The sequence below is a fragment of the Acinetobacter sp. Leaf130 genome, from assembly GCF_001423205.1.
GTDB lineage: Bacteria > Pseudomonadota > Gammaproteobacteria > Pseudomonadales > Moraxellaceae > Acinetobacter > Acinetobacter calcoaceticus.
Window position 1 is genome coordinate 288357 of sequence record NZ_LMOE01000001.1, and the last position, 57671, is coordinate 346027.

Here is a 57671-nt window from a genome sequence, read left to right on the forward strand (position 1 = left end):
AACAATGTGAAGCTGGAGCAATTGGTGCTGGTGTTGGTGAGATTGTTGCAGGAATGATAGAGCAACCAAATAAAGATGCAACAGCAGAGGAAATAAATAAATATCAAGAAAAAGTCATTAACACTTCTAAATTAATATCAGGCAGTTTAGCTAGTTTAGCTGGTTATGACGCAGGTTATGCTGCATCATCAGCTTCTTTAGCAGTCAGTAATAATTACTTAACTTCAAAAAATTATAGAGATTTAAAAACAAATTATGATGGCTGTATTAAAGGTGGGGGAAGTGTAGGTAAATGTAGTGGTGCAATGATAGCTGCTGCAGAAACTATTAGTAAAACAAATGACACACGTCTAAGAGCTGACTGTGCAAATGCTACAAGCAATGCCTGTATTAATGGCATAAAAGATCTTTTTGAAGGTGAACGAACTCGAAATGAACTAAATAAAGTAAATAAAATTTTTTATAATTCTGAGTATAGTAAATTTAATAGTTGGCCTAAATTTAATAGCCTTTCAAAAGCAGATGCCAATATCCGTGATCTTGGTAGTTTATATTCAACTTTCGAAAAAATAGATTTTTGGCAAAAAACAAATTGTAATAGTATTTCAACCGCAGCCTGCCAAACTAAATATAAACAATATTTAGATGCAAATGAGGCTACTCGTGTTCAAATAGCGGGAGGCTTGGATAGAGTCAAATCAATGCCAGTGATTGGAAATACAGTGACTGTTGGTGACGCTGTCATTACTTTAATCACAGGCACAAGCTTGAGTACGAATGATCCAAGCCGTTTAGTTGCTCTGGCTGAAATAGCTTCTGTTGGTATTACACGTTATATTCCGCAAGTTGGACCAGTTGTTCATGTTGCACAACCTAAATATGCTGGGCAGCGTTATACTACAGCCAGTTTAACGAGCAACAAAGATGCCACAATCAATCCAGATACTGTTCGAGCAGCTTTGGTAAATAACAGAAGTTGGCTAAAAGCGAGTTATGTTCCTGAAAAGGTATCAATTGCTGTAGCAAAAGTTGAAACAAAGTCTGGTACAGACAATATTCTTGCTGTGAGTGGACCTGCCTGGAATGGAAATGCTCCAACTGATGTGGTTATTAATGGCGTCAAGTATAAGGTGGTTACCACGGACTCTCATAGTGTTCAGCCAATTACATATACGGTAGATAAAAATGGTAAACCTATAACTAATAATAACCATGCTGAAGCAAAGCTATTTAGTTATATCAAAGATTCTTACTCATCTACTCCATCAAAAGTTACAATGTCAATTCAAAATACGGCAAGTGAGCCTGCTGGCATGTGTAATGGATGTTTATTTAGCAGTGGAAAATATTTTACTAATGAAGTTCCTTTTATGAGGTTATCAATATTTCATGGCACTACAGGTAAAAATTAATATAGGGAGAATGTGATGATCGATTTTGTGAAAGAATTATCTGCTTGTCGTGTTGAGGGAACACAACTTCCTTTTTATCCTGAAAAAGTACAAGGTTATACAGAGCAAGAAGTAGAGCTAATTGCTAGAAATCTTAATCTTGATATACATGGACAATTTAGAGATTTTTTACTTCAAATAGGAAAATGTTCAGGGGGCTTATTATGGAGTGATGAGTTCTACATGTATGATTATAGATGTGAAAAAGATTTTTTTATCAACTATCAAAAAAATATTCAAGAAGATGATTATATGTTTGATAATCAGGGAAAATTAGATCCTGTAGGGAAAAAAATATTTTTTCTATCCTGTGAATATGAAACCTATCTGTATTATTTATTTACTTCTGAGCAGGATAATTATGTATGGTTCCTTGATAGTGCTGAATCTGCAATTTGGGAAAAAACTAATATGACCTTATTAGATTATCTAAAAAATTATGTTTTTGAAAAAACTAAAAGAAATCGATTTATAGATTTTGATTTAACAGAAGAACAAATTAATAGGTCTATTACAGGTCGTTTACTTTAGATAGTTTTAAGTATGAATAAAAATTAAGCAAATTTAATGATTATTAGCAGTCACTATTCTTAAATAGTGACTGCTACTTTAATTATGACCCATTTTATTGATTACTGTAATAGGAACAGTATAGCTATTACTCATACTAGATTTTGGTGCTAAAAAATTCTGAATTTTTCTATAAGTAATTGGGTTTGCTCGCCATAACTCTACTCCATCAAAAGTGATAATGAGTGAGCCTGCTGGCATGTGTAATGGATGTTTATTTAGCAGTGGAAAATATTTTAATAATGAAGTTCCTTTTATGAGGTTATCAATATTTCATGGCACTACAGGTAAAAACTAATTTATGGAGAATATGATGATCGATTTTGTTAAAGAATTATCTGCTTGCCGTGTTGAGGGAACACAGCTTCCTTTTTATCCTGAAAAGGTACAAGGTTATACAGAGCAAGAAATAGAGTTGATTGCTGAACATTGTAACTTAAATATTCATGGACAATTTAGAGAATTTCTTCTTCAAATGGGGAGGTGTTCTGGGGGCTAATATGGAATGATGAGTTCTATATGTATAAAAGTTTATGGAACCCAAACAAGTTTAGACATGCTCAACAATCTGAAAAAGAAGATTTGGGTTATATATTAACAAGTAAAGGTAAACTAGATCCTGTTGATATGAAAATGTTTTACTTATCAAGAGAGTATGAGACATATTTTTACTATCTATTAACTGCTGAAAATGATGACTTTATATGGTCATTACATGATGCTGACGACGATGTATTAGAAAAAACAAATATAACTTTATTAGAGTATTTAAAAGATTATGTTTTTGAAAAAACTAAAAGAAATAGATTTATAGATTTTGATTTAACAGAAGAACAAATTAATAGATGTATTACAGGTCGTTTACTTTAGATAGTTTAAAGTATGAATAAAAGTTAAGAAAATTTAATGATTAGTAGTAGTCACTATTTTTTAATAGTGAATACTACTTTAATTATGACTACTACTTTAATTATGACTACTACTTTAATTATGCCCCATTTTATTGATTACAGTAATAGGAACAGTATAGCTATTACTCACATTAGGTCTCGGTTCTAAAACATTCTGAATTGGCCTATAAGTAATTGGGTTTGCTCGCCATAACTCTACTCCATCAACCAACTCCGTAATTGCCTTTTTTGTTTCTAAATCAATAATCCAAAATGCACATCCTTTTCTATTGTTTGGATTTAATTCATAACCGACCTGATAGGTCTTATTAGCTTCAATATTTACTTTTATCAAGTTTGTATAGTTAAAAGCTCCACGGCCACACCAAATTTGTAAATCATGCTCGCCAGTTTGAAGCATTAAAGGTTCCTTTAATTTATGGTAGCCATCCGTTACTTTCTTTTTTTCTACAGCAAATACAAAGGCTATCGTATCTGCTACATATTTACGATCGTATAAATTGCCAATGATTGTAGCTGTATGAGTTGAATTCTTTGGTGGAACATAATATTCGATTGGATTGAGATTTTTTGGGGTACTTATACAACTTGTTAATAGTAATGAATACATACTAATAGAAATAATTTTATTTGAATTAAACAAGTGCTTCACCTTTATTTATTAAGTATGACAGGAGTGTAGATTGGCTGGGTCTGATTTGAATAAGTAGTAAAAGATTCTTTAGGAGTAACAACTTCACCTGTATTTATATTTTCTATCCAAAAAACAAGATCTTCACTATTTTTCCTCTCTGCTTGATTATTTTTAATTTGATAGATCTGCTGAGGTTTTGCTTTAAAGGTTAGAATTCCATAAGAAAATACTTTTTGAGCATCTGAAATAATTTTAACTTTATGAAAACCAGAACTAATAAGATAATTTTTATCCCAATCGTTTGAGTCATTTAAAGTTGCTTTATCGTCGATATACGTTATATAGATGCGAGCTGTGATTAACTTTAAAATAGGGCTGTTTTTTTGAAAGCCTTTGATAGTAGCAAGATGAGTGATATCTACTTCTTTGGGGGCTTTGTAGAGTAGTTCTTCCGGTATTTGAGCGTAAGAAAGTCTTTCGAATCCAAAGCAATTAATTAGACTTATAAAAATTACTAAACAAATTCTATAGGAGTTTTTCATTTCTAATTTAAATATAATTTTATGTATAAATATATTCTAATCTAAATATAAAATATTAAAACAAAATTATATAAAATTAGAGAATGTAAAAAGCCTCGTAACGAGGCTTTTTTATAATCCTTATTTAATATTTGGATCGCCTTTTTTCAAGAAAAAGCGAATCGCTAACTTTTGTAGGAATGTTCCATAAGGAGGGTGGAAAAGCTGCGTCGGGAAAAACCGATGGCGTGTAAATACCGTTTTTGCATGTGAAAGTTCACGGAAACCTTCTTCACCATGATATGACCCCATGCCTGAGTTTCCGATACCTCCGAAAGGAGCATCATGGTTAACTACATGCCAGCCCCAATCATTGATGGTTACACCACCCGAATGAGTTTCACGTAAAATACGGTCACGTTCTACCGAACTATGTGTAAAGCAATAAAGTGCTAAAGGTCGTTCATCCGATTTCACATAGGTAATCGCATCATCTAAAGAATCATATGCCACCACGGGTAAAACAGGGCCAAAGAGCTCTTCTTTCATAATGCGCATGTCGAGAGTGCAGTTAAGCACAATCTGTACAGGCATTCTGCGGCCTTGTTGGTCAAAGCTATAAGTGTCGCAAGGAATAATCCGCGCACCTTTTTCTTGTGCATCGGTCAAAATATCTTGAATACGTTTTAAATGACGGTCATTGACAATGGACGTGTAATTCTCATTGTTTTCAATGTTTTGACCAAACATTTTTATAAAGCTTGATTTTGCAGCATCCACAAATTCATCAATACTTTCTTTGGGAACCAACGCGTAGTCAGGTGCTACACAGATTTGACCACTATTTGTTGCTTTACCATGTGTAATGCGTTTTGCAGCATCGGCAAGCGGGTAGTTGCGGCTCACAATTGCTGGTGATTTACCGCCTAATTCAAGTGTAACAGGAGTTAGATTTTCAGCCGCTGCTCTCATTACCACTTTGCCAATAGCTGGAGAGCCAGTAAATACAATATGGTTAAACGGCAAAGAGGTAAATCTTGCTGGGTCTGTAATTTCTTCACCAAAGACTGCGACTTCATCTTCATTAAAGACTTCGGCGAGCATACGTCGTAGCATTGCATTAGTGTTTGGTGTAATTTCAGACAATTTAATCATGACTCGGTTGCCCGCAGCTAATGCGGCAATGAGCGGACCAAGTGCTAAATAAACTGGAAAGTTCCAAGGAACAATTACACCAACTACGCCTTTAGGTTGGTATTGCACACTTAAACGATTTGATAAAAATAAAAGCTCGGTACGGCGTTTACTTGGGCGCATCCAGCGGCGTAAGTGATGAATTGCATGATCAGCCTCTAACACAGAGCCAAGTAAATCTAATAGTTTAGATTCATCCAGTGATCTTGAACTAAAGTCAGCATTAATCGCAGTAGCTAAAGCATCTTGATAACGAATAATTTGTTTTTTAAGTTGATGTAGTTTTGTTCGGCGTGTCTCAAGACTTGGATAGGGATCCGCCTCAAAATTGGCACGTTGTTTGGAAAAAATAAGTTCCATATGTTCAGTGGCAGAGCCGCTATATTCTTTTAAAGTGGAGCTTTCCATTTTTTATTCCTTCCCATACTTTTGCTTATCATACTTTATGCTTGAAGCGTTGTATGGTCGATGTTAAATTGAGACAACAAGAGGTAGTTTAGTGCCATTATGCACGTCACTCTAGGGATGGTGTGAGTTAAATGGCTAATAATATTTATAAAAATACAAATCTTGTTATTGAAGGAAATTATGATAATACATCTTTTGGTTCGAATACATATTTGCTGGGGTTGACCAGTTTATTTGATGAAATAGGCTTGCAAGGCCATTCAATGTCAGATGTTCTATCCGGTACAAATATTTCACCAGATGCGATGAATCAACCCTCTTTATATATTTCTCAACTTCAAAAAATCCAGTTATTTCAAAATATTCAACGTTTATCACATGATCCGTTAATTGGATTACGTGCTGGGCAAAAGCAGCGCTTGTCAGATTTTGGGGTATATGGTTATGCACTCTATTCTTCGCGTAATTTTAGGCAAGCGGTAGAACTTGGTATTCGACACATTAAGCTCGCTGGGCCTATTTTAAAGAAGTCTTTTTATATTCGAGAGGATGCTGCTGTTTTTGAAGGGCAAGACATTATTGCACTTGGTAAGCTTCTGCCTTTGGTGTGCGAGTTTTGGTTTAGCTCCATGCAAACCTTAATTGAACGTGTGCTTGAAGGGCCATTTCAAGCAAAGAAGCTTTTATTACCTTATCCAGCACCTGACTATGCCGAAGAGTACGAAAAAGTTTTTCATTGTCCTGTTCAGTTTGATGCTGGCGTAATGCAATGGCACTTTGAGTTAAAGTGGCTTGATGTACCTTGCCCAAATGCCAACCCGATTACCGCGGATATGTGTAAGTCGTTTTGTGAGCGGATGCTTGGTGCTGCTGAGCTTGAAGAGCCTGAGTTAGTGGAAACGATCCGTTTAATATTATTAGATGGAACGGGGCTTTTCCCATCAGCTCAAGAAATGGCTGAACGGTTACATATGTCAAAGCGTACCTTACATCGACGCTTGGCAAGTTTTGATTTAACCTATCAAGAGTTATTAGATGAAACTCGGCGCCGTCTTGCGGATGAATATTTGCGAGAAACAACTTTAGCCATAGACGAAATTGCTGAGAGAATCGGCTTTTCAGATACTTCTAATTTTAGAAAAGCCTACCGTCACTGGACAGGCATTTCACCAAATGAGTATCGATTACAGTATCAAAATTAGAATAAGATTTGCTTGCTACTTAAAGCAAGAGAATAACTTTTTTTGCAAAAATGGATTACAGAGCAAAATAGCAAATAAAATAATAAATATGCCGATCAGACTAAACAGATCCGGTAATTCATGCCAAAAAACAAATCCCCAAATTCCTGCAAAAATAATGGCAATGTAATTCATTGGGCCAATTTGTCCTGCTGGGGCTAAGCTATAGGCATAAGACATAAAAAGCTGACTAATGTTTGCTAAAAGTCCTGCGGCAATCAGCAATGCGAGTTCATGCCAAGTGAAAATACGCCAATGCCAGAACATTGGAATTGATGAAATTAAGCTACCAAAAATACAGAAGTAAAAAACAATACGCTCAGGCGGTTCTGTACTGGTTAAAGCTCTTACTGTGACAAAAGCCATCGCTGATAAAAAACATGCGCCTAAACCAATAAAGGACAATGCATTGAGTAGGCCTTGATCGGGTTTAGCAACAAATAAAACTCCAATTAACCCAATAACGGCGGCAAAAATCATCGATTTAGTAATTTTTTCTTTTAAGAAAAGCCATGCAATGAGTGGAATAAAGATTGGAGATGAGTAGCTAAAAACCATCGCATTCGATAGTTTTAAGTTCGCAATGGCATAGAAAAAACCATACATTGCAGCGAGCCCTACGACACTTCGCCAAGTGTGCATCCAAAGCTTATCGGTCTTAACAAAGTCCAGCCCTTGCTTAAAGAGCATAGGAATAAAAATAAATAAACCCACTGCATTTCTAAAAAATACGACGGTGGCATTGTCCACTGTTTGTGAAGCAAAACGAATGCATACTCCCATAATGGAAAATAATAATGCCGATGTCATGAGACAAAGCAATGCTTTTCCAAGTTGAGTTGAGGGGAGAGTTGGAGCAGTCTGGTTTTGCATATAGAAATAAGGTTCTTAATTTTCAGTGTTATTTTAGCAGCGATGGTAAGTTTTGGTGAAATGTGTCGTAATTAATAACTAAAATGTGAAAAGATGAGGGGTGTCCTCATCTTTTAAATCTGATTAGGTCACAGGTGCAGGGTTAAATACAGCAAGTGAGTTATGGATTCCCCAACGGTCCGACCACGTTTGTTGCTCACCACTCGCCACTTGTAAAATCAGTTCAAAAAGTTCCCAGCCCACTTCTTCAATGGTTTTCTTACCAATGGCAATATCACCAGCGCTGATATCGATCAGGTCATACCAACGGTTTGCAATATTGTTTCTGCTTGCCATTTTAATGACAGGCACTGCTGCTAAACCATAGGGGGTGCCACGACCTGTGGTAAAGACTTGAACGGTAATTCCCGATGCCATTTGTTGAGTACCACAGATAAAGTCACTTGAAGGTGTTGCTGCAAAAATTAATCCTTTTTTAGTCGGTCTTTGCCCGGGTGAGAGGACTTCTACAATCGGTGAGCGACCAGATTTAGCAATCGATCCCATCGCTTTTTCTACAATGTTATTGAGTCCACCTTTTTTATTGCCCGGCGTGGTATTGGCACTTCGATCTACTTGGCCTGCTGCTAAATAGTCATCGTACCATTTCATTTCCCGAATTAAGTCTTTGGCAACTTGTTCATTTGCTGCGCGTGGGGTGAGTAGGTGAATACCATCGCGAACTTCTGTAACTTCGGAAAACATGACTGTGCCACCACATTGCACAATCAGGTCGGCTGCAAAACCAACGGCAGGGTTTGAGGTTACTCCAGAAAATGCATCACTCCCACCACATTGCATTCCTACGACAAGATGAGATGCTGGAACTTCTTCACGTGTACGCTGGTTTAATTTTTCCAGATGTTGTTCTGCCACGGCTAAAATATGGTTCACCATACTTTCAAATCCGTTATGGCGTTCATCTTGCAACTGAATAATGTCTTCATTTGCTAGGGGAATATATTTGTTTTCTTTTGGAATATTTAGGAGTCGTTCAGGTTGCATTTTTTCGCAGCCCAGACTTACAACCATAATCTCTCCACCAAAATTAGGGTTGAGTGCAAGATTATGGATAGTACGAATAGGCACAATTGCAGCAGGTGCATCAATGGCCACACCACATCCATATAAGTGGTTTAAACCGACGACACCATCTACGTTTGGATATTTAGGTAATAGATCTTTTTCAATAATTTTGACGACATAATCGACAATACCTTCTACGCAGTTAACGCTTGTGGTAATGCCTAAAATATTTTTTGTGCCTACGCTGCCATCTTTATTTTTATAGCCTTTAAATGTATATCCGCTAAGAGTAGGAAGTTGTGGATCAGGACGGGTTGCTAACTCGAGATCATCTAGTTCAGGTGCTTGGGGCATTTCGGTAACATTTTCATTCACCCATGAGCCTGCAGGTAAGTCTTTGTTGGCATAGCCAATCGTTTCGCCATAACGAATAATTGCTTCGCCCTGTTTTAATTCTTCTAATAAAACTTTATGCCCTTGAGGTACATGATCAACCAAGGTTAATTGATATTCTTCAATATTTGTAGATGGTGGCAAACCGCCGTCATTAACCACAATAGCGACATTATCAAGGGGACTAATTCTTATCAGGATAGGCTTGGGCATGATCATTCCTTGTATACATTTGAAGAGGGGGCTATAACGCTTAATTTGCTCAAACGTTATAGCGCTAAAGTTTTAAGACGTTGGTTTTAACTCGAAGCGTTGGATCTTGCCGACAATAGCGGTATAGCAAATGACAGCTGCAATTGCATGCACGCCTACATAAGTCAATGCAAGGTTGAAAGAACCCGTACTTGCCAAGACATATCCGATCACAATTGGGGTGACGATTCCTGCTGTATTACCAAATGCATTCATCATTCCACCAGATAGTCCTACCATTTCTTTTGGTGCAACGTCAGACATAACTGCCCAGCCTAAAGAGCCTACGCCTTTACCAAAGAAAGATAACGACATAAAGAACACGATGGCCGCTTGAGAATCGACGTAATTACACATAATGATTGAGGTTGAAACTAAGAATCCGACCACAATAGGAAGCTTTCTTGAAAAGCTTAAGCCGTAATTCATACGAATTAATTTATCCGAAATTAACCCGCCTAAAATCCCGCCCACAAAGCCGCAGAGTGCAGGTGCAACTGCTGCAAAACCAGCTTCTAAAATGCTGAGATGTCTTTCTTTTACAAGATAAACAGGAAACCAAGTCAAGAAAAAATAAGTGAGCGTATTTACACAATATTGTCCAATAAAAATACCGAGCATCATGCGTGATGAGAGTAGTTGTTTGACCTTGCTCCATGTAATTTTTTCTTTTTTAGTATTTTGGCTATTTTCACCCATGTCGAGTAAAGCACCTTCTGAAGCAATATATTTTACTTCTTCTGGGTTAACTGTAGGGTGGTCGGTCGGGCTATAAATAACTTTTAGCCAGATAAAGGAAAGTAGAATTCCTAAACCACCCATGACCCAAAAAATAGATTGCCAATGTACGGTTGCAACAAGCCAACCCATGAGGGGGGCGAAAAGTACAGTGGAAAAATAAGAAGAAGAGTTGAAAATGGCAGCAGCTGTTCCGCGTTCTTTGGTAGGGAACCATGCAGCAGCAATTTTACTGTTACCCGGGAAAGCTGGTGATTCGGATAATCCAACTAAAAACCTTAAGACAAATAGAGAAGTAATAATGGTCGCTGTGTCACCTAAAATATTGGTAAACCCAATTAAAACAGTGAATAAAGACCATAAAAACAAGCTCCAGAAATACACACGGCGAGCACCGAACTTATCGAGTAACCAACCACCTGGAATTTGACCAATAACATAAGCCCATGCGAAGGCTGAGAAGATATATCCCATGGTAACCGAGTCGATGCCCAGTTCATGAGACATTGGCGTTGCAGCCATTGAAAGGGTTGCACGATCACCGTAATTAAAAGCCGTCACCAAAAAAATCATCGCTAGAATGTAATAGCGAGTTTTCGTATGTTTGGCTCTTTGCTGAGTCACTACAGCGATATTTGTTTGCAAATTATCCATATACAAACTCTTTTAATAATCGACCTATTTGCATATCCGTGAAATAGGTGACGTCATGTCAAATTCATCGATAGAATAGATGAGAAAACGGAATTTTGTATCTACTCTATAGTCCTAGTTCTAAAACCGCGCCTTTAGATGTATGACATCATATGATTAAAAATATTATTTTGGCAAGTAGCCTCGAAAAATAATTTTATGCGAGATTATATTGACAAGTCATATGATGTCTTATAAGTTTCATTTGTGAAAAATACATCAGTATGCCAAGGAGTATTTTAATGGCGACCTCTACACCTATCGTTAAATCAATTCGAGCAATTCCTGTTGCTGGACATGACAGTATGCTGCTCAATTTGAGTGGTGCCCATGGACCTTATTTCACTCGTAACATACTTATTATCGAAGATAACTCTGGCAATATTGGTGTTGGAGAAATTCCGGGTGGAGAAAAAATTCTAGCCACATTAAATGATGCAAAAGCCTTGGTAGAAGGGCAGCCTATTGGGGAATATAAGAATTTACTCAAAAAAATCCAGCAAAATTTTGCTGATCGCGATAGTGGTGGACGAGGGAACCAAACCTTTGATTTACGTACCACAATCCATGTGGTGACTGCCTATGAGTCAGCATTACTTGATCTGCTTGGTAAGCATTTAAATGTGAATGTCGCAAGCTTACTTGGCGAAGGTCAGCAACGTAGTGAAGTTGAGGTTTTAGGATATTTATTCTTTATTGGCGACCAAAAACAGACTTCTTTAGACTATGCGACAACACCTCAGCATAACCATGACTGGTACAAAGTTCGTCACGAAAAAGCATTAACACCCGATGCTGTACAGCGTTTGGCCGAAGCATCTTATGACCGATATGGCTTTAAAGACTTTAAGCTTAAAGGTGGGGTGTTACACGGTGAACAAGAAGCTGAAGCTGTTACAGCAATCGCGCGCCGTTTTCCAGAAGCACGTGTGACGCTTGATCCAAATGGAGCATGGTTTTTAGACGAAGCAATTGCGTTAGGCAAACATCTTAAAGGTGTGTTGGCCTATGCAGAAGACCCATGCGGTGCAGAACAAGGTTATTCAAGCCGCGAAATTATGGCCGAGTTTAAACGTGCAACAGGTTTACCCACTGCGACCAACATGATTGCGACCGACTGGCGAGAAATGTCGCATAGTATTCAATTGCAAGCCGTTGATATTCCTCTGGCTGATCCACATTTTTGGACATTAGAAGGTTCGGTCCGAGTTTCACAGCTCTGCAATATGTATAACTTAACGTGGGGTTCACATTCTAATAATCACTTTGATATTTCACTTGCTATGTTTACCCATGTGGCAGCTGCTGCGGTAGGTAAGGTAACGGCAATTGATACGCACTGGATTTGGCAAGAAGGTACAGATCAGCTGACAAAAGCGCCGCTTGAAATTAAGGATGGTAAAATTCAGGTGCCAACAGCACCGGGTCTTGGTGTTGAGCTGGACTGGGACCGAATTAACCAAGCCCATGAACTGTATAAATTAAAAGGTTTAGGTGCGCGTAATGATGCCGATGCCATGCAATTTTTAATACCAAACTGGTCGTTTAATAATAAAAAACCGTGTCTGGTTCGTTAGTTTTAAATACAACATGTTTTTATTTTATGGCTGCCCTGATGGGCAGCTTTTTTGTGTTTGTACACAAATTTGAGGTGATTTTTAAATTTTAAATATAAAACAAATATTTAAGTTTAATTTAATTAGGTTTTTATAGAGGAGTTTTAGCTCTTTAAAAATTTTAGTTTTTCAAAGGAAAAATGTATTGATAAAAATAAAACTTGTGATATAAGATGTCTGACAACATAAACACGTATGGATATTTGCTAATGGATGCTCTTGAGTTAAAAAACATTGTTTCTGATGGTCTTCTTTCTTTTCCAGTGACTGACTTTGACCAAAATGGGGACTTCAATAAATCTTCTTATGCAAAACGTCTTGAGTGGTTAGCACCTTATGGCGCAAGTGCTTTATTTGCTGCGGGTGGTACGGGTGAGTTTTTCTCGTTAACTGGAGATGAATACTCGGAAGTGATTAAGACCGCTGTAGACACTTGCAAAGGCAGCGTACCTATTATTGCTGGGGCAGGCGGTCCGACACGACAAGCGATTGCACAAGCGAAAGAAGCAGAACGCTTAGGTGCACATGGCATTCTATTAATGCCGCATTACTTAACTGAAGCAAGCCAAGAAGGTTTGATCGAACACGTCAAGCAAGTATGTAACTCAGTAGACTTTGGTGTAATTTTTTATAACCGTAGCGTATCAAGATTAAATCTGGATTCAATTCAAAAATTAACTGAGATGTGCCCAAACTTAATTGGCTTTAAGGATAGTTCTGGTCAAATCGATATGATGACAGCAGTGACCCAAACGATGGGTGACCGTTTGTCATATTTAGGTGGTCTGCCGACAGCAGAGGTTTTTGCAGCGCCATATAAAGCTTTAGGTTGTCCTGTTTATTCATCGGCTGTATTTAACTTTATTCCAAAGACTGCAATGGAGTTTTATAACGCGCTTCGCAGTGATGACTTTGCAACGACGAATCGTTTAATTAAAGATTTCTTCTTGCCGCTTATTAAAATTCGCGACCGTAAATCAGGGTATGCGGTAAGCATGATTAAAGCAGGTGCCAAAATTGTTGGGCATGATGCAGGTCCTGTACGTCCACCATTGAGCGATTTAACTCAAGCAGACTATGACGATTTAGCTGCCTTAATCGCAACCTTAGGTCCGCAATAATTTTATGTATTCAGGCATTGGAGACGAAACATGAGTAAAAATAATGGTCAGCAGTTTATTAATGGGCAACGCGTTGCTGCAAATGCACCAGCTCTAGAAAGTGTGGGTGCAAAAGACTATCAACCAACAGGTTATGTATTTAGTCAGGCAACGCTTGAAGAAGTGGATCAAGCTGCTCAAGCTGCACATAATGCTTTTTTAGTTTATAGCCAAACATCTCAAGAGCAACGTGCCTCTTTTCTTGAAGAAATTGCTCGTCAAATTGAAGCATTAGGCGCGGACTTACAAGAAGTGGCTTCACTTGAAACAGGTTTGCCACTTGCCCGACTTCAAGGCGAAACAGGCCGTGTTACAGGCCAACTTCGACTGTTTGCTGAACTTTTACGTCGTGGTGATTTTTACGGTGCCCGCATAGATGTTGCATTGCCAGAACGTAAGCCTTTACCGCGTGTTGATCTTCGCCAGTACAAAGTTGGGGTAGGTCCGGTTGCTGTTTTTGGCGCAAGTAATTTCCCGCTTGCATTTTCAACCGCGGGTGGTGATACGGTAGCGGCTTTAGCAGCAGGCTGCCCAGTTGTGTTCAAAGCACATTCAGGCCATATGGCAACCGCCGAGCTTGTAGCAGAAGCGATTGAAAAAGCAATTGAAGTTTGTGATATGCCTAAAGGCACATTCAACATGATTTTTGGATCTCGTGTTGGTGCAAACTTAACAGAACATCCACTGATTCAAGCAGCTGGTTTTACAGGTTCTCTTGAAGGTGGAATGGCGCTTTATAACCTTGCGCAGAGCCGTCCTCAGCCGATTCCATTCTTTGCGGAAATGTCGAGTGTGAACCCTGTAGTGGTTTTATCTCAAGCGCTGAGTTCTCGTGGTGAACAAATCGCTCAGGATACGGTTGCCTCATTTAATATGGGATGTGGTCAGTTCTGTACAAAACCGGGGTTAATTTTAGGCGTACAAGGTCCTGAATTTGACAGTTTCGTAGCAGCTTTAGCTGAAAGCACGCAAAAAGCTGTACCTCAAGTCATGCTGAATGAAGGAACTTTAAAAAGCTACCGTCAAGGTATTGATGCTCTAAACCGCGAAGCTGGTTTTGAAGTAGTTGCGACAGGACAAGAGGCCGAGCTAGTTTCTCAAGCAAAAGCACATCTATTTAAAGCGGACCAATCTGTTTTATTATCAGGCAACCCGAAACTTCAGCATGAAGTGTTTGGACCGATGTCGATTGTGATTGGTGTAGAAGATGAGGCAACCTTATTAAAAGGAATTGACGCTTTAGGTGGACAGCTCACGGCAACAATTATTGGTGATGACGCTGAATTATCTCAAGCTGGTGAGCTTCTTCATTTGTTAACTGGTAAAGCGGGTCGTGTATTGTTTAACGGTTTCCCGACAGGAGTTGAAGTGTCTGATGCGATGGTACATGGTGGCCCTTTCCCTGCAACCAGTGATGCGCGTGGAACGTCGGTTGGTACGGGAGCAATTGAGCGCTTCTTGCGTCCGGTATGTTTCCAAAATACGCCACAAGTTTTATTACCCGATGCATTAAAAGATAGTAATCCACTACAGATTACCCGTCTGGTCAACGGGCAGTTAAGTCAGGCTCAAATTTAAAAATTGTGCAGCTCAACCAAGGGTATTGGGCTGCATATTTTTTAACTTATTCAACGAATTATTAAATATTCAAATAAGCACAAGTTGCTTACTTTTTAAATATGTGTGAATGTTTGGTAATTGAGATAAAATATTTTGATTTTAATAACTTAGGGGTATAAAAACCGAATATGACTATCGTCTAAGTTTATAGTAAAATGAATTTTCTAATTTTTTCAACATTTCACGAGTTCTTCAGATTATGTCTAGTGCAATTAAACCTAGATCAACAAAAAAACTAAGCCAGATTATTGTAGAACAACTGATCGAAAAAATTCAGTCTGGAGACTTCCAAGTCGGAGAGAAAATTCCGACCGAACTTGAATTAATTGAAACTTTTGAAGTAAGCCGTTCTGTCATTCGTGAAGCAATCACTGAGTTGCGTTCTTTAGGGTTTGTAGAGACTCGTCACGGGATTGGTACTTTTGTCAAAGAGCAGACTGTTGAACAGAATTTTTTGCTCTCTAATGCCAGTTTAGAAACCATTAACGATATTGTTTCTTTATTGGAGCTTAGGATTAGCCTTGAGTCTGAAGCTGTCTTTTTAGCATCAGAGCGTCGTAAGCAAATCCATATCGATAAAATGAAAGCTGCGCTTGAAGACTTTGAACGACATATTTCTTCAGATGCAAATGATGGCACGGTAAAAGCAGATTATGATTTTCATATTGCGATTGCTGAAGCTTCTGAAAATCAATATTTTGTTGATTTTTTAAAGTACCTTGGTGAAAAAATTATTCCGCGTGCACGCCTAAAATCGATTGAACAAAGTCCAGAAAATCGTGAAGAGTATTTAAAAGCGGTTCACCATGATCATGTCAATATTTATAACGCAATTGTTGATCAAGATGGTTTGTTGGCTCGACAAATGATGCGTGCTCATCTGTCTAAAAGTATTAAAAAGTTTAAGCAGTAAAGCTTGAGCTAAGATTAAGTTGAGTGAGATAAAAAGAGAGCCTATGTAAGTTCTCTTTTTATCTTATAGGGTGTTATTTACAGCTAAAGTTTTCAGCTTTTTCGCTATCACCCTGACCATTGTAACGGGCAATTAGTGGGTAAGGGCAAAGTGGACGGCTACGGTCTGGTGCCCAGTCTTGCGGAAGTTCAGTATTCACTTGACCACTTGGGTTACCAGTGCCGCGTGCAGTCGCAATGATTTTGTCAGGTGCTTGCCCATATTCCACCCAGTTGACCAAAGCAGTCAATGCGTCAAATTGGTCGGTCGCAATGCCATCACGGGTGTGGTTCATGCCCGGAACTCTAAAGAAACGTGCAAATTCAGGCGCTGTACCTTTTGCATCATTTTTATAGTGTTGTAGTAGCTGATCGTACCAATTTTGGGTGTCATCGACAGAGAAAACGCCGTCTGCTGTACCTTGTACCACAATCATTTTTCCACCGTGATTACGCAGTTTATCCAAGTTCAATTCATCGGGTGGCATCATGAATGACATAGAGCTTTCGGTGTATACATTATTGGTCGCCGATAATTTTGGATAATCAGTATCAAAATTATAGTTAAAGGCAAACAGTCTAGAGTTTTGAACTACAGATGGATCTGGCGGAACCTGAAAAAGAATACCGACTGCAACAGGGTCACGTGCTGTTCCCACCGAAGATTCGAATTTCCAGCTTGCCCAGTTACTGCCTACTAAACCGGGGTCGAAAGGCTGGGTTGCATAGAGGGCTTGTCCAGCCGAATTTACAGGACCACGGTAAATGTTGGCTAATACATCAATTTGTTCGGTGCTTAGGCATGTGCCATCTCTTGTGCTTGAGCAAACGGGTACATGTTGGTGAATATCAAAAGCTGTACGACAAGCCTCAACATCTTGAACCAAGCCATCTGCAATACCGTCTAGCGCATCGCATTGATCTAAAATCGCTTTTGCTAAAACTTTGCGCTCTGAAAGGGTAAGAGCGGTACTTAAGTCATTTTCATCGGTTGCGACACGACGAAGCTGCTGTGCTGTGTAAAGTTGAGCTGCGGCTGCACGAGGTAAATGAAAACCGGGTGTACTTGCTAGAATTCCATCATATTGGTCGCCTAAACGGGTTGCGGCAATCATGGCGTGGCGTCCGCCATTTGAAGTGCCGCCTGCATAGGAGCGGTCTGGCAATTTACCATACGCTGTTTTAATTAGATTTTTTGCCATAGGCGTGAGTTTGGTAATCGCACCATAGCCGTAGTTGATTCTGGCTTGAGGGTCTAAACCAAACATTGGATTTTGTGAGGCATTATGTCCTGCATCGGAAGAAATAACAGCGAAACCATCATGTAGGGCATTGGTAAGTGGACCACCGCTGCCGACCTGACCCGTTGCAGGAATTAAATTACCATCGGTTCCACCATTGCCTTGATAGAGAAAACGACCATTCCAATCAACAGGTAAACGCATTTCAAAACCAATTTGATAGGTTTGTCCATCGACAGGACTTACACGTTGGTCCATATAACCTTTGACTAAACAATGAGCTCCAATAGGTTTGTTGGCTACAGTCAATGTGCCTGCCTCTTGAAGCGTGGCTGAGCTAATGACGGTATTGTTATATTGAAATCCGAGTAAGTCTGAACAGCTTCCTGTCATTTTTACGCCCACAGCAGGAGACAACTGAGGTGGTTTCGTTGTTGAGGGCGTAGTTGTGTCATCACTGTCACTTCCACAGCCTGCCAAAGAACCAAGCATGGCAAGTACTAAAGCGGAGTGGGTCAAAATTCGTTTATTGTTGGTGTAATTCATTTATTCATATCCTTATTGAATGAATGTTTGCAATTAATCTAAAACCAGAAAATTAGCTGTGCTTCGTGCAATCATTTTGTTGTTTTGCCAAGCTTCACTTTCGAGATTAAGTACGGTTTTGCCTTGTTTAATGAAACGGCATTTTGTAATGACTTCACCTACAGCACAGGGTCTTAAAAAATCCATCGTTAAGTTGATGGTGGTGGCAGGTTTATGGTTATTGGCGAGATATGCAAAAAGTCCCATCACATCGTCAAGCATCGCGCAGATCATGCCGCCTTCAACGGTGCCGCGTGGATTGGTAAAGCTTTCTAATGCCGTGTAGTGGATGGTGAGTTCAGTATTTTCTTTATTCCAATAAATATTGTGTCCACCCAAATGGTGATGGATTGGCGGTAAGTGTTCTAAAATTTTTTGATCCATAATGAAGGGTCCATCCTTTTTGTAAGTGTTATAAAAATTATTATTTCAGGGTATAGGCATCATAAATAACCGCTTTGCCCAAACGCATTGCACTTCCTATCGCAACGGTCTGGTTAAGCCATGCATATTTTGGTGAGCTGGTTTCAAACTGCATAGTAATTTTGAAATAGTAATTTTTCGGGTCGACATCTTTGCCTTGGGCAAGCTGTTTTAGCGTTTCGGCCGAGCCATGTCGGTAACCTTTGGTTTGAAGATAAATAAGTGCGCCGTCATCGGTTTCTAACAAATATCGCGTATCAATAATTGCTAGTCCTTTGCTGTCGACAATCTGCCAATCTGCGCCACTATTTAAAATGCGGCCCTTAAGTGATTTCCCTTCGAATGTCCCACCTGTAATAGGAATAATTCGGCGTTTACCAGCATCACTGGTTGTGCCTAATTCCCAAACAGGCGCATTTAAATCCACACTAAATTTTGCTAAAGGCTCTAGCTGAATGGGCGGTGGGCTATATTGAGTTTCGGCATGAGTCAGGGTAATCAGACTCATTCCGCAGAGTAGCGTTACAACTTTCTTCATGATGGATTTCCCGAAATAAACAAGAGGTTCTATTCGAGACAGAACCTCTTGTTTTGAATTATTTAAATTTCCATGTGTAATCAATGTTGATACGGGTTTCGTTTACAGGTTTGATGTTTGCAGTGGAGAGCATGTTGTTGTCATAAATGGCATAGCGCGCGCGTAGCCCGAGATTTTTTAACCAGCCACTTTGAACGGTGTAGCCTAAATCAAAGTCGGTTTCGCGTTCTTTTAGATTGGTGCCACCTAAGTTGGGTGCATAAATATTGTGACCTGTGGTGTAACGGGTCATGAAACGTAAACCTGGGACATAATCTTTAAAGTCATATTCATAGCGGAAGCTATAGGCTTTTTCTTTTGGGTTTAAAAACTCGCCCGGCCATGTATCAATGAGTAGGCCTGTTTCACCGCCAGTCAAATACGGAAAGGCGGTGTCGCCGTGATGTTGGAAGGTTCCAAAAATAAACTTATGGTTTTGATGTTTAAGTTCGAAATGCGCATGATAAAGGTCATTATCGACTAAACCTGCTTTTGCTTGTCCGTCATCTCGGCTGCGGTAGTAGCGTAACTGCGAGCTAAGATTAGTAGTGTCATTAATTTTGTGTTGGTGTAAGGCACCGACCATGGTCTGGTTATAAAGATCATCAACATCCATATAGAACGCTGTGAGTTTGATTGCTGGATCAAGCTGATAGTTCCCACCTAAATAATAGAGTCCGTCAGTTTCGGCACTTTTAAAACGTCCATTTACGCCTGAAATTTTAATTTTTTCATAGTTGGTTGAGTCACGATGATTTACTTTATCGAGATAGGCTGCTTGTAAATCAAAATCTTTAATATCTTTACTGGTCAGTGAAATTCCTCGATAAGTTTGAGGAAGCAAACGAGCAGGTGAAGCCACTAAAACAGGATTCATCGGCATTAAAGTACCAATGCGTAGTTCGGTCTGGCTCATTTTGGCTTTTGCTGTTACACCAATTTCTCCGTAAGAGTCGGCAGGTTCATTGGTGCGAGTGTCTCTAGGTAAATTCCCCGTACCTCCATGTTCTGCATCGGCATCTAGTTTAAAGCCTGCCGTTGCAAGTACATCCAGCCCAAAACCGACAGTCCCTTCGGTATAACCTGAATTGGCTTTAAGAATAAACCCTTGTGTCCAGTCCTTGGCAGCAGGGTAAGCAGATTGCTCTTGGTAGTCGCGGTCAAAATAGAAATTTCGTGTGGTGAGTTCTACTGAACTGTTATCAATAAAACTACCGGCCCAGACTGAACCAGAGAGCATAAGGGTAGAGTACATCCATAATTTCGACATAGCATTTCTTCCTGAAATATCATTTTTTGTTTTCAACAAGGCATGGTTGTTCTGTCTGCCTTGTCTGGTTTTTAAATCGAGTTATTTGCCGAGCAGTTCTCGGGCTACGATTTCTTTCATAATTTCATTGGTTCCCCCATAAATTTTTTGTACCCGTGCATCCACGAAAAAGCGTGAAATCGGATATTCCTGCATGTAACCGTAGCCGCCAAAAAGTTGAAGTAACTGATCAATCACTTCGCATTGGACATCGGTGATAAAGCATTTCAGTGCGGCAACTTGAGTGACGCTTAACTGGTGCTGTTGATACAGCGCTGCACATTGGTCTACAAAGGCTTGTGCAGCTTTGGCTTTGATTTGTGCATTCGCGAGCACAAACCGTGTGTTTTGCATTTGACTTAAAAGTTGTCCGAAAGCTTTACGCTCCAGCACGTAGTCTTTGGTCAGTTCGATGGCGCCTAAAATTGACCCCAAAGCCATCATGGAAATACTTAAACGTTCACGTGATAACTCTTGCATTAAATAGGTAAAACCTTGTCCTTCTTCACCCAAACGTTGTGTGATAGGCACGCAAACATCATCAAAAAAAAGTTCGGCAGTATCTTGGGCATGGAGTCCAATTTTTTGTAAGGAGCGGCCTTTTTTAACGCCGTCTAAAGCAGCATCAACTAGAAAAATTGAAATGCCTTTTGCTTTGGCTTGAGGGTCAGTTTTTGCTACCAGAACGATCAGGTCGGCGTGCAAACCATTTGAGATAAACGTTTTTGAACCATTAATACGGTAGTGATTATTTTCTAAAATGGCTTGAGTGCGTATGGCCTGTAAGTCCGAGCCTGCATTCGCCTCTGTCATGGCAATTGCGGTGACTACTTCACCTGTCACCATTTTAGGTAACCAATAGCGTTTTTGCTCTTCGGACCCGATATTTTGTAGGTAAGGAGAAACCAGCTCATTTTGTCCCCCAATTGCAACAGCTAAAGATGCAAAGCCCGCTTGAGCGGTTTCTTGAACCAGCATGAGAGAGTAATGAACAGGAGCGCCATAGCCGCCATATTCTTCGGGCACATCTACGCACAAAAAGCCATTTTCCCCAAGACGAAGCCATAGATCACGTGGGATCAGGCCATCGTGTTCCCACTGCTCGTAATACGGAGCGACCTGTTCTTTTAAGAACCTGCGGTAACTGTCTCGAAATAGTTCAAATTCTGTATCGTGTGGCATGTTGAACCTTTTTTTAGGCAAAAGTGGGGCTATCGCTCAAACCGAAGTTTGAGCTTCCTTTTTTATTTCAATAGCTTATTGCTTTAAGGTGGGTACTCGAATAATCAGTGGGTTTTCGGCCTGCTTTTGATAAAGTTCATCAATTAAGGCAGCACGACGTTTAGTAATATTGCTTTGATTGAGATTGCCTTTATCGGTCACTTCTCCAGCATCGAGCTGAGGCGGTTCGGTCATCAAATAAAGCATTGAGACTGTATTTGAACTGCCAGTCGCATCTTTATTAAATGTCGTTAAAAATTGGCGGAACCATTGCTGGACTTTAGGATGCTGCAATATCTCTGTTGCAGAATGTTCACCAAGCTTAAGGCCGGCATGTTGAGCACACGCTTCTAATTTTGGAAAAATCAGAAAACCAACAGCATTCAAGTTTGAACCAGTAATACAAACATCTTGAATCAGTAAATTACCTTGAATGAGCACTTTGTTGCGTAGTGTGCCCACATTCACAAAAGTACCCGTATTGAGTTTAAAGTCTTCGGCAATTCGTCCGTCGTACATGAGGCCTTTGGTTGGATCATTTATATCGACCAAACGAACAGCATCGCCAGTGTGGAAAAAGCCTTCATCATCAAAAACAGTACTTTGCTGGTCTGCCTTTAAGCGCCAATAGCCTTTCATGACATGTTTGCCACGAACACAAAACTCAAGTTTGTCGCCACAAGGAACCAGCTTGATTTCGCATCCCGGAGCAGGGTAACCAATAAAGCCAGCCATCACGCGTGGGCCAGTTGTAAAAGCACAAGATGGTGCAGTTTCAGTCATGCCCAATCCGCTCATAATGCGAATTTTTTCTCCGCAATGTTGCTGAGCAATTTTATCGAGCCTGTTCCAACCTGCTTCTGAAAGCGCTGCACCTGCAAAGAATAAAATTTTAACTTTGGCAAAAAAGCGGTCTCTTAATTCCTCATCTTTTTCTAGGGCTTCGGTCAGTTCTTCCCAACCTTTTGGCACATTTAAATAAACTGTTGGAGAAATTTCTTTGAGATTACGAATGGTTTCGTCAAATTTGCCCTGAACAGGCTTGCCGTCATCAATGTAAATGGTACCGCCGTTATAGAGCGCGATGCCGACATTGTGACTGCCGCCAAACGTGTGGTGCCAAGACAACCAGTCAAGAAGAACAGGAGGAGTCTCTTCAAATTCAGGGAAAGTCTGCAATAACATTTGCTGATTAACACACAACATTAAATGCGTGGTCGGCACAGCTTTAGGGAGTTTAGTTGAACCTGATGTAAACAAGAATTTGGCAATCTGGTTTTCATCAAGGGTTTGGTAAAACTCTTGAACATTTGAAACTGGTGTATCTAAAAGCGATTGAAAAGACGTGCAGATATGATTGCCCACAAGACCCTTGTTGGTCACTACTTCAATGTCGGATGTAATACATGTCTGAATCGCTTTGGCAAATGCCTGACCGTCGCTGGCATAGACCAAGCCAGGTGTGAGCACTTCAAACACATGTTTAAGTTTGCCAAAGTCTTGAGAAATCAGAGAGTAGGCAGGGGAAATAGCCGAGAAAGGCACACCCGCCAGCATAGCACCCATAGAGAGTGTTAAATGTTCAAGGTCATTACCACTTAAAATGACTAAAGGTCTTTCTTGGCTTAAATTACGTTCGTGTAATGCCTGAGCAATATGCCATGCGCGTTGTAAAACTTCTGCATAACTTAGTTTGATCCACTCACCTTGAGCATTGCGTTTTGCTGCAAAAATATGGTCTGGTTTGGTTTGTGCAAAATGAATTAACCGATCTGTCAGTTTTTGTGGATACGGTTTTAATTGCTCTTTTGGGCTGATATAGAGCGTGTCATCTTTATGGTGATAATGAATATCATGTTGCCCTAATTTTACGAACCGTTCGCGGTCTTGTGATTGAGTGGCATTCATTTGCATTTCTTTCACTCCATGGAAAGCGCATCACTGCGCTTTATTTTTTTGCATCATGCAATTTTTATTTAATATGTCGTTGTTCACATTAACCCGACTAAATCGGGTAATGACGTGATTGGGTCTGAATGGTGATCCAGCGTAGTTCGGTAAATTCGGCAACAGAGACTTTACTACCAAAACGTCCGTAGCCACTCGATTTTGTTCCGCCAAATGGCATTTGAGCTTCGTCATGTACGGTTGCGCCGTTAATATGACAAATACCCGAATCAATCTGTTGAGCGACTTCTAATGCCTGCGAAATATTTTGGCTAAATACTGCTGAAGAAAGACCGAACTCGCTGTCATTTGCCAGTGCTACGCCTTCTTCAACGGTTGCAAAACGTTGAACTGTGCAGACAGGCCCAAACGATTCTTCGCGGTAAAGCAGCATGTCAGGTTTAATGTTGAGCACCAACGTCGGTTGCATGGTGGTGTCTTCAATATGAATACCTAAAGGTAAGTCAGCACCTTTGTTTTGAGCATCTTCCAACAAATGCTGAATACGGTTTGCAGCGCGTCGACTTTCTAAAACGCCGAGTGCATTTTCTTTCGAGGTTGGGTTGCCCGCCTGAATAGAGCGTGTTTTCTCAATGAGCTTTTCAATAAACTGGTCGGCAATTTTGTCTTGAACCAAAACACGTTCGGTCGACATGCAAATTTGCCCCTGATTAAAGAACGCTCCAAAAGCGACGGCATTTACGGCTTCATTAATATCCGCCTCGTTTAAAACCACGACAGGGGCTTTGCCACCAAGTTCGAGTAAAACAGGTTTTAAATATTTAGCAGCAGTCTCGGCAATAATTTTTCCGACTTTGGTTGAACCCGTAAAATTAATGCGCTTCACGGCTGGATGAGACACTAAGCGCTCCACGATTTGTGGTGCATCTTCGGCGGCATGAGTAATCACATTCACCACACCTTCGCCAAGACCCGCTTCATGTAACACTTCACCAATGAGACGATGTGTTGCTGGACAAGCTTCAGATGCTTTTAATACCACTGTGTTTCCACAAGCCAAAGGCATAGCAAGCGCACGTGTTGCCAAAATGACAGGGGCGTTCCAAGGTGCAATCCCTACAATCACACCGCAAGGAACTCGTACACCCATGGCAAGATTGCCCGGCACATCTGACGGAATCAGGCTTCCGTCAATTTGTGTGGTCATTGCCGCTGCTTCACGTAACATGTTTGCAGCAAGATGAACGTTAAACCCATACCATGTCGCAGTTGAACCTGTTTCTTGCATTCCAGTTTCAATGAATTGCTCGGTCTTTTGGTCCATTAAATCGGCTGCTTTTAATAAACGTAAACGGCGTTCGGTAGGCGAGAGCTTCGACCATACTTTAAAAGCTTGTTGTGCCGATTCGATTGCACGATCAACATCTTCCAAAGTTGCAGCAGCGGCTTTGCTTGCCACTGATCCATCAATGGGGCTAATACGCTCAAAAGTTGCCTGATTTGATGCATCAACAGATTGACCGTGAATTAGTAACTGTACATTTTGCATGGGTTGTGTCCTTACATTGCCATTAAAGAATCAAAAGTTAACCAGTACGTTTATAGCTCTGTAAACCCGGTTTAATTGATTTTTCATCTAAAAATTGTTTCAAACCTTCTTGGCGACCATTTTCCGTATCACGATGGATACATTGATCTAACTTGGCATATAAGTAATCTTCGTTTTGATCCCATGTCAGTTCACGGCAACGTTTAAAGCCATTTTTAGCTGTACGAAGAACCACTGGGTTTTTCTCAAGTAGGCAATTTGCAAGCTCGGTTACTTCTGCTTTTAGCTGTTCAAGCGGTACGCTTTTATTCACAAGTCCCATGGTCTCGGCTTCTTTACCACTAAAGGTTTTACCCGTCATGATGTAGTACAAAGATGCACGGTGACCTACGGTATCGGCCATTGCTTTGCTTACAAGGTTACCCGGTGGGATACCCCAGTTAATTTCAGATAAACCAAAGGTTGCTTCATCTGCTGCAATTGCAAGATCACATGCTACTAATGGTGAGAAACCGCCTCCGAAACACCAGCCGTTAACCATTGCAATGGTTGGTTTTGAATACATACGAAGAAGTTGCCACTGCCAACGACATGAGTCACGACGAATACGTTCTTGATAAATTTCAGGCTGAGTGTCGACTTCGCGGAAATATTCTTTCAAGTCCATGCCAGCTGTCCAAGAGTCACCCGCACCAGTTAACACTAAAACACGTGCATTTTGATCAAGTTCTATGGCTTCAAGCACATCAATCATTTCACGATTGAGTGTAGGACTCATGGCATTTTTCTTTTCTGGGCGATTTAGTGTGACCCAAGCAATTCCATCTTCAACTTTAACATCTACGGTTTCCCAGCGATTTTCATAAGTCATCTTCATACTCCTTGAATGATTTTGTGATGTTCTGAGATTTAATTTAATATCAGTTAAACTTACATTCAAGTCTTTTTTCTAAAATTTAATAATTATTTTATAATTGTATGTATTTTAAATAAAAATTAATTTAATAAATAATTTTATATAAAAATATGTTGATTTTTTAGTAAGTTTAACTGATATTTTTGGTGTGTTTAAACAACAATACACAAAGGGCTAAATGGAACGACTAGTCAATAAAGGACAACACAATGGAAAAGATATTAGGACAGTCTGCAAGAGCAAAGATTACGTTACTACTTTGTTTTGCAATCGCAATTTTTGAAGGTTTTGATCTTCAATCAATGGGGGTAGCCGCTCCACGAATGCGGGCTGAGTTTATGTTGGATAATGGCCAGATGGCATGGGCATTTAGTGCTGCAATTTTAGGAACACTACCGGGTGCCATATTAGGCGGTAGATTTGCAGATATTGTCGGGCGTAAGAAAATTCTGATTTTTAGTATTCTGCTTTTTGGAATTATGTCTTTGCTAACAGCATATGCTGCTAACTTCAGTTTGCTGTTACTCATCCGTTTTTGTACCGGTTTAGGAATGGGTGGGGCACTCCCGATGATGATTACACTTGCCTCTGAAGCTGTGCCTGACCAGCACAAGGGCAAAGCGGTAAGTATCATGTATAGCGGCATTCCTTTTGGTGGATTACTGACTTCTGTGGTTGCCATGTCGTTGGCGGGTGATGCAGAGTGGCGTCATATTTTCTATATTGGTGGGATTGCGCCTATTTTGTTAATTCCACTCATCATGCGCTTTTTACCTGAGTCAAATGATTACCTGCAACGTAAAGTTCAAGCGCAGAAAACCACACCATTCTTTGAAGTTTTATTTGCTAAAGAACGCCGCATGTCGACCATTCAGCTTTGGGTGAGTTTCTTCTGTACCTTAGTGGTGCTGTACTTCTTGTTAAACTGGTTGCCGTTACTGATGGGTGCGCAAGGCTTATCGAAGCTACAAGCAAACTATGTACAGATGGGCTACAACGTTGGTGGAATTTTGGGTTCAATCTTAATGGGTGTATTGCTTGATAAGTTACGCATGAGTTTTGTGATTAAGCTGATTTATCTAGGCATTTTATTCTCACTTTGTTGCTTGGCAATTTCTCCAACCGTTGCATTACTGGCACTTTCGGCAGTGGGCTGTGGTTTATTCATTGTGGGCGGACAATCGGCATTGTACGGTCTGGCAGCAATGTATTATCCAACCGAAATGCGTGGAACTGGAGTTGGTGCAGCGGTTGCAATTGGCCGTATTGGTTCTTTTGCCGGACCTTTAATGGCAGGTTTTTTACTTTCACTTGGACAAAGCTCGACCATTGTGATTGGTTCAAGCATCCCAGTGATTTTAATTGCAGCGATCTCTGCATTACTTCTTGTCAAAAAACCTAAACAGCCTGTACATTTAGTACAAAGCTCAGGTGCTCGCTAAGTTTTAAGGAAAGTATGGGGGGACTACCTCATACTTTCACTACAGATTTTCTTATGATGAATGAAAGGTTATGGTACGTTCAAATTTAGTTCAAAAAAAAGTAGAAGATGAGCCTAAGTTAAGTTACATGATTGCTCGTGTTGACCGAATTATTAGTAAACATTTAACAGAACATTTAAAAGAGCTTGAGATTACCTTGCCACAATTTACGGCACTTTCTGTTTTAGCTTCAAAAAGTAATGTATCCAATGCAAAACTTGCTGAACGTTCTTTTATTAAGCCGCAATCTGCCAATAAAATTCTGCAAGATTTGCTGGTCAATGGCTGGATTGAAAAGAAACCTGACCCTACGCATGGTCGCCGTATTTTAATTACACTCACCGAAAGTGGTGTTGAAAAACTCAATAAATGCAATGAAGTTGTATTAAAAGTTGAAGAAAAGATGCTTGAAGGCATTGATATCAATCTGGCTTATTTAATTCGTAATAACCTCGATATCATGGTGAATAATCTTAAAAACCTTTAAATAAATGAGCTTATTTAGGTTGAGCTAAATACCTAAGCACCGATTCACACAGAAAATTTATTTCATTTTGCAAATGAAGTTGTTAGCATCGAAGTGACGTTTTTGACAATGTGTGGCAGCAAATGTCTTCAGGGCAACAAGTTTTACTTAAATTAAGAAAAATGATTATTTCAGGGGAACTTGAAGGTGGTGCCAGAATTGCTGAGATTCCCACTGCCGAGTTACTTGGGGTTTCGAGACAGCCTGTTCGTATTGCATTTCGGTTGCTCGAACAAGAAGGTCTTCTCATTAAGAACCCAACCCGTGGCTACACCGTCCGTGAAATTTCAGAACAACTGGTTCATGATGCGCTTGAAGTGCGGGGTGTGCTTGAAGGATTGGCTGCGAAAACTTTGGCAGAACAAGGTTTAAGCGAAGAGCAGAAAAAGATCCTCCAACATTGCATTCAAGAAACTGAAAAACTCTTTAATGAAAAAGACGAGTTTGGCGACGCTGAACTGGAACGTTATCATCATTTTAATGTCATTTTTCATGACACGATTATTGAGGGTGCGCAAAATGTTGCGCTCATACAAGCTCTAGCAAAAAACAATCAATTGCCGATGGCTTCAGCCCAAGCCATTACCTATGATGAGAACCAAGCTTTGTCGGAATATCGCCGTTTGCACTATGCACATTTACAGCATTGTTCGATTTTCGATGCGTTGACACATCGTCAGGCAGGACGTGCTGAAACTTTAATGCGTGAGCACAGTAGTGTAGTGATTTTAGGTGAAACGCTAAGAAATGTTTTAAACGCTTAAGATGAAATAAGTTCCTTTATTTTTCAATAAAGGAACTTAGCTATTAAAGCTCAATCACAAGATTTTTAGTTTTTGCACGAGAACAGCAGGGCGTAAATTGGTCGTTCAGCGCATGTTCATCTTCAGTCATAAATAGATCCCGATGATCTGGTGTGCCTTCTACAATGCGAGTAATACACGTTCCGCAAATGCCTTGTTCACACGAAACAGGTATATCAAAACCATTTGCAATTAATGCTTCTGTTGCAGTCTGCTCTGGCAATACTTCAATTCGGCGGCCTGTACCTTTCACTTCAATGGTAAAAGCTTCATCGTTGGACGTATCTACCTTTTGAGCAACAAAATGCTCTTGATGTAACTGTTCATTGTGCCAGCCAGCTTGTTCGGCTGAGCTCATGACAAACTGCATAAATCCTGTAGGCCCACATACATATAAGTGTCTATCTGGTGAACTCTCACCTAAAACCTCTACCATATTACATTCGGTGTCTGGCTGATCTTGAATGTGAAAATGGACTTGGTCACCAAAGTGCTTGGTTAAATTGCCATAGAAGGCAATCATTTCATGACTACGAACAAAGTAATGCAATTCGAAAGGAATATTGACTGACTTAAGTCGATACGCCATCGATAAAATGGGGGTAATGCCAATACCACCAGCAAATAAAACCGCCTGCTTTGTTTGAGAATGAATTTCAAATAAATTACGTGGTTCACCAATCTTTAAATAGTCGCCTTCACGATATTCAGTATGGATACAGCGTGATCCACCACGTGAATTGGCATCATGTAAAACACCAATTACGTAGCGATGCTTTTCAGTGCAGCAGTTTGAAAGTGAATATTGACGGGTGAGGCCGTTTTTTAGGTGCACATCAATATGTGCACCTGCTTCAAAACTAGGTAGCGCTGTACCATTTGCTGCAACCAATTCAAAAGCACGAATAGTTGGGGTGAGCTGGTGAATTTTTTGGATAATAACGTCCATGTTCATGCTCCTTTAAATAATCCGAATGTTTGGAAACTTCTGTGCGGACGTTTCAGGAGGAGTTTTATTTTCTTCGGCAAGTAGTCGCTCAATCACTTTACGAGACTGTACACCGCCTGCGTCGATGTTAAGCATCAGTAACTTGCGATGTGGATTGTTCAAAATATTTTGCTGTTGTTGCTCAAGCATTTCTAAATCTTCAGTAAAGATTTTGCCTTGGCCTTCACGAATTTGATCGGTGAGTTCAGTATTGTTTGGCTGGAAGTTGCGTGCCATTCCCCAGAAATACCAATGTGAGGTTTCAGTTTCTGGAGTAATAAAGTCCACGACAATTGAGGAAACTTTTTTGTCTTTTGGTGCGTCATAACCGCCATGTCCAGCATGTGCCACACCGACTTCAATATGCACATTACTTGGGGCAAAGAAGTGACAACGTTGCCAACGGTCAACAGGGACATCATCTGCCAAGTGGTTGCCACGAAGGGCCATTTGCCAAAATGGAGGTGCTATAACATTTTCCATATAACGTTCGGTAATGACATGGTCGCCATCTACTTTTGTCACTGGCAATGATTCATCAATCTCTTTTTGACCAATACTGCTTGAGTGAACATAGGTCTCGTGGGTTAAATCCATGAGGTTATCGACCATGAGGCGATAGTCACATTGAATGTGAAACAGACCTCCGCCATAGCTCCATTCAGGATGATCTGCCCATTCTAAAGTTGGGAGTTTTGCTTCATCTGCTAAAGCTTTTTCGCCTGGCCATATCCAAATAAAACCGAATTTTTCAACAACTGCATATGCTTTGTTGCAAGGGAAACCATTTACACGTTGGGCTGGCATTGAGACGGTCTTTCCATCACAGCCCATCACTAAGCCATGATAACCACATACAAGGTTTCCATCTTCGACATAACCCAGTGAAAGTGGGGCACCACGATGCGGACAAAAATCTTCAACGGCTGCAACTTGGTTTTCTTTGCCACGGTAAAAAACGATTTTTTCGCCACAAATGGTGCGACCTAGTGGTTTGTCTTGGATTTCATCTGGACGGCAGGCAACATACCATGCATTTTTAATAAACATTGTGACGACTCCTTATCACTTATTGGATCCAATTTATAATAAATAAAAATATTGGTCAATTGATAAGCATTATATTTTTTAAAAAATATTGATCTTTTGATTTGGTTGTTTTGTATATTTTTAATTGCTATTAGAGACTTTTGAATCTACTTTGAATTTTAGAGGCTAAATTTTTATTCATCTTAATTTGGATCCATAATGGCTATAGTTAAACCATTATGGGGGTGTAGAGATTTAGAAATTAAGCGTGTAGTGAAGCATCATCCGCTGTTCATCCAGACTTTTGCCATGTTTAGTGTCGTAGTTAATATTTAAGAAAAGAAATTTAAGATTTTTAATCCAAGCATTTAGGTCATATTGAATCAACACATCACTTTCTTGCTCAAAATCATTCTGATTCATGGTCTGAAATGAATCTCCATAAATATATTTATAGGTGATTTTTAGACCTTTGATATATTCTTTAAAGTCATACGAAGCAAGGAAATGATAGGATTTTTCATCTGCTTTGGTAAACGCACCTAAGGTCCAGTTAACCATATGCGGGATGGGCATATTGTCGAGTTTTGGAATACCATCTTTGCCAAAGTTTTCTTGATAGCCAATTCCAGTTGTAAAATTGCCATGTTTGATAAAATGCATAGCCCCTACGGATGTATTGTCATATTCACCAAGATTTGATTTACCGACATCGTCGTGTCGAAACACACGTAATTTTGTGGTGTGCTGCTTTGTCCATTGATAATCAAAAGCAAAGTAACTTTGATTGATGAGATCTGTTAAGTAACCATTATAAAATTTCCAATTATATTGAGGCGTTTTCCCATCCCACTGGAAAAAGTAAAGCCCATCAGATTCATGTTTTGAGACGGCAAGTTTGTGGTAGTCCTCCTCATTTTTTGGCGAATAACGGTTAATCAAACCCAACTCGAAATTTTGTTGCGGTGTCTTATATTTTAATTCCAAGCCTTTATAGTTCACTCGTAATTGATGTGTGTCGACTTGTGGAGTAAGTGGTGAGTCGGGGGTGATTTCACCTATATTTATGCGAAAGTTTTGATATTCAACTCCAGCACCTAAGCCATATTTAACTTGGTCTTGTGCTTGTTTTTTGGTATTTGCGTCAAAGGGTATGACCATATCATTGGTGTGTTGGTCGTTACTTAGGCGATATGCATATTGGATGCTTGGATTGAGGTGTAGCTGAACCTCATTAAGTTTTGTTGTCCAGTCACCACGATAAATCAAGCCTTGACTCAAGCTATGAGTATCGGGGCTAGTACCATTTTCATATTGTCTGTCGAAGTTGAATGTTTTTAGTGTGAGTGTATTTTGAAAATTAACATCTACTGCACTGTGAGCTAAACAGCAGGCAAGGGCTGTCCCTGAGAAGAAAATCCCATAAATAAAAATATGCTTCATTTTTAAATCCGTTTAAAAGCGTTTTACTGTTCTAAATCCGACATGGCTAGTTGCAAGGTCGAGTTCCTGTGGATGCCTCGCGGCAGCACGATAACGCGCGCAATAATTGGTTGCGCATAAATAAGACCCACCTTTAATCGTGTATTGCAAAATCTGTTCATGACTTTGCCGATATTTCGATGGATCTCCCATGTGGTGATCTCGTGGGCCTGTATAGGGTGTTTGGGTCCATTCCCATACATTGCCAATCAAGTCATACAAACCAAATGGGTTTTTACTAAAACAACCAACAGGCGCAACATCCTTAAAACCATCTTCCTGAACGTTTTTATAAGGAAATTCACCTTGCCAGAAATTGGCTACAATATGGCCTTCGTGGGTGGGGCCAATATCGGAATTTTGTTGAAAACCTTTGGCTGCATATTCCCACTCAAGCTCAGTCGGTAAGTCATGACCCAGCCAGTTTGCATAAGCGTAGGCATCATTCCATGTCACCATGCGAACAGGTTCGTGAGGTGCGGGTTGTTTAGGGTTATTTAAGCCCCATGGATGTTTCCAATTGGCACCTTTTTCAAATCGCCACCATTGTAATTCTTCAACTGGATGATCTGGTTGTACAAACATAGCTGCGCCGCCTTGCTTCTCTGCATCAGTGACATAACCCGTTTCTTTAACAAACTCTTGAAATTGAGCATTGGTGACTTCAGTCGCATCAATTAAAAAAGCGGTAACGGAAGTTGCCTGCAAATTTAATGGGCGTTCATCTTCATAACCTTGTGTGGTGCCTAAAACAATTTTTCCTTGCGGAAGCTTGACCATGCCTGCTTCTTTATTTTTAGGCCAATCCGAAGGAAGGCCCGAATAAGGATTACATTTAGCTTTGCTGCCTAAGTCGGGCAAGGTGGTCTGTTCTAGTTGAGGCGTGGTTTTTTGGCATGCACAAAGTAAGAGGAACGATGAAAGCATCATGATCTGTTTCATCTGGTTTTCTCTACTTTTTGTTGTATTGCTCAAAATCCACAACACCATTTTCGTCTGCATATCTTAAATATTTATCATTTAAGACTTTGACGATCTCAGGATGGGCTGCATAAACATTATGTTGCTCATTAAAATCTGTTTTTAAATTGTAGAGTTCCCAGCCATGGCTCTTAAATTTAGAAGGTGAGTTTTCAACAAGTTTCCATTCGTCAGTTTTAGCGTAGCGGCTGCCATGTAATTCTTTAAAGTCATAATAATTAACAGGACGAATACGGGCAGTATTATCTTTAAACGCAGGGATCAGACTAAAACCAGATGGTTTAATTTTGGTGCTTGAAGTTGGATAAACCTGATTATTTTGAATACCTGCTAGCTCCATCACAGTGGGGAATATATCTCTGACTGTTGCAAAGTTATTGTTAATTCCATGTTGTTTAGAAATCTGAACAGGTGATTTAACAATAAATGGGACTCGTACTCCGCCTTCTGAAGCAGCTGACTTCCAGTGGGTAAATGGTGTGCTGCTCACTTCGGCCCAGCGTGGTCCCATATAAACATATGAGCTGGCGTTGCCTATATTTTCATAGCGATTGTCGGCATCACCCATTGGGAAATTATGATCACCACCTTCAGCGCCGTTATCTGACATAAATACAATTAAAGTATTGTCATATAAATGATGCTTTTTAAGGTATTGAATGACATCGCCCACACGGTCGTCTAATTGGGTAACCATGCCCGCATAAACCTCCATTTTACGTGCTTCGTATTTGCGCTCTTGTGGGGTGAGTTCATTCCAGCTTTTGGTGCCTAAAGCTTGGTTACCACGCTCGACTGGGTATTCTGCATTTGCAGGAATTAATCCTAATTGCTTTTGTCTCTCAAAGCGTTGTTTGCGAATTGCATCGTAGCCTTGATTGTATTTACCTTTGTATAAGTCTCTATAGTGAGCAGGCGCCTGTAGTGGCCAGTGTGGAGCGGTATAGGCTAGGTAGGCAAAAAATGGTTTTTGCGCTTTATTTTTGTCTAAGTATTCAAAAGCTTTTTGTGTAAAAAAATCGGTCGAATAGTAGTTATCAGGCAGTGTGACTTTTTGACCATTTTCAGTATATTGAGCGTTGCGCGGATAGTTTTTTGGTTGGTCTTTAAAATGTAAATCGAAGCCATCGAGCAGAGCAAAAGATTGATCAAAGCCGCGGGCTTTAGGGTTTTGGTCGGGAGCATAGCCTAAGTGCCATTTACCGACCATGAAGGTGTAATAATCTTTTGTCTTTAAAATCTCTGCGAGTGTATAAGCATTTTGCGTTAAATGACCTGAATAGCCATCAATTTTGAGGAGTGCACGCGGGCTATCGGCTCCAACCAATTTTTCTTGTCGTTTTGAAGTTTCATACATCGCACCTAAACCCACCAAGTGGTTATCTGCACCTGTCATAAGCTGTGCACGAGTAGGTGAACACATTGATGAAGCATGAAAATTAAAAAGCATTTTTCCTTGCTTTAATAGGCTATCAATATGAGGGGTTTTAATTTCGCCGCCATAAGCGCCAATATCTGAAAATCCAAGATCATCGGCCAAAATAATCATTATGTTGGGTGGTTGTTGATTTTTTGGAGGTGCTGCTTGCATTGTGTAAAACAATTGGCTGGCAAAAAAAAGTCCCAATGTAAGCTGGCTTACTCTTTTGAGTTTCATAACAACAATCCTTTGAAGTTTCATAAATGCATCTTGCATTTCCTAGAAATAAACTGAGCTTTTTTGGCTAAAAAATGCTCTGGAATCGATCATAATAGATTTTTTAATATGGATCCATAAAAATATTTAAGCTTTCTAATTTTATGTTTTTAATAATTTTATAGTTATATAATTTATGTGTTTATATACTTTTTAATAATCCATTTATAATTTTAGTTGATTTTTTGGATCCAAATATTCAGTATAGAAAAAGAGCAGGATGCTCAAAAAACAAATATTCCTCTAGGTCATTATGGATACGGATGTGCATAACCACCCAATCGCTCATATCAGCAATGTCGTGTGTATGTCTTATCCAAGGGAGATACACAAATGGAAAGAGACGTGCTGAGTGAGATCAATCAAAATAATATGAGCCGCTACCAATGGTTCGTCATTTTGATCTGTATTTGTCTCAATATTATTGATGGCTTTGACGTGATGGTAATGGCATTTACCGCACCGTCCGTGTCAGCAGAATGGTCACTTTCAGGCGCACAAATTGGCTTGTTGCTTAGCTCAGGTCTTTTTGGAATGGCTGCTGGTTCCATTTTTCTTGCACCTTTAGCCGATAAAATTGGTCGTCGTTTACTCATCTTAGTTTGTCTTGTAATTGCTGGTCTTAGCATGTTGGGCTGTGCTTTTGTACAAAGCCACGGCATGTTAGCAGCACTTCGGTTTATTACTGGAATTGGGGTGGGTGGGATTCTTGCGAGTAGTAATGTACTGGCAAGTGAATATGCCAATGCTCGCTGGCGAAGTCTTGCAGTGAGTTTAATGTCTACCGGTTATGGAATTGGTGCAACACTGGGCGGAGTACTATCACTGGCACTGATTGAGCATTTAGGCTGGCGTTCAATCTTTTTAGCAGGTGGAATCACCACCATTGCAATGTTGCTGATCGGCGCATGGTTATTGCCTGAATCTTTAGATTACTTACTCGCGAAACGACCAAAACAGGCATTAGAACGAATCAATACAACTGTAAATCGTATGGGGCTTAACGAACTATCAGTTATGCCGCGCTATGAAAAAATGAGCACGCAAAATGGCAGTGAACTCAGCAAATTATTTGCCGGACAACTGGGATTTCAAACACTTTGCCTTTGGTTTGCATTCTTTTTAGTGATGTTTGGCTTTTACTTTGTCATGAGCTGGACGCCAAAAATTCTTATTTCAATGGGAATGTCACCAGAGCAAGGGGTAAGTACCGGTATTTTAATCAGTATTGGCGGTATTTTCGGTGCAGCCATTATTGGTCTACTCGCATCACGCATAAAAATTTTCTATGCCTTAAGCCTGTTTTTAGGGCTAACCTCGGCATGTGTTTTTCTATTTGTCGCAGTCTCATCTCAAGTCAACATTGCACTCATGGTGGGGTTATTACTCGGCACACTTATTAATGGCTGTGTGGCAGGTTTATATTCTATTTCTCCAACAATTTATGACGCCGAAATCCGTAGTCGTGGTGTGGGTTATGCCATTGGTTTTGGCCGTATTGGGGCAATTTTATCGCCAACGATTGCAGGTATTTTTTTGGATAAAGGTATTGCACCAGCAACGCTTTATGCTTATTACGGTGTGGTCTTTATTTTGGCTATTTTCCTGATTTTAAGTCTGGGTAGTGCTTTTTACCGAAGTAAAAAAGAACAAAACTACTCTCTTAAAACAGCGCCTTAAACCATTAAAAATTAAATAGTTGAGATAAAAAAATGAAAAAGACACCATTGTGGGTGGGGGTATGCTTGTGCCCGTTATTTAGTCAAGTTGTGCATGCGGAGTTTATTGCAGACAGTAAAGCTGAGCTAACACTGCGTAATTTTTACTTTGACCGAGACTATAAAAAAGACCCATATCCCTATACAGCTGCCAGAGATTGGGCGCAGGGTCTAATTTTTAAAGGGCAGTCTGGTTATACCGAAGGGACAGTTGGATTCGGTGTTGATGTACTGGCAATGGCGGGTTTTAACCTGATGGGAAGTCGCGCTGATGACTATGCACGTAGTGGCTTATTGCCCGTCAATACTGATAACTCTCGTGACGATTATTATGGAAAAATTGGTATTACAGGGAAGGCTAAATTTAGAAAAAATGAGCTTTTTGTGGGTGATCTGGTTCCACAATTGCCGACCATATTTTCATCGCCAGCCCGTTTGTTCCCCCAGACTTATCGCGGTATTCGCTTTGTTTCAAATGAAATTCCAAATCTTCAACTCGAAGGGTTTTATGTCGACGAAGTACGGCAGCGCGATTCAATTCGCTTTACAGATGTTGGAACGGACAATATCAACCGTCGTTTTGACAAGGCGGCAACCACTGATTCTTTTTACACGCTGGGAGGAAGTTATCAGTTAAAGGATTACCGTTTACGTGCCTACCATGCTGAACTCAAAGACATTTACCAGCAACAATTTTTGGGCTTTAACGGAAAACAGCCTTTAAATGACCAGCTTAATTTTTTAAGTGACGTGCGTTTTTTTAATAGTGAAGAAACTGGAAGCAAAAAAATAGGAGAGGTCGATAACCGCCATATGAGTGGTTTATTTGGTTTGAACTATCAAAACCATACGGTTTCTTTGGGCTATATGCAGTCGTTTGGCTCGACAGGTCTGCCATTTTTGTCGGGAACAGAAAGTCCGGTCGTGCTTGATTTTATGAGTTCGGATTATTCAAATAAAGACGAAAAAGTCTATTCGATTCGTTATGAATATGACTTTAAAAATGCCCGATTAGGCGATGTTTCATTAAATGGACTGCGCTTTATGACCCGCTATGCAAAAGGCGAAGATATTGATTTGCTGCAATATGGTGATCAGCGTTTTAAAGAAGAGTCGATGGAGTTTGATTTGGGCTATAAAATCCCTGAAGGGAAATTAAAAGGCCTAGGCATGCGAGCTCGTTTTTCTCACTATCGCAACGATATGCCAAGCAATATGACATTTCACTCGGCAAATGAAACACGGTTGAATGTTGATTACACCTTTAAATTTTAATGCTCAATATTTAAGTAAATTAAAGACAAGTTAAAGCATTGTGAGCATCAATGTTTTAACTTTAGTTATCAACTTCACAAAATCACTCTATAATACCGCCAATCTTATTAAAGCCAATTGAGTCGTTCATTAAACACATGGCTTTAATCTCTCATTTTTTTAAGTCAATTTCTTCGCTGTGATTCGGCTTATATTTCAATATTTAGAATTTTATGTGTCTGTGCTGACACATAAAAGTATTTAGGTGCCAGCATGGAAATCAAGGTTAATTATCTCGACAATCTTCGACAGGAAGCAAAGTTCGACGACTTTACGGTAATTGCCGATCAACCAATTCGCTACAAGGGTGACGGTTCGGCACCGGGCCCATTTGACTATTTTTTAGCATCTTCCGCATTGTGTGCAGCGTACTTTGTAAAAGTGTATTGTGCAGCTCGAGATATCCCAACTGATAATATTCGTTTATCGCAAAATAATATTGTTGATCCTGAAAACCGCTACAAGCAAACGTTTAAAATTCAGATTGAATTACCAGCCGATATTTCAGAGAAAGATCGCCAAGGGATTTTACGTTCAATCGACCGTTGTACTGTTAAAAAAGTCATTCAAACTGGCCCTGAGTTTATTATTGAAGAAGTTGAAAGTATTGATGCAGATGCGCAAGCATTGTTATTGCCAAGCTTAACTTCAGAAAGCCATACCTATATTCAGGGTAAAGACCTGCCATTAGAAGAAACCATTGCCAATATGTCTGCCATTTTGGCGAATTTGGGCATGAAAATTGAAATCGCATCTTGGCGTAATATTGTTCCGAATGTATGGTCATTGCATATCCGCGATGCACAGTCTCCGATGTGTTTTACCAATGGTAAAGGTGCAACTAAAGAAAGTGCTTTGGCGTCTGCATTAGGCGAGTTTATCGAGCGCCTTAACTGTAACTTCTTCTATAACGACCAGTTCTGGGGTGAAGAGATTGCCAATGCTGAATTTGTGCATTATCCAGATGAAAAATGGTTTAAACCAGGTCCAAATGGTGAATTACCTAAAGAAATCTTAGATGAATACTGTCTTGAGATTTATAACCCAGATGATGAATTACTTGGTACGCATTTATATGACACCAATTCAGGTAACATAGAGCGTGGAATTTGTTCGCTGCCTTTTGTACGTCAGTCTGACGATGAAGTTGTATATTTCCCATCAAATTTAATTGAAAACTTGTACCTAAGTAATGGTATGAGTGCAGGTAATACTTTGGCTGAAGCCCAAGTTCAATGCTTGTCAGAAATTTTTGAACGTGCTGTAAAACGTGAAATTTTAGAAGGTGAAATTGCACTTCCAGATGTACCTGAAGAAGTATTAGCAAAATACCCAAGTATTGTTGCTGGTATTAAAGGTTTAGAAGAACAAGGCTTTCCTGTTCTCGTTAAAGATGCATCGTTAGGTGGTCAGTTCCCTGTAATGTGTGTGACTTTAATGAACCCGCGTACGGGTGGTGTTTTTGCATCGTTTGGCGCACATCCAAGTTTTGAAGTTGCTTTAGAGCGTAGTTTGACTGAGCTGCTTCAAGGTCGTAGTTTTGAAGGCTTAAATGATTTACCACAACCGACTTTCCAAAGTAATGCGGTGACTGAGCCAAATAACTTTGTTGAGCATTTTATTGACTCAAGCGGTTTGGTATCTTGGCGTTTCTTTAGTTCTAAATCTGACTATGACTTTGTTGAATGGGATTTTTCTGGAGAGGGCGAAGAGTCGAATGCAGACGAAGCTGCCACATTGTTCGGTATTCTTGAAGAGATGGGCAAAGAAGTTTATATGGCAGTGTATGAGCACCTAGGTGCGACCGCTTGCCGTATTTTAGTACCGGATTATTCAGAAATTTATCTCGTTGAAGATTTGATTTGGGATAATACCAATAAAGCACTTTCATTCCGTGAAGATATTCTAAATCTGCATCGTTTGGATGATGAACAGCTTGAGGCATTGGTTGAGCGCTTAGAAGAATGTGAGCTAGACGATTACACTGAAATCACCACACTCATTGGCATCGAGTTTGATGACAATACTGTTTGGGGACAGCTCACGATTTTAGAGTTAAAATTGTTGATTTACGTTGCTTTGCAGCAATTTGAAGAGGCAAAAGAGTTAGTCGAAACTTACCTGCAATATAACACCAACACCGTTGAGCGTGGTTTGTTCTATCAGTGCATGAACGTGGTGCTTGAAGTCATGTTAGATGATGAGCTAGAGCTTGAAGACTACCTGATTAACTTCCGTCGTATGTTTGGTGACATACGAATGGAGGCAGTATTAGGTTCTGTCGATGGTAGCATTCGTTTCTATGGTTTAACACCAACAAGCATGAAACTAGAAGGACTTGATCGACATTTACGTCTGATCGATAGCTATAAAAAATTGCATGCAGCTCGCGCTAAAGCTGTGGCGATGTAATCTAAAAAGCGAAAGAAAAAAGCCTATTTTTAAATAGGCTTTTTTTATAAAACAAATTTCTATTTTAAGCAGATACTTTTGCGATCTCTAAGACTTCTGCCTCTGCGGTATCATCCTGATGTTCGCCCAAAGTGTGTTTAGCCGGAATATAAGACATTGCACGTTCTGCTAAAGCTGTAATGGTGAGACTTGGGTTAACACCTAAATTGGCACCTAACATTGAACCATCTACAACATATAAGTTTTTATAGTTAAAAACGTGATTTTTTCCATCGACCACACCTTGTTCTGGGCTAGAAGCAATGGCACAGCCGCCCATACAGTGTGCAGTAAAAGGTACATTAAACAAAATCTCGGTAATGGTCGTGATGGGATGTCCATTAAACATTTTGGCAACTTTTTCGGTAAAGACATTGGCCTGTGGAATGTAAACCGGTAGCTTTTTACCTTCACTTGATAAAACCTTGCCAAAAGGCCAAAACCAGTTGCGTTTCAGGCGCATGTTAATTGAAGCATCGGCAGTTTGCATCACGAGAAAAATGAGAGTTTGTCGTGCAAAACCAACTGGATTACTCATGCGAAGAAAGATAAATGGATGGGAAATTAATACCCATAACCAATAAAAAATACGTGTCCAACCCGGTTTACCTTTTGCCATGTAGGTACACATGAGACCCATGGCATCAGAACCACTTTGGTAACGAGTTGCTTCAATATGAGTGTCATGGTCGATGTAAATACTTGAACCAATGGCAACACCTTTGCTCATGTCGACATCTTTACCAAAGAAACGAACCCCTAAAATAGATTCGGCATTGGTACGAACTCGATTACCCAAGTCATCGGAAATATTTGGCAGAGAACCAGACTGCTTTAAGCGGAATAACATCTCTTGAGTACCCAAAGAAGATGCCGAGAAAATTACGTTGCGTACTCGCCATGTACGACGCTGTTTATTAAACCATGAGGTTGAGCATTCAGTGGTTACTTCATAGCCATCACTGCCATCTGCTTTGCCATTGAGTGGTTTAACGTCAACAACTTTAGTTTCTTCATAAACCTTGGCGCCATTTTTTTCGGCAAAGTACAAATAGTTTTTATCTAAAGTATTTTTTGCGTTGTGTTTACAACCCGTCATGCACCCGCCACATGCCGTACACGTCGAACGGTCTGGACCTTCACCGTTAAAATATGGGTCGGGGTAGGTTTTGCCGCCTTGTTCACCTTCGGGTGGAAAAAACGTCGCAACACGTGTCGGTTTAAATGTGTGACCCACGCCGACTGCTTCGCCCATTTGTTTAAGCATGTGGTCGGCTGGACCAAAAATTTTATTATCCGTCACCCCAAGCATACGTTCTGCTTCAGCATAGTGCTGTGGCATTTCATTTTTCCAGTCCGCAACATCTGCCCATGTACCTTCGTCCCAAATGTGTTCAGGTGGAACGAGTAGGGTATTGGCATAGGTAATTGAGCCTCCACCTACGGCATTCCCGCAAATAATGGTGACATGGCGGAAAAAGCGCATATTGAAATAGCCGAAAAGCTTCATGCCCGGGCGCCAAATCCAGCGGCGGGAATTCCAGTTATTTTTCGCAAAATCCTCGGCTTTCCAACGACGCCCCATTTCCATTACAGCAACTGAGTAGCCTTTTTCGGTTAGACGGCAAGCAGAAACACTACCACCAAAGCCTGAACCAATAATGAGGTAATCATAGTCATAATTGTTTGTTGCCATGCCGAGGGCTCCTGTCTAGTGATATTTTTTATATTGACTGTGTATGTTTATCAATGAATTGTCCAATGCGCTCAATCGAGTCATTAGATTCTTTTAGTATACCCGCGTGGAACTGAAAAACATGTCCGACTTGGTCATAAATCCTAAAGTTCGTCGGAATACCATATTTTCCAGCTTGTTCAGCAAGGCGTTTTGCATCATCTAATAGAACTTCTTCTGTACCGACATGAATCAAAATAGGCGGTAATCCAGTTAAGTCAGCATAGAGTGGGGAACAGATTGGATCGGTTACTAATTTTTGCGCGCAATAGTTTTTTGCACACCACGCTAACCATTCTTCAGACAGCATTGCATCTTGAGTCGCATGAGTTTTCATCGTGCTTCCAGAGAGGCTTAAATCGACCCAAGGTGAAAGTAAAACTAATGCAGCTGGTAGCGGCAATCCTGCATCCCGAATAGCAATTGCAGTGCTTAAACTGAGTCCGCCACCCGCAGAATCTCCGACAAACACGAGTTTTTTTGGGTCTTGTCCTTGGGTAAGTAGAGCTTGATAGACTGCAACTACATCTTCAATAGCAGCTGGGCTTGAGTGCTCTGGAGCGAGGCGATATTCAGGTAACCAGACTTGAGCTTGAGCTGCGTGTCCGATTTGAGCGGCAAGCTTAGTGTGACTTTTTGAACTGCCAACCACATAGCCACCGCCATGTAAATACAAGATACCCAGCCCTGACTTAGTCATTTTGGGTTGAATATGAACTGTCGGCACTTGAGCAATTATTTGTTTTTTCGTTTTATAACCACGTGGCCCAAGCACAATAGCACTGGCTGCATCGCTACAAAAACGTTGTAGTTTTAGTGGTGTTTTGGGGGATAAAGCTGGACGTAGCGTGGTACGGATGGTCCATGCAAGAAGCTGCTTCATAATAAGAACTCATACTAGAGCTTGTCATTTATCGACCAGCATCTCTTAAAATTAAGAGTATGCTGACCACTATTTTTATTTTGCTGATTTGTTGAGTAGGCGAGTTTGCAACGCGGTTGCTGTTGCAAAAATCTTTTGGTAACCCTGTGGAAGAATACGCTGAATTACATCAACGACTTTTGCATCGGCCCCAATGAGTAAGCGGCGACGGTTTTTACGAACAGCCTCTAAAATTTGTTGAGCAGCTTCGTCAGCAGGGGTGCGCAGTAATTTATCGAAAGCATCTTGGCTTTTAACAGGGTCCATTCCTAAAGACTGGACGCTATTATTCATACGTGCAGCTTTGGCAATATTGGTACGAATACCTCCCGGATGAACACAGGTCGCGCTAACCCCAGCATTTTGCATATCAAGTTCTTGACGCAGCGATTCAGTAAAGCCACGAACAGCAAATTTACTGGCATTATAAGCACTTTGGGTGGGTTGAGCTGTTAAACCAAACATGCTGGAAATATTAATAATATGTCCATCACCACTTTGCTTTAAGAATGGTAAGAATTCTTTGGTGCCATAAACCACACCCCAAAAATTAATACCAATGAGCCATTCAAGATCTTCATAGCTCACACCTTCAGCCGTGCTCCCAATTGCTACACCAGCATTATTAAAAATCAAATTAACTTGGCCATGCTCATTTACAACAGCTTTTGCCCAATCTGCAATTTCAGTACGCTTAGCCACATCAACTTTTTGAGTGGTCACTTTAACTGAGTAGGCTGATAACTGCTCGACAGTTTTGGCTAAGCCAGCTTCACTGATATCGGAAAGTGCCAGATGGCAGCCTTGTTTCGCGAGTGCAATTGCAATTGCTTGTCCAATACCAGAACCCGCACCTGTAACAGCCGCGACTTTGTTCTTAAATGTTTTCATAAAATTCTCCGTTTATTTTTCTCATTTCCTATGGTGAAGCTTGTTTAAGAAATAGCCGAAACCTGAGTGTAGTTTTCCACATCAAAGCGACGAGTGCGTTGACGATACTCAAGGGTAAAACCTGGCCAGTTATTGGTATTCTTGCCATCAGCAGTTTGATACCAACTGGTACAACCTTGTGCCCATACGGTTTTCTTCATTTTTTCTTGAATGTTTTGGTTGAACTCGTGTTGAACTTCCGCACGAACATTAGTGAATAACAACTTATTTTTTATCAGTGTTTGAATGGCATCTAAAATGTAATTCACCTGACTTTCAATCATATAGACAATTGAATTGTGTCCAAGATTGGTATTTGGACCATAAAGCATAAAGAAGTTTGGAAAGCCGCTAACAGTTAAACCGAGATAAGCTTCTGCACCATCTTTCCATGTGTCTTTTAAGGTACGTCCGTCCAATCCGGTGATTTGCATTGGCGCCATAAATTCCGTTGCGGCAAAACCAGTACCATAAATAATGGTATCAACTTCTCGTAGATTTCCGTCCGTATCTAAAACTCCATTTTCAGTAATTTCTTGAATGCCTGTATCAATAACATCTACATGGGGTTGAGTGAGCGTTTCATACCAATGGTTAGAAATTAAAATACGCTTACAGCCAATTGGGTAGTCCGGCATTAAACGGTGACGTAATTTGGAGTCTTTAACCACTTTACGAATATGGCGCTGGAATAGATATTCCACTAGAGGCATTTCATTCAGCGAAGTGGTGAAAGCCAACAGACGAATTTCGTGATGTCCATATTGCAAGGCACGATCTAGACTTTGCAAAATCGGTAATTTGCGGAATGCTTTTTTCTCTAAAGGTTGATAAATCCGATCTGGCTTTGGAATGACGTAAGGTGCCGAACGTTGATAAACATCAAGATGAGCAACCTCTTTAGCAATTTCGGGAACAAACTGAATGGCACTTGCACCTGTACCAATTACAGCAACACGTTTTCCATTTAAATCGTAGTCATGATCCCAACGCGCGGAGTGAAAAGCCTTACCTTTAAAGTTTTCAATACCTTTAAGTTTTGGATAGGCAGGTCGGTTGAGTTGGCCTACAGCGCCCACTAAGAATTCAGCTTCGAACTGTTCACCAGAAGTACTTTGAATGTGCCATACACCTTGTAGGGCATCAAATTCGGCACTAGCTATTTCAGTATTAAGTTGAACATGTGGGCGAATGTCATATTTATCAGCGCAGTGGCGTAAATATTGATAAATCTCTTGAGATGTGCCGTAACGGTTTTTCCAGCCGAGTTCTTGCTCAAAAGAAAAAGAATAAAGATGTGAAGGTACATCGCAAGCAGCGCCTGGATAAGTATTGTCGCGCCAGACACCACCGACATCAGCGGCTTTTTCATACAGGGTAAATTGTTCAAAACCGGCTTGTTTGAGACGAATCGCAAGACCCAAACCACCAAAACCAGTGCCTACAATGGCGATACGTACATTTTTATTTGAATTAGCTGACGAATTAAACATAGGCTGCTCTAAAATCCTTAAAAACAGTGGGCGAAAGAATCGCAATTTCCTGTATGCAGAATAGTCGTTTATTTGCTTGATTTAGAGGATGGATGAGGACAAAATATTGTGATTCGAGGACATTCTGAGCAATACAGTGAAGTATGCATGGGCTTTTGAACGCAGTGTACATAGTGTTCGATTAATGGCTGATTTTGCAGTGGAATCAGGCATTTCTTATCAGACCATTTTAGAAGAGACTGGAATCAGTCAACAGCAATTGCTTGACCCTAATATGGTGGTGACAGGTCAGCAAGAATTGCAGGTTATTCATAACTTGGTTGAGCAGCTTGGAGACAGGCCGACATTAGGCTTAGATGTAGGTACACGCTATCACTTTACAACATTTGGGCCTTTAGGCATGGCCCTCATGAGCAGTGCCAGCATTCGTGAAGCACTTGATTTAGCTTTAACCTATTTTTCACTTACTTTTGCTTTTACCCGATTTCTAGTTTCAGATACAGATGAAGGTATTCGGATTGAGATTGAAGATGAGGGTGTACCACCTTCAGTTCGCCAGTTTATTCTTGAACGGGACGCCGCGGCGCTCATTACGGTGCAACGGGACTTGGTACAAGATAATTTTTGTCAGTATATGGCTTTCGCTTTCCAGCCTAAAACTGAGGTACAACCCTATATCGATTTGTTTGGAATTCTGCCGGAGTTTGGGGCGGCTAAGAACTTTGTTTTACTCGATCCACACAAAGTAGATCAAAAACTACAAATGGCCAATGACCTGATTTTGCATACGGCTGAAGAACAATGTAGGCAAATTCTAGATAGGCGCCAAACACAAAAGAAATTTATTAATTTAGTGCAGCAGCAGTTAATGAGGGTACGAGGGGAAATGCCATCTATGGACATGGTTGCCGATCGTTTGCACTTAAATGCACGTACCTTACGCCGTCATTTGGCTCAAGAAGGCATGACCTTTATTCAAATACGTGAAGAAGTCAGACAGGTTTTAGCAGAACAATATCTGACTTTACCGAAAGCCTCTATTGAGCAAATTGCCGAATGGTTGGGATATGCCGAACCTGCCAGTTTTATTCATGCTTATAAAAGATGGCATGGTAAGACACCGCATGCAGTAAGGTTAAGTGGTAAATCATCAAGCTGAGTTTATTTATTCAAGCGCAAATGCAATAAACGTGTCGCCGAGGTATGGCGAATCTCATCTACTCGTGCACTAAAATAACGCTCAGTAATTGCTTCACCTGATAAATCTTCAACGACCTCAAACCCCATCTGTTCAACTGCGTGATGTAAATCAGTAGGTTTAAATTGACCTAATAATGGTTCTTTGAGCAAATGCGTAAACTGGGCAACACCCATGCTACCAATGCGTTCGATACCAGTTAATTCCTGAAAATCGGTCGAATAGTCGAGTACCACTTCACTACTGTTTGCAGCAAATTCAGCAATACTTTTTAAAGTTTGCAAGGTTGTTTGCGGGTTTAAGTAGTGAGTTGTGCCTAACCACGAAAAAAATGCAGGAGCGGATCGTTCATAGAGACTTCTGGCTAAGGCTTCCGAAATAGACTCTTTTTCAAAATTAATTGCGACAAACTCAACGCTAGCAGGGATATTTCCTAGTTTCTTTAGCTTGGTTTGTTTGGCAGCTTGAGTATCGGGATGATCAACTTCAAAAATTTTCAAAGCAGGGTAATGGTGCGATTCGCGTAGTGCAAAAGAGTCTAGGCCTGCACCAACTAATACATATTGTTGAGTGTTTTGTTGAACTGCCTGATCAAGTAAATCTTCGGCATAACGGGAACGTCCGACCACTTGCCCAGTGAGTAAACCTAAAGTGCGGTTTAAAACCGCAGAATTCATTAATTTAACAAGAAGTGGGCTTGATAGAAGTTTTTTCCAGCCTTTACTCGTCAGCTCAAAAGCATAAGGGTCTGAAAATACAGGGCTGACCGTATTTTTAAAGTGATTTGCACGTAATGCAGCAGCGGCTTCGGCGGTACGACTTGATTGACCTTCTTTCATCTTTATCCTGTTTTTTTATTTCTTGACGATATTCAACGAAGAAGGCAGTGTATTTCATGAAAACCTAAAATACACTGCCTATTTCTTACAACGGATTTGATCAAAATTACAAATTAATGAGTTTTTGTCGTTTGATATGTCACTTCATAATCTTTCAAATCGACGTTTTTCAAACGTTGTTTCAGCTTTTTCAATGACCATGGCCATGCAGCGAAGTTACGGCCGTTGGCATCAAGGTAGTAACTCTTACAACCACCACTATTAAATACAGTTGTTTTTAAGTGCTTTTGTACCAAATCATTATGCTTTTTAATAACTTCGGGCTTAACGTTGAACTTGCTAATACCCTTGTTCTTAATTTTCAATAAGCCATCTACAATATAGTCTAGCTGAGCCTCAGCTAAGCCAATAAAAGAGTCATAAACCAAGACATTCGGTCCTAAAATTAAAAATGCATTCGGCACATTTTCAATGTTGGTACCTAAATAAGCCTCAGGTGAACTATCTTTCCATAAATCTTGTAAACATTGACCTTTTTCATTATGAACACGTTTACCAATTGGCGGATGAGATACCTCAAAACCAGTGCCCCAAATAATTACGTCAACTTCATGGCGTTCACCATTGGCAGCAACAACAGTATTGCCTTCAACTTTCACTAAACCATGAGGAATAAGGCTGGTATTTGGTGCTTGTAGCGCAGGGTAGTAATTGTTAGCAAACAAAATACGCTTACAACCAATATCAAAGTTTGGCGTTACATTTTTACGCAGCACAGGGTCATTAATCTGCAATTTAAGTAATTGCTTACCCAGTACATTTACCGGTTTAAGTGCAAGCGGGTTACGTAAACCAAAGTTAATTGCATTCAGAGTTAACGCTACACTTTTACGCCAGCTTGCTTGAATAGATGGATATTTAGCAATCACTGATTTACTAAATTCGCCCAAGTCTGTGTCTGGTTTTGGTAGAACCCAAGGTGCTGTACGTTGGAACACAAAAAGCTCTTTCGCTTTTGGTTGAATTTGGGGCACAAACTGAATGGCAGATGCACCAGTACCAATCACGGCAATGCGTTTACCTGTCAAATCATAATCATGGTTCCATTTTGCTGAATGGAACATCTCACCTTTAAACGTATCTAAACCTTCAAGACGTGGAATTTGTGCTTCGGTAATTGGACCTGTAGCGAAAATAACAGTTTTAGATAAATACTGACCACTAGTGGTATCAAGTACCCACACATGGCGTGAGTCATCCCATGCGGCGTTCAGCAATTCGTTGTTAAATTCGATTTTAGATGCGACCTTAAACTCATTACTCACATCTTCCAGATAACTTAAAATTTCTGGTTGGCGAGCAAATAAATGGCTCCATTTTGCACTTGGTGCAAACGAGTAAGAATAAAGAGCAGATGGCACATCACAGCCACAGCCCGGATAGGTGTTTTCACGCCATGTTCCACCAACACGGCCAGCTTTTTCAATAATTTTATAATTGGTATAGCCAACTTGATCTAGGCGAATGGCAGTAGCTATACCTGAAATGCCGGCACCTACAATAAAGGTGTCGAAAATGTGGTTGGGTGAATTGACAGCTTTTTTTGCCGATGCATTTGTTTTCATTTGAGCAGTCATATGCGTACTACCTATAAATTTCTTATTTAAATAATTTGTAAGACGTGCCAAGGAACTTGGTATACAAGCTTGGTGATGCACGTTTCATGAGCCAGAATAACTTCGCATCGATTTGAGGAATGGTGTAAAGCTCATTCTGATCAAGGCGGTTCAGTGTTAATTTGGCTACACTATCACTTGTGGTGAGGGCATAATTCATGAGTGCATGGTCTGCAAGCTTTGAATAGCGTCCCGGAATCCGACCATTTTTGATGATATTGGTTGGAACCAAAGTGGGGCAGAGTACATTGACTTTAATATTGAACTTATGCAGCTCGGCGGAAAGCGTTTCTGAAAGCGCGCGTACACCCGCTTTAGTCACGTTATAGGCGGTCATTTCTGGTGCAGCTGTATAAGAGGCAGCGGAAGCAACATTAATAATCGCACCATAACCCAACTTTTTAAATTTTGGCACGAAAGCATGACAACCGTGAATAACACCCCAAAGGTTGATATTCATAACCCAATTCCAGTCTTCGAGTGTCATTTCATCGAATTTTCCGCCCAAACCTACACCTGCATTATTAATGACAAGGGTGACAGGGTGCCCAAGTAAGATCTCAGCAGTTTCTGCTAGATCTGTAACCTGTTCGGAGTTACCGACATCACAACGCATAGCGAAAGCTTTCGCGCCTTGTTGTTCAAGAATTTTTACGGTTTCTTCAGCAGCTTCGAGATTAATGTCTGCACAAACCACACTGCCACCACGTTTTGCCAGTTCAATTGCAAAACTTCGACCAATCCCACTGCCTGCACCTGTCACCACGGCATAAGCTTTTTGGCTTGGTTTAACTTTCTTTTTGCCAAATAAAATCATGATTCATCCATAAATAACTTGAAGATATACCAGCTATCTGTTTGATAGCTGGAAATGCAGGACGATTAAGACATGCGTACTGGTGGGGTAAATTCTTTAACAAAGTAAGGAGCAATTGCACCGCCTTCATTCAGCAATTTCTTTTTGTAGTACTCAAGATATTCAGTCGTATCATGGTCATTTGGGTGAAAGTCTGGACGTAAATAGTCAAGAATTTGACCAATTGTACTTCCGAAAACGCCATCTTTAGGGCCAAAGATTAAACCTACACCACGACGGGCATCTTTCCAGAATTTTAAGGTGAACATCTCTTGCGGTTTTCTTAAAACAGGGACAAATAAGGTCGTCGCAGGAATAAGTCCTAAAATGGTAATTAGAGCAAGGACGAAACCAGAAGCTCGTAATGGGTAGCTGCCATTTAAGATTTGGTAGACATCATAGGCAATATCTTTATGTTCAGATTCTTCAAGCATATGCCACATCCACAAAGCACGGCTCTTCGCATCATCTGAATAATAAAAGTTTTTTTCATGCTTCATCATGTATTCAGCAAGTACTGCGGTAAAATGCTCAATACCCGCCATCATCGATAATTTGAGTGGCTGCGGAAACTTTAAAAACACATATTTAAAGAAGTTCGAGCCAAGAAAACGGTATAGGGCAACAGGATATTCAGCATCTTGAAGTGCATCGTTATATTCATTGTGCAATTTTGAGTGAATTGCTTCTTGACCAATGAGCGAAGTCACTCGCTGTTTTAAGATAGGGTCTTTAATAAACTCACGGTGATGGCGAGCGGTTTCGATCACCAGATCTTCACCATAAGTTAAAAAAACTGAAAGTGTTGCAAAAAACAAGGTGGCAAATTGATTGTCCATATAGAATCTGACATCAATTTCCTTACCATCAAAACCAATATTTAAATGACGGATTGGAATAGTGCTTTTACTGGCAAAATCCGGCAACTCAATTTCACGTTGAAATTTAAGTTTGTTAAATGATTTTTTTACTGTGGTCGAGATCATAGCGACACCTTGAGACAAATCAGTAGTAGTGCATTTTGATGAAAATCAATAAACTTAATGTTCAACAAGGCACTGTAAATTCCATTTTCAAAGCAGAGTGTTCTCTGGATTGACTACGGTGTTGTTGCTCCGTTATTTGTTTGATTATTTGGCTGAATAACGGAAAGAAGAGTTGAGACACACAGAATTTCTCAGTGACTCTTCTTTAATTTTTTCATATTAATCTGACTTTATGTTCGGATTCAATTCGGGTAAATTTTTAAATATATAAAAGTATTTTATAGACATTTCTTGGAATAATATTTTTAATTGATTTGGTTTTATATATTTGAAAAATAATAATTTTAATATGTGTTTTATCTAAGAAAGTAATAAATTAAACCCTGTGTTTATTGAGAGATTAAGCTCTGCTTTTTTGACTTTTTCTTACTAAGTTTGACAACTATTCGGATTTTGTTTTTTTATTTCTACAGAGTCTGATTACATGCTAATCTGACTTTATGTTCGGATTATTGATTAGATCGTATGACCACGCGTAAACCTCGTCAAACTCGAGCCAAAGTTACTGTCGATACTATTATTGAAGCGGGTTTTATTGCAGTGGCGCTTCATGGACCAAGTGGCACCACCACACGTCATATTGCAGAAATTGCAGGGGTGAGTGTCGGATCTTTATATGAATATTTTAAAAATAAAGAAGAAATTTACGATGCGATGAATCACTATTTTGTTCGAGAAATTCTGGACATGATTACGGAACTTACCCCAACTATTTTACAGCTGGAGTTAGAACCTGTTATTGAAATGATTTTTTATACTTTTAGTGATTTATTAAAGAAAAATAACGACCGCTATTTGACTGTTTTACGTTATGCAGGCGAGTTACAGTACGATAAATACATTCCCAAAATTGAGCAGGCTTTAGTGGAAGTCATCATGAAATATATGATGCACAATCCTAAATATTTAAAAATTAATAATTTGGCTGTAATTACCTATATTTGTATTAATAGTGGGATTTTTAATGTGGCGCGGCATCTTATTTTGCCAAACCCTTATATCAGTTTTGATGAAATGGTGCAGGGGTTAACCACTATGATCATGAGTTATATCAATGCAGAGATGTCGCGTTCAGAAGAGCATTGATCACAGTTAGACTTTTTCAATTTGTATAAACACTAAAAAAGCCCTCACATAAAATTTTATGTGAGGGCTTAGCTTCATTATGGCATGGTTGGAACTTCTTCCGGACGCATATCAAAAATCAGAATTTCAGCATGATCACCATTGGTAAACGATAAGTTTCCGCCATCACGGATACGTGCTGCATCACCTGTGTTAAAGGTTTTACCATTGACGTCAACGCGACCTTTGGCAACATGTAGGTACACATATCGACCATCAGGAATCGTAAATTCGGCAGTTTCTTCACCATCAAAAAGACCTGAGTAAATATTAATGTCTTGTTTGATGGATAAAGTTTTTTCACCGCCTTTTGGTGAAATAATCAAATGCAATTTACCGCGTTTGTCTTCTTCATCAATATGAATTTGTTGATAACCTGGATCTGTATTTACTTCATTTGGAACGACCCAAATTTGTAAAAAATGTACGCCTTCTTGCGCAGAATGGTTAAATTCACTATGAGCCACTCCACGACCTGCACTCATTAACTGAATGTCGCCAGGCACAATCACAGAACCTGTACCCATCGAGTCTTTATGCTCTAATGCACCTTCAAGTACATAGGAAATAATTTCCATATTACGGTGAGGGTGAGTACCAAAGCCTTTAGACGGAGCAACATTATCATCATTAATTACAAGTAGATCTGAAAAACCGACTTGTTTCGGGTCCCAATAGTTAGCAAATGAAAAGCTATGTTTTGATTGTAACCAGCCGTGATGTGCTGCGCCACGTTCATGAGATAAACGCATATCAAACATGATCTACTCTCCTAATTTAAATTTTTCTCTGAGTGCAGTTTATCGTAGCGATTATTGTAATAAATCTCTAAAAATGGAAAGCTTGGTACGATTTATAGAACGATAAAATGGAAAGCTATTTCTCAAATAAGAAAAAGGGTTCTTTTAGTTAAAATTGGAATTTTACTTTTAAAGTTAAAGATGAAAAAGGGAAATGGCTAGCTAACCAAACAATTTTAAATATAACAATTGAAAGAAAAATCGATCTTTTTATCTTATTCAGTACATAGAAAATTTAGAGATCTTTCATGCAATATACATATTTGTCTACACTACATATTTAAATGAACTTAATAATGGAAATGAATAAAAAGCTAATATTAAAAATAATTAAACATGAACTGTTTTAAAATAAAGTTACTTTTCAATGGAAATGTTTTGTATTTATCAATCATTGTAGTGATGGATTTAAAATCACCTTTATTTTCATATATTTGAGTAAATGTGTGTTATTGTAAATAAATGTGAAAACATTCACAAAGCTATTTTTTTTTGTTAAGATCATTAACATTAAAAACATAGAGATAATAATAATGATCAATAAAGTATTAATCGTGTTGTGTGTGAGTATCGTCTTTGTATTAGGGTATTGGGCTTATTTAGATACCCAAAATAAAAGACATCAGGAATTGATGCGAATCATTCAAGAAGCAGAACAAAATTTACAAAGTATCGAACGCAATCCTAATCATGCTCATCACAGCAATTTGGCTTCTTATAATTTGCAAGGCTATATAAGCGAGAAAAAAATTATTTTCTAATAATATCGTGCTTTAAATTTCTGATTTTTTGCATCGTCATTGGTCATATCTTTTCATAAATTTTGATCATGTTTCAGTTGAATCTGTTAAACTTATTGAACGTATAGTAAAAAAGCTGCATAGGGGTTATGCAGCTTTTTTGTGTTTCAAGAGGGGCTGTGGTTATTTCCTATGTATGAACTAGAAACCAAATGAGTGGCATATTTGTTGCTTCTTAAATTTGAGATTCTTGTTGATAGGCCTGAACAGAAAAACAATATTGTTCAGCGACCTAAATAGAAGTAAATATTCCACAGTTCAGATTTTGCATAGAGGCTACTTATGGCGGCGCCCAATTCTTCGGCAGGCTGGTTAGAGCGTTTATTTAAGTTAAGCGACAATAAAACCACTTTCCGGACTGAAGTTCTTGCTGGTGTAACTACATTTCTAACGATGTGTTACATCATTATTGTCAATCCACTCATTTTATCTGAAACCGGCATGGATCATGGCGCCGTATTTGTTGCGACCTGTTTGGCAGCAGCAATCGGCTGTTTAGTGATGGGGATCATTGCTAATTATCCAATCGCACTGGCCCCTGGTATGGGTCTAAATGCTTATTTTACCTATTCAGTTTGTATGGGTATGGGCGTGCCATGGCAAACAGCTTTAGCTGCTGTTTTTGTTTCAGGTCTTGTCTTCCTTGCAATTAGCTTCTTTAAAATTCGTGAAGCGATTGTAAATGCCATTCCAATGTCGCTGAAGTTTGCGATTGGTGGTGGTATTGGCTTATTCCTCGCACTTATTGCTTTAAAAAATGCTGGCATCATTGTTGATAATCAAGCGACATTAGTTGGCTTGGGTGATATCAAACAACCTACAGTATTATTAGCGTTATTTGGATTTTTAATGATTGTGGTTTTACACCAATTAAAAATCCGTGGCGCAATCATTATTAGTATTTTGGTTGTTACAGCAATTGCGACTGCCTTAGGTCTAAACGAGTTTAAGGGCGTAGTTGGTCAAATTCCTTCAATTGCACCAACCTTTATGCAAATGGACTTTAAAGGTCTATTTACTGCAAGTATGGTTGGCGTAATCTTCGTATTCTTTATTGTCGACTTGTTTGATAGTACGGGTACTTTGGTTGGCGTTTCACACCGTGCTGGTCTTTTGCAAGATGGTAAATTACCTCGTTTGAAAAAAGCATTATTTGCTGACTCTACTGCAATTGTTGCTGGTGCCGCATTAGGTACATCTTCAACTACGCCATATATTGAATCAGCTTCAGGTGTGGCAGCGGGTGGACGTACAGGCTTAACTGCTGTTGTCGTTGCAGTCTTATTTATTTGCTGTTTATTTTTAGCGCCTCTTGCTCAATCTGTACCAGGTTTTGCAACAGCGCCAGCTTTATTGTTCATTGGTGTGTTGATGATTCAAGGGATCACTCACATTGACTGGGATGATATTACAGAAGCTGTTCCTGCATTTTTGACTATTGTATTTATGCCATTTACCTATTCAATTGCTGATGGTATTGCAATGGGCTTTATCAGCTATGCATTAGTTAAATTATTCACAGGTAAGGCAAAAACTGTACCGTACATGGTATGGATTATTGCTGCACTATGGGTATTTAAATTTATCGCGTTTGGCGGTTAATATGATTTTTTATAATTTTCTTCTTGAGCTGTCTTAGTCATAGTTTTTAATAAGAAGAAAATTATAGAAGGGTGTGATTTTTACCACACCCTTTTTTCTTTAGACGTGGAGTTAATATGAATCAAGTCGAGCTGATTCGCGCCTTACCAAAAGCCGAATTGCATGTACATATTGAAGGGACATTTGAACCTGAATTAATGTTTGCAATTGCCCAGCGCAATCAGATTCAGATTCCTTACAAATCTGTTGAAGAAGTAAAGCAAGCTTATAACTTTCATAATCTTCAATCATTTTTAGATATTTACTATGCTGGTGCGAATGTTCTTGTACATGAACAGGACTTTTATGATTTAGCATGGGCTTATTTTGAGAAATGTGCCGAAGATCGTGTGGTTCATACAGAAATGTTCTTCGACCCGCAAACTCACACTGATCGTGGCGTTGCTTTCTCAACAGTGATGAACGGTTTAAAACGTGCTTGTGCTGATGCCAAAGCTAAGTTTGGTATCAGCTCTCAGCTTATTATGTGTTTCTTACGCCATTTAAGCGAAGAAGCAGCTTTTGAGACCTTAGAGCAGGCTTTACCATTTAAGCAAGACATTATTGCTGTAGGGCTTGATTCAAGTGAAGTGGGGCATCCGCCAGCTAAGTTTGAACGTGTTTTTGCTAAAGCGCGTGAAGAGGGCTTCTTGATCGTTGCTCACGCTGGTGAAGAAGGTCCTCCTGAATATGTATGGGAAGCTTTAGACTTGCTCAAAGTGAACCGTATTGACCATGGTGTGCGCTCTGAAGAAGACGAACAATTGATGGTGCGTTTAATTAATGAAAAAATGCCTCTAACGGTTTGTCCTTTAAGTAATTTAAAGCTATGCGTTGTAAAGGATATGAAAGATCATAATATCCGTCGTTTGCTACAAAAAGACGTACACGTGACTGTAAACTCAGATGATCCATCATATTTCGGTGGATATATGAATGATAACTTCTTTGCAATTCAGCAAGCTTTAGACCTAACAAATGATGAGTTGAAAAAACTCGCAATCAACTCTTTTGAAGCCTCTTTCATTTCAGATGAAGAAAAACAAAAGTGGATTGCAGAAATCAAAAAAATCTAAATAAAAAAACCGCCTATCTCAGGCGGTTTTTTTATACATACAATTACTTTGGTTGTTTGGTCATACTATTTAAAATATTGTCTTTATCAACAAAGTGATGTTTTAAAGCAGCAAGTACATGTCCAACAATAAGAAAGCCTGCAAACCAAGAAATATAAATATGTAATGGTTTAACGACAGCTAAAAGCTCTGGGTTATCTTGTACTAAACGCGGAATTTCAAATAAATATAAAACAGGGGCAGGGTGACCGGCACTCCAGCTAAATAAACAACCAGTGACAGGTAACGCCACCAAAATCACATAAAGGAATAGATGACCAATATGTGCCAGTGTTTTCATGGTTGGTGACATCGTATCTGGTAATTTTGGAGCTGGATGTGTATAGCGCCATAAAATACGGATAATCACCAAAAAGATAATGGTTGTCGCAATATTCTTGTGCAACGTAATGACATCACCTTTAAAGGGGCCATCAACGTCATAACTTAAAAAATTTCCACTATAGAAGCCAATAGCCCACGCTGCGATGAAAATGATTGCCATCACCCAATGCAGGACTTGTGCGGTACGGGTGTAATACTGAGATGAAACAGCAGGCATAAAAGACCCTATTTTTTTGTCGTTTTGATTTTTAATTTTATGGGAAAGCGCTGATTTTGAGAAATGTTTTAAATGTAACAGAGCGTGCTAAAAACAGAACGTTTAAGAAAAAATACATTTGTTGAGCTGAGTTTTGCAGGGGAAAATAGATTGCATAAATGCATCAAATTATTTGTTTCTTATAAAGTTGAGTTTAGGCACAATACGCGCTGCCAACGTTCAATCAAAGGAAAAAATGATGAAAAAATTGATGCTCGCTCTAGCGCCAGTTGTTTTAGCTTTAACAGCGTGTGCAACGACTACAGGTACGGGTACAGGCGCTACTTCTGCACAAACTACAACTCAACAGTTGGGTGTTGCTGCATTAAAAGTTGCTGTAAATGCAAAATGTATTACAGAGATTAATAATGTTTCAGCTTGGAAAACAGCAACGAAATATATGAC

At 39.7% G+C, this 57671-nt stretch carries 48 protein-coding genes and 1 pseudogene (2 of these 49 cut by a window edge); 20 read left to right on the plus strand and 29 right to left on the minus strand.

The genetic code is table 11. The features are described 5' to 3' along the window. The 3 genes and pseudogenes from ASF86_RS01235 to ASF86_RS01245 form a co-directional block, all read left to right on the plus strand. A protein-coding gene (locus ASF86_RS01235; RefSeq protein ID WP_056478631.1) for a DUF637 domain-containing protein crosses the window boundary here: on the plus strand, positions 1–1412 show its end. It extends 5047 nt beyond the left edge of the window; 1412 of the gene's 6459 nt are visible here — the last part of the coding sequence; the start codon falls outside the window, past its left edge; its stop codon occupies positions 1410–1412. Between the two features lie 15 nt (positions 1413–1427). Next, the gene (locus tag ASF86_RS01240) at positions 1428–1982 is read left to right on the plus strand and encodes an SMI1/KNR4 family protein (RefSeq protein ID WP_056478633.1); all 555 of its coding nucleotides are present in this window, start codon (positions 1428–1430) and stop codon (positions 1980–1982) included. A gap of 352 nt (positions 1983–2334) precedes the next feature. Then, positions 2335–2891: pseudogene (locus ASF86_RS01245) on the plus strand (SMI1/KNR4 family protein). Between the two features lie 114 nt (positions 2892–3005). On the opposite strand, the gene ASF86_RS01250 reads toward ASF86_RS01245, so the two are convergent. From ASF86_RS01250 to ASF86_RS01260, 3 genes are all read right to left on the minus strand, one after another. Then, a complete protein-coding gene (locus tag ASF86_RS01250; RefSeq protein ID WP_413772527.1) occupies positions 3006–3584 on the minus strand; it encodes a hypothetical protein in 579 nt (192 codons plus the stop codon). 2 nt (positions 3585–3586) lie between these two features. Further along, positions 3587–4108 carry a hypothetical protein gene (locus ASF86_RS19910; protein WP_227508768.1) on the minus strand — a complete coding sequence of 174 codons (522 nt, stop codon included), beginning with the start codon at positions 4106–4108 and terminating at the stop codon, positions 3587–3589. 120 nt (positions 4109–4228) lie between these two features. Further along, positions 4229–5689: a coniferyl aldehyde dehydrogenase gene (locus tag ASF86_RS01260; RefSeq protein ID WP_056478635.1), complete on the minus strand. Its 1461-nt coding sequence runs from the start codon at positions 5687–5689 to the stop codon at positions 4229–4231. A 131-nt stretch (positions 5690–5820) separates the two neighbouring features. On the opposite strand from ASF86_RS01260, the gene ASF86_RS01265 reads away from it, so the two are divergent. Continuing rightward, positions 5821–6891 (plus strand): AraC family transcriptional regulator, encoded by a 1071-nt coding sequence (locus ASF86_RS01265; protein WP_056478637.1) that lies wholly within the window; start codon positions 5821–5823, stop codon positions 6889–6891. Positions 6892–6906: 15 nt separating this feature from the next. Here the strand turns inward: ASF86_RS01265 and ASF86_RS01270 are convergent, their stop codons facing one another. The 3 genes from ASF86_RS01270 to ASF86_RS01280 form a co-directional block, all read right to left on the minus strand. Beyond that, the gene (locus ASF86_RS01270; RefSeq protein WP_056478639.1) at positions 6907–7803 is read right to left on the minus strand and encodes a DMT family transporter; all 897 of its coding nucleotides are present in this window, start codon (positions 7801–7803) and stop codon (positions 6907–6909) included. A gap of 123 nt (positions 7804–7926) precedes the next feature. Next, complete coding sequence (gene garD, locus ASF86_RS01275; RefSeq protein WP_017391620.1) at positions 7927–9474, minus strand: galactarate dehydratase; 1548 nt, start codon at positions 9472–9474, stop codon at positions 7927–7929. 72 nt (positions 9475–9546) lie between these two features. Beyond that, on the minus strand, positions 9547–10905 hold the full coding sequence (locus ASF86_RS01280) for an MFS transporter (protein ID WP_005042042.1): 1359 nt from the start codon (positions 10903–10905) through the stop codon (positions 9547–9549). A 281-nt stretch (positions 10906–11186) separates the two neighbouring features. On the opposite strand from ASF86_RS01280, the gene gudD reads away from it, so the two are divergent. The 4 genes from gudD to ASF86_RS01300 all read left to right on the plus strand — a co-directional run bounded on the left by gudD (position 11187) and on the right by ASF86_RS01300 (position 16253). Continuing rightward, positions 11187–12521, plus strand: coding sequence for a glucarate dehydratase (gene gudD / locus ASF86_RS01285; protein ID WP_005042040.1), 1335 nt, complete (start codon positions 11187–11189; stop codon positions 12519–12521). Positions 12522–12769: 248 nt separating this feature from the next. Beyond that, the gene (gene kdgD / locus ASF86_RS01290) at positions 12770–13681 is read left to right on the plus strand and encodes a 5-dehydro-4-deoxyglucarate dehydratase (RefSeq protein ID WP_056478640.1); all 912 of its coding nucleotides are present in this window, start codon (positions 12770–12772) and stop codon (positions 13679–13681) included. A 30-nt stretch (positions 13682–13711) separates the two neighbouring features. Then, complete coding sequence (locus ASF86_RS01295) at positions 13712–15298, plus strand: aldehyde dehydrogenase (NADP(+)) (protein WP_056478641.1); 1587 nt, start codon at positions 13712–13714, stop codon at positions 15296–15298. Between the two features lie 241 nt (positions 15299–15539). Then, positions 15540–16253 carry a FadR/GntR family transcriptional regulator gene (locus ASF86_RS01300; RefSeq protein ID WP_005042034.1) on the plus strand — a complete coding sequence of 238 codons (714 nt, stop codon included), beginning with the start codon at positions 15540–15542 and terminating at the stop codon, positions 16251–16253. Between the two features lie 73 nt (positions 16254–16326). Here ASF86_RS01300 and ASF86_RS01305 read toward each other — a convergent pair whose 3' ends face one another. The 8 genes from ASF86_RS01305 to ASF86_RS01340 all read right to left on the minus strand — a co-directional run bounded on the left by ASF86_RS01305 (position 16327) and on the right by ASF86_RS01340 (position 25981). After that, positions 16327–18078 carry a tannase/feruloyl esterase family alpha/beta hydrolase gene (locus tag ASF86_RS01305; RefSeq protein ID WP_056478646.1) on the minus strand — a complete coding sequence of 584 codons (1752 nt, stop codon included), beginning with the start codon at positions 18076–18078 and terminating at the stop codon, positions 16327–16329. 33 nt (positions 18079–18111) lie between these two features. Further along, on the minus strand, positions 18112–18501 hold the full coding sequence (locus ASF86_RS01310; protein ID WP_056478648.1) for a PaaI family thioesterase: 390 nt from the start codon (positions 18499–18501) through the stop codon (positions 18112–18114). A gap of 40 nt (positions 18502–18541) precedes the next feature. After that, positions 18542–19078, minus strand: coding sequence for a DUF3237 domain-containing protein (locus ASF86_RS01315; protein WP_056478649.1), 537 nt, complete (start codon positions 19076–19078; stop codon positions 18542–18544). A 58-nt stretch (positions 19079–19136) separates the two neighbouring features. Beyond that, complete coding sequence (locus ASF86_RS01320) at positions 19137–20387, minus strand: OprD family porin (RefSeq protein ID WP_056478650.1); 1251 nt, start codon at positions 20385–20387, stop codon at positions 19137–19139. An 81-nt stretch (positions 20388–20468) separates the two neighbouring features. Continuing rightward, positions 20469–21608 carry an acyl-CoA dehydrogenase family protein gene (locus ASF86_RS01325; RefSeq protein ID WP_056478652.1) on the minus strand — a complete coding sequence of 380 codons (1140 nt, stop codon included), beginning with the start codon at positions 21606–21608 and terminating at the stop codon, positions 20469–20471. 75 nt (positions 21609–21683) lie between these two features. After that, positions 21684–23570 (minus strand): feruloyl-CoA synthase, encoded by a 1887-nt coding sequence (locus ASF86_RS01330; RefSeq protein WP_171252319.1) that lies wholly within the window; start codon positions 23568–23570, stop codon positions 21684–21686. Between the two features lie 82 nt (positions 23571–23652). Beyond that, positions 23653–25104 (minus strand): aldehyde dehydrogenase, encoded by a 1452-nt coding sequence (locus ASF86_RS01335; protein WP_056478655.1) that lies wholly within the window; start codon positions 25102–25104, stop codon positions 23653–23655. Between the two features lie 37 nt (positions 25105–25141). Further along, positions 25142–25981: a p-hydroxycinnamoyl CoA hydratase/lyase gene (locus ASF86_RS01340; protein WP_171058526.1), complete on the minus strand. Its 840-nt coding sequence runs from the start codon at positions 25979–25981 to the stop codon at positions 25142–25144. 248 nt (positions 25982–26229) lie between these two features. Between ASF86_RS01340 and mhpT the strand changes: the two genes are divergently transcribed. From mhpT to ASF86_RS01355, 3 genes are all read left to right on the plus strand, one after another. After that, positions 26230–27462, plus strand: a complete 1233-nt coding sequence (gene mhpT / locus ASF86_RS01345) for a 3-(3-hydroxy-phenyl)propionate transporter MhpT (RefSeq protein ID WP_056478659.1) — start codon at positions 26230–26232, stop codon at positions 27460–27462. Between the two features lie 70 nt (positions 27463–27532). Further along, complete coding sequence (locus ASF86_RS01350) at positions 27533–27988, plus strand: MarR family winged helix-turn-helix transcriptional regulator (protein ID WP_049837756.1); 456 nt, start codon at positions 27533–27535, stop codon at positions 27986–27988. A 110-nt stretch (positions 27989–28098) separates the two neighbouring features. Beyond that, positions 28099–28791, plus strand: a complete 693-nt coding sequence (locus ASF86_RS01355; RefSeq protein ID WP_081407512.1) for a GntR family transcriptional regulator — start codon at positions 28099–28101, stop codon at positions 28789–28791. A gap of 43 nt (positions 28792–28834) precedes the next feature. Here ASF86_RS01355 and ASF86_RS01360 read toward each other — a convergent pair whose 3' ends face one another. The 5 genes from ASF86_RS01360 to ASF86_RS01380 all read right to left on the minus strand — a co-directional run bounded on the left by ASF86_RS01360 (position 28835) and on the right by ASF86_RS01380 (position 34967). Continuing rightward, positions 28835–29779, minus strand: a complete 945-nt coding sequence (locus ASF86_RS01360; RefSeq protein ID WP_056478664.1) for a PDR/VanB family oxidoreductase — start codon at positions 29777–29779, stop codon at positions 28835–28837. 12 nt (positions 29780–29791) lie between these two features. After that, positions 29792–30868, minus strand: coding sequence for an aromatic ring-hydroxylating oxygenase subunit alpha (locus ASF86_RS01365; RefSeq protein ID WP_056478666.1), 1077 nt, complete (start codon positions 30866–30868; stop codon positions 29792–29794). 234 nt (positions 30869–31102) lie between these two features. Beyond that, positions 31103–32290, minus strand: coding sequence for an OprD family outer membrane porin (locus ASF86_RS01370; protein WP_056478669.1), 1188 nt, complete (start codon positions 32288–32290; stop codon positions 31103–31105). A 12-nt stretch (positions 32291–32302) separates the two neighbouring features. Continuing rightward, on the minus strand, positions 32303–33256 hold the full coding sequence (locus ASF86_RS01375; protein WP_081407611.1) for a formylglycine-generating enzyme family protein: 954 nt from the start codon (positions 33254–33256) through the stop codon (positions 32303–32305). A gap of 25 nt (positions 33257–33281) precedes the next feature. Then, positions 33282–34967: an arylsulfatase gene (locus tag ASF86_RS01380; RefSeq protein WP_056481703.1), complete on the minus strand. Its 1686-nt coding sequence runs from the start codon at positions 34965–34967 to the stop codon at positions 33282–33284. A 372-nt stretch (positions 34968–35339) separates the two neighbouring features. Here ASF86_RS01380 and ASF86_RS01385 point away from each other — a divergent pair, with 372 nt between their 5' ends. The 3 genes from ASF86_RS01385 to ASF86_RS01395 all read left to right on the plus strand — a co-directional run bounded on the left by ASF86_RS01385 (position 35340) and on the right by ASF86_RS01395 (position 40450). After that, positions 35340–36686, plus strand: coding sequence for an MFS transporter (locus ASF86_RS01385; protein WP_056478674.1), 1347 nt, complete (start codon positions 35340–35342; stop codon positions 36684–36686). A 32-nt stretch (positions 36687–36718) separates the two neighbouring features. Next, on the plus strand, positions 36719–37999 hold the full coding sequence (locus tag ASF86_RS01390) for an OprD family outer membrane porin (RefSeq protein ID WP_056478676.1): 1281 nt from the start codon (positions 36719–36721) through the stop codon (positions 37997–37999). 252 nt (positions 38000–38251) lie between these two features. Continuing rightward, the gene (locus ASF86_RS01395) at positions 38252–40450 is read left to right on the plus strand and encodes an OsmC domain/YcaO domain-containing protein (protein WP_056478678.1); all 2199 of its coding nucleotides are present in this window, start codon (positions 38252–38254) and stop codon (positions 40448–40450) included. 64 nt (positions 40451–40514) lie between these two features. On the opposite strand, the gene ASF86_RS01400 is transcribed toward ASF86_RS01395, so the two are convergent. The 4 genes from ASF86_RS01400 to ASF86_RS01415 all read right to left on the minus strand — a co-directional run bounded on the left by ASF86_RS01400 (position 40515) and on the right by ASF86_RS01415 (position 45569). Continuing rightward, positions 40515–42185 carry a GMC family oxidoreductase gene (locus ASF86_RS01400; protein WP_056478681.1) on the minus strand — a complete coding sequence of 557 codons (1671 nt, stop codon included), beginning with the start codon at positions 42183–42185 and terminating at the stop codon, positions 40515–40517. A gap of 28 nt (positions 42186–42213) precedes the next feature. After that, complete coding sequence (locus tag ASF86_RS01405) at positions 42214–43107, minus strand: alpha/beta hydrolase (RefSeq protein WP_056478682.1); 894 nt, start codon at positions 43105–43107, stop codon at positions 42214–42216. Positions 43108–43182: 75 nt separating this feature from the next. Then, entirely contained in the window at positions 43183–44037 is an 855-nt protein-coding gene (locus tag ASF86_RS01410; protein ID WP_056478683.1) for an SDR family NAD(P)-dependent oxidoreductase, read from the minus strand. 44 nt (positions 44038–44081) lie between these two features. Then, entirely contained in the window at positions 44082–45569 is a 1488-nt protein-coding gene (locus ASF86_RS01415; protein ID WP_056478684.1) for a flavin-containing monooxygenase, read from the minus strand. Positions 45570–45705: 136 nt separating this feature from the next. Between ASF86_RS01415 and ASF86_RS01420 the strand changes: the two genes are divergently transcribed. Next, on the plus strand, positions 45706–46728 hold the full coding sequence (locus ASF86_RS01420) for an AraC family transcriptional regulator (protein ID WP_056478685.1): 1023 nt from the start codon (positions 45706–45708) through the stop codon (positions 46726–46728). A gap of 2 nt (positions 46729–46730) precedes the next feature. On the opposite strand, the gene ASF86_RS01425 is transcribed toward ASF86_RS01420, so the two are convergent. The 4 genes from ASF86_RS01425 to ASF86_RS01440 form a co-directional block, all read right to left on the minus strand. Then, positions 46731–47606, minus strand: a complete 876-nt coding sequence (locus ASF86_RS01425) for a class I SAM-dependent methyltransferase (RefSeq protein ID WP_056478687.1) — start codon at positions 47604–47606, stop codon at positions 46731–46733. Positions 47607–47719: 113 nt separating this feature from the next. Next, positions 47720–49243, minus strand: a complete 1524-nt coding sequence (locus tag ASF86_RS01430; protein WP_056478688.1) for a flavin-containing monooxygenase — start codon at positions 49241–49243, stop codon at positions 47720–47722. 22 nt (positions 49244–49265) lie between these two features. Next, positions 49266–50099: an SDR family NAD(P)-dependent oxidoreductase gene (locus ASF86_RS01435; RefSeq protein WP_056478691.1), complete on the minus strand. Its 834-nt coding sequence runs from the start codon at positions 50097–50099 to the stop codon at positions 49266–49268. Between the two features lie 65 nt (positions 50100–50164). Then, on the minus strand, positions 50165–51124 hold the full coding sequence (locus ASF86_RS01440) for a metal-dependent hydrolase (protein ID WP_017391594.1): 960 nt from the start codon (positions 51122–51124) through the stop codon (positions 50165–50167). Positions 51125–51649: 525 nt separating this feature from the next. Here ASF86_RS01440 and ASF86_RS01445 point away from each other — a divergent pair. After that, positions 51650–52270, plus strand: a complete 621-nt coding sequence (locus tag ASF86_RS01445; protein ID WP_004641989.1) for a TetR/AcrR family transcriptional regulator — start codon at positions 51650–51652, stop codon at positions 52268–52270. A 77-nt stretch (positions 52271–52347) separates the two neighbouring features. On the opposite strand, the gene ASF86_RS01450 is transcribed toward ASF86_RS01445, so the two are convergent. Then, positions 52348–53070, minus strand: a complete 723-nt coding sequence (locus tag ASF86_RS01450; RefSeq protein ID WP_005041968.1) for a pirin family protein — start codon at positions 53068–53070, stop codon at positions 52348–52350. 572 nt (positions 53071–53642) lie between these two features. Here ASF86_RS01450 and ASF86_RS01455 point away from each other — a divergent pair. From ASF86_RS01455 to ASF86_RS01465, 3 genes are all read left to right on the plus strand, one after another. Further along, a complete protein-coding gene (locus ASF86_RS01455; protein WP_004641992.1) occupies positions 53643–53870 on the plus strand; it encodes a hypothetical protein in 228 nt (75 codons plus the stop codon). 321 nt (positions 53871–54191) lie between these two features. Further along, the gene (locus tag ASF86_RS01460; RefSeq protein WP_003652707.1) at positions 54192–55511 is read left to right on the plus strand and encodes an NCS2 family permease; all 1320 of its coding nucleotides are present in this window, start codon (positions 54192–54194) and stop codon (positions 55509–55511) included. Positions 55512–55627: 116 nt separating this feature from the next. Beyond that, a complete protein-coding gene (locus ASF86_RS01465; RefSeq protein WP_056478693.1) occupies positions 55628–56626 on the plus strand; it encodes an adenosine deaminase in 999 nt (332 codons plus the stop codon). Between the two features lie 43 nt (positions 56627–56669). On the opposite strand, the gene ASF86_RS01470 is transcribed toward ASF86_RS01465, so the two are convergent. Continuing rightward, positions 56670–57227: a cytochrome b gene (locus ASF86_RS01470; protein WP_005041962.1), complete on the minus strand. Its 558-nt coding sequence runs from the start codon at positions 57225–57227 to the stop codon at positions 56670–56672. Between the two features lie 238 nt (positions 57228–57465). On the opposite strand from ASF86_RS01470, the gene ASF86_RS01475 reads away from it, so the two are divergent. Next, positions 57466–57671 carry the 5' portion of a hypothetical protein gene (locus ASF86_RS01475; RefSeq protein WP_005041960.1) on the plus strand. It continues 184 nt past the right edge of the window, so 206 of the gene's 390 nt are visible here — the first part of the coding sequence; it begins with the start codon at positions 57466–57468; its stop codon lies beyond the right edge, outside the window.

Excerpts from the sequence above, each read along its gene's own strand:
- ASF86_RS01430 (WP_056478688.1), bottom strand. The coding sequence starts at position 49,243 with ATGACTGCTCAAATGAAAACAAATGCATCGGCAAAAAAAGCTGTCAAT.
- ASF86_RS01465 (WP_056478693.1), top strand. The coding sequence starts at position 55,628 with ATGAATCAAGTCGAGCTGATTCGCGCCTTACCAAAAGCCGAATTGCAT.
- ASF86_RS01310 (WP_056478648.1), bottom strand. The coding sequence starts at position 18,501 with ATGGATCAAAAAATTTTAGAACACTTACCGCCAATCCATCACCATTTG.
- ASF86_RS01455 (WP_004641992.1), top strand. The coding sequence starts at position 53,643 with ATGATCAATAAAGTATTAATCGTGTTGTGTGTGAGTATCGTCTTTGTA.
- ASF86_RS01270 (WP_056478639.1), bottom strand. The coding sequence starts at position 7,803 with ATGCAAAACCAGACTGCTCCAACTCTCCCCTCAACTCAACTTGGAAAA.
- ASF86_RS01460 (WP_003652707.1), top strand. The coding sequence starts at position 54,192 with ATGGCGGCGCCCAATTCTTCGGCAGGCTGGTTAGAGCGTTTATTTAAG.
- ASF86_RS01400 (WP_056478681.1), bottom strand. The coding sequence starts at position 42,185 with ATGGCAACAAACAATTATGACTATGATTACCTCATTATTGGTTCAGGC.
- ASF86_RS01410 (WP_056478683.1), bottom strand. The coding sequence starts at position 44,037 with ATGAAAACATTTAAGAACAAAGTCGCGGCTGTTACAGGTGCGGGTTCT.
- gudD (WP_005042040.1), top strand. The coding sequence starts at position 11,187 with ATGGCGACCTCTACACCTATCGTTAAATCAATTCGAGCAATTCCTGTT.
- garD (WP_017391620.1), bottom strand. The coding sequence starts at position 9,474 with ATGCCCAAGCCTATCCTGATAAGAATTAGTCCCCTTGATAATGTCGCT.
- ASF86_RS01405 (WP_056478682.1), bottom strand. The coding sequence starts at position 43,107 with ATGAAGCAGCTTCTTGCATGGACCATCCGTACCACGCTACGTCCAGCT.
- ASF86_RS01350 (WP_049837756.1), top strand. The coding sequence starts at position 27,533 with ATGGTACGTTCAAATTTAGTTCAAAAAAAAGTAGAAGATGAGCCTAAG.
- ASF86_RS01450 (WP_005041968.1), bottom strand. The coding sequence starts at position 53,070 with ATGTTTGATATGCGTTTATCTCATGAACGTGGCGCAGCACATCACGGC.
- ASF86_RS01380 (WP_056481703.1), bottom strand. The coding sequence starts at position 34,967 with ATGAAACTCAAAAGAGTAAGCCAGCTTACATTGGGACTTTTTTTTGCC.
- ASF86_RS01295 (WP_056478641.1), top strand. The coding sequence starts at position 13,712 with ATGAGTAAAAATAATGGTCAGCAGTTTATTAATGGGCAACGCGTTGCT.
- ASF86_RS01280 (WP_005042042.1), bottom strand. The coding sequence starts at position 10,905 with ATGGATAATTTGCAAACAAATATCGCTGTAGTGACTCAGCAAAGAGCC.
- ASF86_RS01415 (WP_056478684.1), bottom strand. The coding sequence starts at position 45,569 with ATGTTTAATTCGTCAGCTAATTCAAATAAAAATGTACGTATCGCCATT.
- ASF86_RS01370 (WP_056478669.1), bottom strand. The coding sequence starts at position 32,290 with ATGAAGCATATTTTTATTTATGGGATTTTCTTCTCAGGGACAGCCCTT.
- ASF86_RS19910 (WP_227508768.1), bottom strand. The coding sequence starts at position 4,108 with ATGAAAAACTCCTATAGAATTTGTTTAGTAATTTTTATAAGTCTAATT.
- ASF86_RS01265 (WP_056478637.1), top strand. The coding sequence starts at position 5,821 with ATGGCTAATAATATTTATAAAAATACAAATCTTGTTATTGAAGGAAAT.
- ASF86_RS01320 (WP_056478650.1), bottom strand. The coding sequence starts at position 20,387 with ATGTCGAAATTATGGATGTACTCTACCCTTATGCTCTCTGGTTCAGTC.
- ASF86_RS01365 (WP_056478666.1), bottom strand. The coding sequence starts at position 30,868 with ATGTTTATTAAAAATGCATGGTATGTTGCCTGCCGTCCAGATGAAATC.
- ASF86_RS01315 (WP_056478649.1), bottom strand. The coding sequence starts at position 19,078 with ATGAAGAAAGTTGTAACGCTACTCTGCGGAATGAGTCTGATTACCCTG.
- ASF86_RS01440 (WP_017391594.1), bottom strand. The coding sequence starts at position 51,124 with ATGATCTCGACCACAGTAAAAAAATCATTTAACAAACTTAAATTTCAA.
- ASF86_RS01300 (WP_005042034.1), top strand. The coding sequence starts at position 15,540 with ATGTCTAGTGCAATTAAACCTAGATCAACAAAAAAACTAAGCCAGATT.
- ASF86_RS01325 (WP_056478652.1), bottom strand. The coding sequence starts at position 21,608 with ATGCCACACGATACAGAATTTGAACTATTTCGAGACAGTTACCGCAGG.
- kdgD (WP_056478640.1), top strand. The coding sequence starts at position 12,770 with ATGGATGCTCTTGAGTTAAAAAACATTGTTTCTGATGGTCTTCTTTCT.
- ASF86_RS01335 (WP_056478655.1), bottom strand. The coding sequence starts at position 25,104 with ATGCAAAATGTACAGTTACTAATTCACGGTCAATCTGTTGATGCATCA.
- ASF86_RS01425 (WP_056478687.1), bottom strand. The coding sequence starts at position 47,606 with ATGAAAGAAGGTCAATCAAGTCGTACCGCCGAAGCCGCTGCTGCATTA.
- ASF86_RS01260 (WP_056478635.1), bottom strand. The coding sequence starts at position 5,689 with ATGGAAAGCTCCACTTTAAAAGAATATAGCGGCTCTGCCACTGAACAT.
- ASF86_RS01340 (WP_171058526.1), bottom strand. The coding sequence starts at position 25,981 with ATGAAGATGACTTATGAAAATCGCTGGGAAACCGTAGATGTTAAAGTT.
- ASF86_RS01240 (WP_056478633.1), top strand. The coding sequence starts at position 1,428 with ATGATCGATTTTGTGAAAGAATTATCTGCTTGTCGTGTTGAGGGAACA.
- ASF86_RS01435 (WP_056478691.1), bottom strand. The coding sequence starts at position 50,099 with ATGATTTTATTTGGCAAAAAGAAAGTTAAACCAAGCCAAAAAGCTTAT.
- ASF86_RS01385 (WP_056478674.1), top strand. The coding sequence starts at position 35,340 with ATGGAAAGAGACGTGCTGAGTGAGATCAATCAAAATAATATGAGCCGC.
- mhpT (WP_056478659.1), top strand. The coding sequence starts at position 26,230 with ATGGAAAAGATATTAGGACAGTCTGCAAGAGCAAAGATTACGTTACTA.
- ASF86_RS01445 (WP_004641989.1), top strand. The coding sequence starts at position 51,650 with ATGACCACGCGTAAACCTCGTCAAACTCGAGCCAAAGTTACTGTCGAT.
- ASF86_RS01375 (WP_081407611.1), bottom strand. The coding sequence starts at position 33,256 with ATGCTTTCATCGTTCCTCTTACTTTGTGCATGCCAAAAAACCACGCCT.
- ASF86_RS01305 (WP_056478646.1), bottom strand. The coding sequence starts at position 18,078 with ATGAATTACACCAACAATAAACGAATTTTGACCCACTCCGCTTTAGTA.
- ASF86_RS01360 (WP_056478664.1), bottom strand. The coding sequence starts at position 29,779 with ATGGACGTTATTATCCAAAAAATTCACCAGCTCACCCCAACTATTCGT.
- ASF86_RS01395 (WP_056478678.1), top strand. The coding sequence starts at position 38,252 with ATGGAAATCAAGGTTAATTATCTCGACAATCTTCGACAGGAAGCAAAG.
- ASF86_RS01390 (WP_056478676.1), top strand. The coding sequence starts at position 36,719 with ATGAAAAAGACACCATTGTGGGTGGGGGTATGCTTGTGCCCGTTATTT.
- ASF86_RS01470 (WP_005041962.1), bottom strand. The coding sequence starts at position 57,227 with ATGCCTGCTGTTTCATCTCAGTATTACACCCGTACCGCACAAGTCCTG.